Source organism: Mammaliicoccus sp. B-M6 (genome assembly GCF_022386965.1).
In the GTDB taxonomy this organism is placed as follows: Bacteria; Bacillota; Bacilli; order Staphylococcales; family Staphylococcaceae; genus Mammaliicoccus; species Mammaliicoccus sciuri_A.
Window position 1 is genome coordinate 1 of the sequence record NZ_JAJNHJ010000010.1, and the last position, 57671, is coordinate 57671.

Here is a 57671-nt window from a genome sequence, read left to right on the forward strand (position 1 = left end):
TCTATGGTTATGAACCAGCTTCTTTTACATGATCAAATTAAAGATAGAGTTATTAAGTATCTTGAATAACTTACACACTTAATTTGACAAAACCGTACGACGAGTATGGTTGCTATAAACCATTTATTTTGAGCGTCTTTCATATTACTAATGTTGGCGCTAATTTTTTGATCTACTAAATTGATAATATCTTCTTTTAATGATTCAGATTCTATCATTCTTTGATGACTTTCACTTTTAATATCATTCTTCAATTCGTTTTTTACTTCTCTTAAAGAGCTTTCTATTAAATCAAATCTTGTGTTCATATGTTTTTCTAGCATTTGAAATTCTGCTCTAGTTACGTAGTCATTATTCATATATCACACCTCACTTTATATAAATCTACTATGAATGGTTTTATCGTTTTCAGTTTAAATTACATTAAATATTTTTTCACTTCCATATTATACATATATATTATACTACAATTTTGTATTGTTCAAAAGTTATTTTGATAACAACATAAAAAACCCTAACCGCATTCGGTTAGGGTTTTTAAAATTTGAGAACTCTTCTACTTAGCGTATTCAGTAGCTCTCATTTCCCGGACAACTGTCACCTTAATATGCCCTGGATATTGTAATTCGCCTTCAATTTGATCTTTAATATCTCTAGCTATTCTATGTGCTTTCAAGTCGTCAATATCTTCAGGAGAAACGATTACTCTAATCTCTCTACCTGCTTGTATTGCGAATGCTTTTTCAACACCTTGATAACCTTCTGATATTTCTTCTAATCTTTCTAAACGTTTCACATAATTTTCTAAAGTTTCTCGTCTAGCTCCAGGTCTTGCAGCACTTAATGCATCTGCTGCTGCTACCAGTATAGAAATAACTGATGTTGGTTCTACATCCCCATGATGTGAGTGTATTGCATTTATGACTGTATCATGTTCATGATATTTCTTTGCAAGTTCTACCCCTATTTCAACATGGCTACCTTCAACTTCGTGATCAATAGCTTTACCAATATCATGTAATAAACCTGCACGTTTTGCTAAAGTAACATCTTCACCTAGTTCAGCTGCTAACATTCCTGAAAGTTGTGCAACTTCTACTGAGTGTTTCAGTACACTTTGGCCATAACTTGTACGATATTTCATACGTCCTAAAATTTTAACCAATTCTGGGTGTAAGTTATGAATACCTAATTCAAATGTCGCTTGTTCACCTGATTCTCTCATTAGGTCATCCACTTCTCTTCTCGCTTTTTCAACCATATCTTCAATTCTACCTGGATGGATACGTCCATCAGATACTAAATTAGTTAAGGCTGTCTTAGCGATTTCTCTTCGAATTGGATCAAATCCAGATAAAATAACCGCTTCTGGTGTATCGTCTATAATTAAATCTACACCTGTTAATGTTTCTAAAGTACGAATATTACGACCTTCACGACCGATAATACGTCCTTTCATCTCATCATTTGGTAAATTAACTACCGATACAGTCGATTCTGAAGTATGATCTGCTGCTAATCTTTGTACAGTAATAGACAACAGTTCTTTAGCTTTTTTATCGACATTTGCTTTTAGTTCTCTTTCTTTTTCTTTTACAAGTACAGCAATATCATGTGACAGTTCATCTTCTACTTGTGAGAATTGCTCTTTACGAGCTTCTTCACGTGTGAGTCCGGAGATGCGTTCTAGTTCTTGTTCATGTTTCATTATTATTTCTTGAACATTACTCTCTTTTGCATCTACCTGTTGTTGTCGCTCTTCAATTTTAGCTTCTTTGTTTTCTAGAATTTCATCTTTTTTGTCTAAAAGATCAGATTTGCGCTCTAAATTTTCTTCTTTTTGAAGTAATCTTGCTTCTTGCTTTTGTAGGTCACTTCTTCTCTCTCTAATTTCACTATCAAGATGATCTCTAATTTGTTGATTTTCTTCTTTTGCTTCAATCAACTTTTCTTTCTTAAGACTCTCAGCTTCTTTATTAGCTTCACTTATAATATAGTGAGCAGACTGACGAGCTTGATCTTGCTTTTTCGTTAAGCTATTATGTGCGAAAAAGTATCCTACAACAACACCTAGAATAACTCCTAGCAAAATGAGTAAGAGGGTTAATAAGTCCACATAAACACCTCCTTCTATCTAGGTTCTACGTCTTATATATACAAAAATATGATTAAATGAAACTATGGAATCATACAACTCAATTGTACGTTTAAATTTGTACAAGTGTCAAGGACATGGACTTTAATTTTTAATTCTATTTTTTATAAAAAAACATTCTATAGATTACACAATGAAACGTAATCTATAGAATGTTTAATTTAATGACAAAATACTATTTAGTCTAATAAAGTTTCTTGTTCAGGCTCATTAGGTTTTTCTTCTTTTTTAGCTTCTTCTTTCTTCTTACCGTTAAAGCCTAATTGATCTCTTAAGATTCCATCAATTTCTTCAATAATAGCTGGGTTTTCTTTTAAGTAAGTCTTAACGTTTTCTTTACCTTGACCCATACGTTCTCCGTTATATGAATACCAAGCACCTGATTTATCTACAATATCAAATTCAACTGCTAAGTCGATTAATTCACCTTCACGTGAAATACCTTCACCGTACATAATATCAACTTCTGCTACTCTAAATGGAGGCGCAACTTTGTTTTTAACAACTTTAATTTTAGTACGGTTACCCACTACTTCTTGACCTTGTTTCAATTGTTCAGCACGACGTACTTCTAAACGAACAGAACTATAGAATTTCAACGCACGTCCACCTGGTGTTACCTCAGGATTACCGAACATAACGCCAACTTTTTCACGAATTTGGTTGATAAAGATAGCTGTTGTATTTGATTTAGAAATAGCACCTGATAATTTACGTAAAGCTTGACTCATTAATCTTGCTTGTAAGCCAACGTGTGTATCTCCCATTTCACCTTCAATTTCAGCTTTAGGTGTTAATGCAGCTACTGAGTCGACAATAACAATATCAACTGCACCACTACGAACAAATGCTTCTGCAATCTCTAAACCTTGTTCACCGTGGTCAGGTTGTGATAAATATAGGTTATCAATATCTACGCCTAAGTTTTTAGCATAAACAGGATCTAGTGCGTGCTCAGCATCAATAAAAGCAGCTACGCCACCTTGTCTTTGTGCTTCAGCGATAGCGTGTAAAGCTACTGTTGTTTTACCAGAACTTTCTGGACCATATATTTCAATGATACGTCCTTTAGGGTAACCACCCACACCTAATGCTTTATCAAGTGTGATTGAGCCACTAGAAACTGCTGATACTTCTCTACTTGTATTATCCCCTAGCTTCATTACTGCCCCTTTACCAAAGGATTTTTCCATATTCTTAATTACTGTATCGAGTGCTTTTTGACGTTCGTTCACGCGATAACCTCCTATATATATAAAATGAATTTACTTGTTTAATTAGCTATTATTACTATAAATGCTTTTGTTCTAAATTGCAAGCATAAAGCGAATATTTGTTCGTGTTTTTGTACGCATTTTTTAAAATTAAGCGAACATAAGTACCGATTTTATGAATTATTGCAAGTTACCTTAATTGGTTCAAAAACTTTATAAGTGCTATATTGCTTATTCTATCACGTCTTCCAGCATATGATTGACTTAATGACGAAATAAATTTTTCCCTTTTTTGCATATGTGAAATATATACTGTTGATTCTTTATGATCTTGTTTTAAAACGATAACACTTTCTACATTAAATGTTGATTTTAACTTATTAGCAATTTGTTCAATTGAATCATCTTGCCTAATATTCAACATTTCATCAGTCCATGAATTTTGTAAGAGATATGATTTTAAATATTGTTTGCTGTCTTTAGAAAGCTTAAGTCGCGCATTTAATACGCCATCTGTAATGCCATCATAGATAACAAGTGGTTGGTCTAATTCATTAAATACAGCATCTTCAACTGTTAAATCATCACTACCGTAATAAAATTCGCCGATTCTATTTAATATTTCTGTTTTAACAGGCTGGATTAAATCTATCGCTTGTTGTTTAGTATTCGCGTTAGCTGTAATACGAAGTGATACTTCATGTTGACCAGCAAGTGGTGCAATTGTAGGATTGGATTGATTATCTATTAAGTCAATCAACTCTGTTTCCAAACTAGATTCACCAATACCCATAAATTTCAACGACTCTGAAAAGATGACACGTTCTTCATTTAAGAAGAAAGGTACAAGATATTGATTGACCATTGGTTGAAGTTCTTTCGGCGGACCAGGTAATAATACGACTTTTTTGTCATCCACTTCTAAATACATGCCTGGTGCCATACCAAAGTCATTTTTAAGTACTTCACTACCTTCAATAACAAGTGCTTGTTGTCTATTGTTAGGTGTCATCGTACGGTTTGCATTTTTAAAATATTGTTCAATCTGATCCATAGCTTGTTTATTTGTTTCTAGCGATTTACCTAATACTTTACCAACAGTTTGTTTTGTTAAATCATCTTTCGTTGGTCCTAAACCGCCTGTTAAAATCACAACGTCATGATGCGCTAATTCTTCTTTAAAAGTACGTTCTAATCTTCCAGGATTATCGCCTACAGCAACGTGTCTCATCACACTTGCACCGAGTTCATTAAGTACTTTTGATATAAACTGTGCATTTGTGTTAGCAATTTGTCCTAATAAAATTTCAGTACCTACGCTTAAAATACTAACTTTCATACTTTTGCCTCCTACAGAAAAACCTACAAACGAAATGTTGTAGGTTAAATGTTGTTATTATTTTGATCCTTTAAATACATCTCTACCATGATAAAAATACTCTATACCAGATAGAATTGTAAAGAAAGTAGCAATATACATGAGCCATTGCCCAAGATTAATTTGCCATAAAGTAGAGAATGGTTCTTGTAATAGGATAAATACGATTGCAACCATAGTGACAGCCGTTTTAATTTTACCTAATTGACCAGCTGCACTTACAAAGCCTTGTTCAATTTGAAGTAATCTTAGACCTGTTACAGCAAATTCTCTAGCAATGATGATAATAGCAATAACTGATGATACTTTATCAAGTTCTACTAATGCAATTAATGCACTCGCTACTAATAATTTATCAGCTAGAGGGTCTAAAAATTTCCCCATGTTTGTAACAAGTTCCCATTTTCTCGCTAAATAGCCATCAAACCAATCTGTAACAGAAGCTAAAATAAATATAATACCAGCTATAAATTGTTCTATTCTCATTTCTTGTCCAAATAAGAAATGCATGTCACCCATATTAAAATCTACAAGTAAAAATAAAACAAATACAGGTATTAAAATAACACGTAATACTGTTAATTGATTAGGAATATTCATATTCGTTCTCCTTCTTTTCTTACAACTGCATAATAATACTATTATAAATCAATACTATATATAATTAAATGATAATTATTAATAATATCCATCCAATTAAACATATACCAAAGAACGTAACCATTTGTGTTATGAGTTTAGCTACCATTTTATTCTCTGATATTTCAGTTTGGCTTCTTTTTTCTTGCGTAAGCTGTCTAAAAGCTTCTTTAGCAGAAGGTGCTGTTTTAGGCAACTCACTTTGATGTTTATCAATTAATTCTGGTGCACTCATATTGATTGCCGAAGCATATTTCGTTATAAAACCTCTTGTATAATCGGGATTTGGTAGATTTTCAAATTCATTCTTTTCAATCATCATTAAAAATGGTCGTTGTATCTTTGTTTTTTCTTCAAGTTCAACTAAAGTCATCCCTAATTGTTCTCTTTTACTTCTTAACGTTTCTCCAATATATTTCAAATATATTCACCTCAAACAATTTATTCAAAAAATCCAAATCCATCTCCAAATGCCATATTGTCATTTGTAAATAAATCATTTTTATTTAATTGCTCATATGTAATTTCTTGGTCTTCTGTTTCTCTTAGTTCAATAATATAATCAAAATCTTCAAGGCTATATTCAGAGCGCTGTACAAATAAATCAGGATGTTCTACTACTTTAATTGTTGGTAAACTCATAACTTCTCTAACGAGTTGTTTATGCTTTTCGTCGGTTTGTTTAGACGTTACAGCCCCATCAATAATATAAACATTTTCATCACTATATTCACCTTTTAATAAAGAGCTTCTTACAGTTTGCTTAATAAGTGTTGAACTAATAAACAACCATTTTTTATGGGCACACACACTTGCGGCAACAACCGATTCAGTTTTACCTACTCTTGGCATACCTCTCACACCAATCAGTTTATGACGGTTCTCTTTAAACAGTTCTGCCATAAAATCAACTAGCAAACCTAAATCTTTTCTTTCGAATCTAAAAGTCTTTTTGTCATCAACATCTCGTTTAATATATCTACCATGTCTTACCGCTAATCGATCTCTTAAGCCTGGTGTACGTAATTTTTTAATTGTGATATCATCAATTTCTTTAACAATATTTTCAAAACGTTTAACCTTATTCATATCATCTGTCTTAATGAGTAGCCCTCTTCGGCCTTGATCGACACCATTTATCGTTATGATATTAATACCTAATATACCAAGCAAACTAGAGATATCCCCTAATAAACCTGCTCTATTTACTTGTATATCGTATTCTAAGTACCATTCTTTTTTAATGACTTCTTCCATAATAACCACCCCAATATTAAATATACCATCCTCCGTTTACACGAAGTACTTGACCGGTCACACTTTGAGATAATGGATTTAATAAATATCCCACAGTTGCCGCAACTTCTTTAGTTTGAACAAACCGACCTTGTGGTATTTCATCTTTTAATTGTGTTTGTGTAATTTCATCAAGTTCATCTGTCATTTTACCATGAACGACACCTGGACATATAGCATTTACTGTAATAGATGTTAAAGCAAGTTCTTTTGCTAAAGATTTAACAAAACCAAGTTGAGCAGCTTTCATTGTTGAATAGATTGTTTCGTAACTTGCACCAGTCTCACCCCAAATAGATGATATAACGATTATTCTGCCATTTTCACTCTTTCTAATATCATCAACAAATAATTGAACAATTTTTATGAGCGCATATACATTCAAATTATATTGAACATCAATATTATCATCTGTAAAATCTTGAATCGCACCAAATGACGATTGCCCAGCTGCATATATTAATTGATCAATATGTCCGATTGATGTTAAGGATTGTAAATTATCTTTGTTTGTTAAATCGAATTGTAGAAAAGTAACAGGTTGTCCGGCATACCTTTGTTTGAGTTCATTAATATTAGATTGATTATAATGCAGTATCACTTCATGCCCTAGTGATAAACATTCATCAACAATCGATAAGCCAATGTCACCACTACCACCAACAATAAATGTTCTAGCCATTTTGTTTCACCAAACGACTTTCTACAACATGATCAAAGTCTATTAATGAAGCCAATGTTTCTTGTACACTTTCTACTGTTATAGATTCTAAAATGTTTACAAGTTCAAATAGTTCGACACCTTCGAAATAGAATTTAGTATATTGATTCGCAATATATTCTGGAGAATTTAAACTTGATACAATTTCCCCTAAAGTTTGTTTTCTCACTCTTTCTAACTCTTCTGGAACAAATCCATTTTCAATATATTTCTTAAGTTCAGCTTTAACCGCTTCTTTAAATTCATGATGGTAATCAGTTGTCACAGCTAGAATTAAATAACTATATGTCATTTCGTTAGCAAATTGATAACCAAACGTATCGTCAATTACTTCTTTTTCTAAATTTGATTGATAAAATTCAGTTTGTTCACCAAACATTAAATCTAAAGCAATCATCATTTCCATATCATTTTTGACGCGAACTTTATCAGAAATTGTATTAGGCTTGAATTTATATGCCAACATTGATTTCTCTTGCACAATATCCATTTTCGTTTCGACATATGGTGTATGGACAGATGTCGGTTCGTCTATGGTTTTTCTCGTAATAGGTGGCATTTCATTCATATTTCTTTTATCTTCATGTTCACGCACTAATTGTATAGTCTCATCAGGATCAACATCTCCAACAATGATTAACACCATATTTGCTGGATGGTAAAACGTTTCATATGATAAATATAAATCTTCAGCCGTAATATCATAAATACTTTCAACAGATCCAGCTATATCCACTTGTACAGGATGATTATGATAGAGTGCACCTAAAGTTTGGAACATTAATTTATAATTCGGCTGTTCTTGGTACATTTTAATTTCTTCAGCGATAATTCCTTTTTCTTTTTCTACTGTTTTCTCAGTAAAATATGGGCTTTCAATCATCTTTAATAAACGAATAATATTATCGTGTACATTTCCTGTCGCACTAAATAAATAGCTTGTTCTATCAAATGTCGTAAATGCATTAACTTGTGCATCATTTTCAGCGAAACTTGTAAAGACATCCCCGTCTTCTTTTTCGAACAATTTATGTTCTAAGAAGTGTGCAACCCCGTCCGGAACAGTTACAAAATCATCTTTGCCATGTGGCTTAAATGTGTGATCAAGTGAACCGAAATGTGTTGTATATGTCACAAAAGTCTTTGAAAAACCTGCTTTCGGAATAACTACTACTTTTAAACCATTCTCTAAAGTCTCTTCAAATACAGTTTCATCAATCTGCTTATAATATTGATTACGCATTGTTATCACCTTCAGTCAGTATATATATTGTATCTAATTGTCCAAGTTGTGCGATCTTTTCAATGTCTTCAATAGTGATAGATTCAATTTCTTTAATCCACTCATCATAGTTATAAACGGATTGATATCTGGCATGTGTATGCAATAAGTCAATCATTTGTCGTTGCTTATCAAACATTTCTCGTGCGTGTGAGATTAAGACTTTCTTCGCTAAAGTCAGTCGCTCTGTTTCAATTTCACCTTGTTGAATATCTTTAAATATATTTAAAATTGTTTCTTTAGCAACATGTACTTTATCTTTAGAAATGCCACCAACTATATATAAGAATCCATTTCTTGCATCAATTTGAGAATGTATTGAATATGCTAAACTTTGTTTTTCACGTACTTCACTAAATAAAATAGAAGAAGCATCTCCACCAAGTAACATATTTAATACTAAGAACGAATAATATTCTTTAGAATGGAATGTTATTGGGAACCTATATCCCATATTTAATTTTGCTTGATCAATCTTTGTATAATCTACTATTTCTTTTACTTCTCTAATATCTTTTAATAATGTCGTTTCGATCTCTAATTGACTATTATGATCGAAATTAAAATATTCATGACACAATGATTTAACTTCATCTAATTCAACATTTCCAATAATATATGTAGATATCGCATTCTCATGTAACAAATCATGATATGTATTCACTAAAGATTCAGACGTTACATTATCAATATCTTCTAGTCGACCTGAAGCTAAATATTTATATGGCTCATCTTCAAACATATGATTCATAAATTGAATAAATGCACGTTGTGATTTGTTGTCTTCAATTGCAGTTAATTTTTTATGTAATAAAGATTTTTCTTGCTTCGTATATTTTTCGTTAAATTTTCCATTTTCAATAAGTGGGTTGAAAATCACTTCATGCAATAATTTAACGGCTTGCTCAAACAGTGGAAGTTCACTATTTAAATACTTTTCATTTACGATTTCAATACCAATTGTCATGATATGATTATTAGCTTGTTTATTGACATAGCTAAATAAATGCGCACCATATAAGTCCGCAAGCAAATTATTCATTTCTTTATCAGTTTGGTATTGTTTTGTAACACGTGTAATTAATTTACTTAAAATTGACCTAGATGTAATCGTCTCACTGTTTAATGGTGCTACAAATTTAAAAACGATAGTCGTTGTTTTAAATTTTTCAGTTGGTATCACATAAACGTCATTTGAAGATAATTGTATATGTTCTGTTGTTATCATAATAGATACCTCTCTTATATGTATGTATATAGAGAAACAAAGCAACAATTGTTACTTTGTTTCTCTCAATATATTTATTATATCCTATTTCTTGTAATTCGAAACTTTACAAGACTGCTTTTAAAATAATTTAGTGAATAAAGAACAGGTGTACCATGTTCGTTATAATGAACTTGTGTTAATAACATCATTGCATCATCTGGTTCAGAATTCAGTATTTCACTAATATATGGTTCATAACTAATAGATTCTATAGATGTATTAGCATGTGTTATTTTAAATTCTACTTTACTTTCAATTGCGGATAGAATAGATGAGTTGGATCGGTAGTCACTGCATGCAAATAAATCAGTAGCAATTTTATCTAAACAATAAACGACTGGCTCGCCATTAGCTGTACGTACTCTTTCAATTACTGAAATATATGCATCTTTTTCTAAGTTTAATACTTCTATATCTTTTAAAGTTGCAACTTCTTCATCTAAACTAATAAATTCAGTTCCAGCAACTTCACCATTTTTTTCTATCATTTTTGTAATACTTACTAATTCGTCTAATGGATAATAATATGGTTGTGTAGGTTTCACCACTGTTACGTCGCCTGTTTTTTGAGATAAAATTTGTTCCGTGACAAGTTCATGTATGGCTTTTTCGATTTCATCATAATTTATATTTAACAACTTTTTAATTTCAAACTCATTCGGAATAGCATCTCCCGGTTTAAGTTCTGCTGTTTGAATTTTTTCTAATATCCAATTTTTAACGAAATTTGTACTTGCATTTGTAGACATAATATCCCCCTATTCGTCTTGATAAATATCAACCAATACTTGTCTAGGTTTACTACCTGATTGAGGACCAATAACACCATTACTTTCCAAATCATCCATTAACCTAGATGCCCTATTATACCCTATTCTAAATCTTCTTTGTAATAAACTCGCACTTGCTTTTTGTTCTTCTACAACAAATAAATATGCTTCTTTATATAAAGCATCTTCACTTTCCATTTCATTTGTTTCAGTTGGTTCGTCAGGTTCCATCTCTTTAACATAGTTCGCTGTTTGTTCTCCAACAACATGTTGGACAACTGATTCAACTTCACCATCAGAAAGAAATGCACCTTGTATTCTTGTTGGTTTTGAAGAATCTCTAGATAAGAATAGCATATCACCTCTACCTAGTAATTTTTCAGCACCACCACTATCTAAAATTGTTCTAGAATCTGTTGCAGAACTTACTGCAAATGCAATTCTAGAAGGTATATTAGCTTTAATACTACCTGTGATGACATCAACAGATGGTCTTTGAGTTGCAATAATTAAGTGAATACCTGCTGCACGAGCAAGTTGTGCGATTCTCATAATGGATGATTCAACATCTTTACCAGCAACCATCATTAAGTCAGCAAGTTCATCAACAATGACGACTATATAAGGTAATTGTGCTTGTTTTTCTTCCATTTCTTGATTCGTACGTTCAATGAATTGATTATATCCTTCAATATTTCTTGCACCAACGTGTTGGAACAAGTCGTATCTTTTTTCCATTTCGGATACAATTTTTTGTAATGCTTGATTTGCCTTTTGAGGATTTGTAACAACTGGTGTTAATAAATGTGGTATCCCGTTATACACATTTAATTCAACCATCTTCGGATCAATAAGCATTAATTTTACTTCATGTGGCTTAGCATTCATTAATATACTTGTGATAATACCGTTAATACAAACTGATTTACCACTTCCTGTAGCACCTGCTACGAGTAAGTGAGGTAATTTGTTTAATTCTGCAGTAATCGGTTCACCTGAAATATCTCTTCCTAAAGCAACTTCAAGTTTATTTGATGTTGGTTTTGCCTCATTCAGTACTTCTTTCAGCGTTACCATTGAAATATGTTCATTAGGTACTTCAATCCCAACTGCCGACTTACCTGGAATAGGTGCTTCAATTCTAATATCTTTTGCTGCTAAATTCAGTGCAATATCATTACTCAAATTAACAATTTTATTTACTTTCACACCTTGAGCTGGCTGTACTTCGTATTGCGTAACAGCAGGTCCAATCCTAATTTGAGTCACTTTCGCATCAACATTAAAGTTTCTTAATGTAGCTTCAAGTAGTTTCCCTTTTTCTTGAACAGTCTTTTTAGACACTGATTGTGATTTAGGTGGGTCGATTAAAATCGTAATCGGTGGTAATTTATAATTTAAATTCTCAGTTTCATCTATTGTTGACTCGTTCATTTCAGGTTCATGATTTTCATGCTCTTTTTGAACCGTTTGTTTAGGTTGTTGTGCTCTTTTAGCAGCTAACTTTTCTTGTGATTCAAAGATTGGAATTTCTTCATTAGTTTGTAGTTGGTCATTTTTAGAAATTTCTTGAACTGGTTCGACTTCTTCTAAATGTGAAACGTCTTTAGGCTGCTCTTTTTGACGCTTCTCTTTTTCTAGTTGTTTAGCTTTCGCCTTCTCTTCTCTTTTTTGTTCAAGATTTGTCATTTTTGATTTAGTTTTACTTTGTGCCATATCAAATGCTGATTTCGTAATATCACGATGTCTTTTCTTCATGATTAAAATAACACTAGATAGTAAAACGAGTATCGTTAATAAACTATATCCAAAGACAGAAATAAGCTTGCTTATGACATTAAACGCATAATAACCAATATAACCACCACCGTTAAAGTAAAATGCATTTCGTTCTAAACTTGAATATGTTTCACTCAAGGTTGTCTTAAACGTTTTAAACGATGGATCTTTGAAATATAATACTAACTGCATAATGAATAGCAATGCTACTTGAAAGACGAGCAATCCATTTACTCTTCTTGTGAATTTTAATTTACCATTCACTGTTATTAATAGTGAAATAATCGCTATCAGTATATAGGTGAAATATTTTGAGAATCCAAATAAGAAATGAAAGAAGCTATCAATCATTAAACCTATAAATCCTAATTGAAAAATACCTAACACGAGTAAAAACAACACAATCATCTGTATGACGTATTTTAATGTATTATCTTTTTGCTTTTTCTTGCCACGTGTTGTTTTTCTTTTACGTGTTGCTGGCTTCTTCTTTTGTACCATTTTTGAAATAGCCTCCTTATCTATAATGCAAAAAGAGGCTGGGACATAAATAGATGTCTCAGCCTCATATAGTATGTAGGCAGTTAATGAACAAATAGCGTGTAAGACACATTATTTGTTCATCTTTGCCGAGATGGAAAAACCCATTATATTGATATAGAATTTAGTCTCATCTCTTGACTGTTAAAAATCATCCATAAAACAATTCATTAGATTTCTGAAATAATTGGAATAATCATCGGGCGACGTTTCGTTTGTTCATATAGATACTTACCGAGTTTATCACGCATATTTTGTTTCATTTCAGACCATTCAATTTTCTTTTGAAGTAAACCTTCTTCAACAATTTCACGGACTTTTTCTGAAGCGTCATTTAATAATTCTTCACTTTCTCTAACATAAACGAATCCACGTGATTGAATTTCAGGTCCACCAACGATTTTTCTATTTTTAGGATCTAAAGTTACAACAGCAATAAATATACCATCTTCAGCTAATAAGTGTCTGTCTCTTAAAACAATATTACCTACATCTCCAACACCGATACCGTCAATTAATACGTTACCAGCTGTAACTTTTTCATTAGCAATCATTTTTTCGCCATCAAAGTTAACAACGTCACCTTTTTCTAGTAAGAAAATTTTCTCAGGGTCTACGCCTGTTTCAGCTGCTAATTTCGCATGTGCGATTTGCATTTTAAATTCACCTTGTACTGGAATGAAGTATTCAGGTTTCATTAAATTAAGCATCATTTTAAGTTCTTCCATACAACCATGACTAGATGCATGTGTTTTTTTGTTATTAGGCATAATGTGTGCGCCAGCTTTAACTAATTCATTTAAAGTTTGACCAATAATCACTTCCATATTAGCAGAAGCTGTTGTAGAAATATAAACATTATCGCCTTCTAAAATATTTAAAATAGGATGTCTTTGTTGAGCCATTTGACCTAATGCTTCAATTGGTTCACCTTGCATACCTGTAGCAATAATAATTAATTCATTTTTAGGATATTTACTAATGTCATGCACAGGTACTAAAAGATTTTCTGGAATATTAAAGTATCCTAATTTACGTGCAACATTGAAAGAACTTTCTAAAGAACGTCCTAAGAATGAAACTTTACGGTTTAATTTACTAGCCGCATTCAACACTTGTTGAATACGAATAAAGTTAGATGCATAACAAGACACGATAATGCGTCCGCTTGCTTTTGCAAATTCATCAACCATATGACTCTCGATTACATTTTCAGGAACGTTATAGCCAGGCTTTTCCGCTTCTGTTGAATCACTTATCAACGCAAATACGCCATTTTGACCAATTTCAGTCATCTTAGCGATATCTGGTGCATAGGCACCTTGTAAACTTTGGTCGAATTTAAATTCTCCAGTATAAACGATTGCACCATATGATGTATGGATACATACACCTAAACTATCTGGGATAGAATGTGTTGTATTAAAGAATGTCACGTTAACGTTTTTAAATCTCATGACAGAATCTTTATTTACTGTATAATAACGTACTTTTTTATTGATTTTTCTTGCTTTCATATGATCTTTAACTAATGCGATCGTCAATCTTGATCCGTATACTGGTGCATCAAGCTTTTCAAGTATATAACTTACAGCACCGATAGAATCTTCATGTCCGTGTGATAAAAAGATACCTTTAAGTTTATCTTTATTCTCAATAACATATTGTATGTCTGGTATAACAACGTCTACACCTAACATTTCATCTTCTGGAAACATTAAACCAGCGTCTAACATGAACATTTCTTCGTCCACTTCAACGATATACATGTTTTTTGCAATTTCTCCTACACCACCGAGTGGTATGATACGAATTTTATCATTTTTCTTTTTTATTAAACTCAAAATTGTTCCTCCTAAATGTAGTCCCGTCCATAATATATTTATTTAATCATACCATTTATATAATCGATTATACAAGCACATACAACAGTCTTATACATATTTTAAATTAAGGAAGACAATAATTTTTATATCAGGTCATAACTTTATGATTTCTCTGTCAAAATAAACTCAGAATAAGGTGCATCTAGTAATCTTTTCGTAGCTGATTTAATATCTGCTAACTGTATTTGATTAATCTCGTGCTCGAACTGCTCATTCGTAATTAATTCATTATGAAACATGATTGAACGTGCATTTCTCGTCATTTTATTTTGGTTAGATTCAGACGCCATTAAAAAGCTTGTGATAATATGGCTTTTAGCATCATCTAATTCATTCTGTGTAATACCATCACTTAATAATGACTCAAGCACTTCAGTAATAAGTTCACTAGATGCATCAACATTTTCTTTATCAGTTGCTACATAAATTGTCAGCAAGCCATCATTGTGAAAACTTTGGAAATCTGAGTAAACATTATAACATAATCCATGTTCTTCTCTTAGAACTTGGAACAATTTAGAGCTCATTGTTTCGCCTAAAATCGTGTTCAATATATTCGTTGCATAATAGTGTTCATCATTATAACTTGGTGCATCATAACTTCTCATAAAATGCGTTTGCTCTAGCTCATTTTTATAATAAGTTTCTTTCTTCTCAATAAAAGTCATGTCTTGTTCTTGTTGATCAAGCGGTATTTCAATGTCATCAGATAATTGCTTAAGCAATATTTCTTTCATAGATTCGCTATAAGCACCCGCAACTGAAACAATTAATCGATTACTTTGATAATATTTTTTATGGAAATCAACTAATGTATCTCTATTAATTTGATTGACACTATCAGGCGTACCAAGGATCATTCGTCCTAATGGTTGGTCTTTATAAATTTCATGTTCCAATTTATCCATTAACCATTCTTCTGGTGTATCTTCAATCATTTTAATTTCTTCTAAAATAACTTTTTTCTCACGAACAATTTCTTCTTCAAGAAATAACGGGTTTTTAACCATATCTATAAGTAAATCAATTGCTTTATGTTCAAATCTTTTTAATGTTTTACAGAAATAACACGTATACATTTTTGTCGTATATGCATTGTTATAGCCGCCAATTTTATCAAATTCGTTTGATAATTGCTGTCTTGTATAGTGTTCACTACCTTTAAACAACATGTGTTCCATAAAATGAGCAATACCTTCAGGATAATCACCTTCGTCACCCGTTCCAGTATTGACATAAACACCTACACTAATTGTTTCACTGTTTGGAACTTCTTCAAAAATCACAGTCGTTCCATTATTCAGTCGTTGTAAATCAGCCATATTTATTCACCTCAAAATAAATAGGGACACGTCAATGTCCCTTTATTAGTAGACATACATACTTTCATAACCTCTCTTGCCTAGGGTACAGTCTCAGCCTGTAGTCTTCGACTTGTACGATTCCCTCAGGCGTATCGGTTATAAAAGTATTTTATATGAAGCAATCATTAAATTAAAAGCTTTCTTATTATAAGTATTGAGAAGTATTATGTACATGTATGATCGCAGTATTTGCACTTTGTATCAAAACTGCTAATAACGGTATCAGTATTTGCACCTTTTGTCAGAACCGCTAATAACGACACCCTTATTTATACCACTACTAACATATGTCATGTAACTTCTTATTCTACTTACTCATAAAAAATGCCAACAAAATCTATGACTTTGTTGACACTTTAAATTTCAGATTTTAATGATTGTCAATGTCCCTATCTGAATCATTTCATTTATTATTTTTGTTCTTTTTCTTCGTTTAACAACACTTTACGTGATGCGTTTACGCGTCCTTGACGGTCAATTTCAGTTACTTTTACTAAGAATTGGTCGCCAATTTTAGCTACATCTTCAACTTTGTTAACTCTTTCGTTAGAGAATTGAGAAATATGAACAAGTGCATCTTTACCTGGGAAGATTTCAACAAATGCACCGAATTTTTCAATACGTTTAACTGTTGCCATATAAATTGCTCCGACTTCAGCTTCTCTTGTAATATCTTCAATAATTTGTCTAGCACGGTCAATCATTTCTTTATCTTTAGATCCGATAAATACTGTACCGTCTTGTTCGATATCTAATTTAACACCTGTTTCATCAATGATTTCATTGATTTTCTTACCACCAGGTCCAATAACATCTCTAATTTTATCTGGTTTAATATGCATAATTTCAATTTTAGGTGCATATTGGCTAAGTTCTTCTCTAGGTTCTCTCAATGTTTCAAGCATATGATTTAAGATATATAATCTACCAATTCTTGCTTGCTCAAGTGCTTCTTTTAAGATTTGTTCACTTAAACCATCTATTTTAATATCCATTTGAATAGCAGTGATACCTTTTTCTGTACCTGCAACTTTAAAGTCCATATCACCTAGTGCATCTTCCATACCTTGAATATCAGATAAAATTGTGTAGTTGTCATCTTTAGTAATCAAGCCCATTGCAATACCTGCAACAGGTGCTTTAATTGGCACACCTGCATCCATTAATGCTAAAGTTGAACCACAAATTGAAGCTTGTGATGATGAGCCATTTGATTCAAGTACTTCAGAAACAACTCTTATTGTATAAGGGAATTCTTTTTCATCTGGAATAACTTGTAATAATGCACGTTCACCTAATGCACCGTGACCAATTTCACGACGTCCTGGCGCTCTTACTGGTCCTGTTTCACCAACTGAGAAGTTAGGGAAATTATAGTGATGCATGTAACGTTTTTGTTCTTCTGTACCTAGACCATCAATGATTTGGTATTCACCTAATGCACCTAAAGTCGCAACTGAAAATGCTTGAGTTTGTCCACGTGTAAATAAACCTGAACCATGTGCTCTTGGTAATAATCCAACTTCAGAAGATAAAGGTCTGATTTCTTCAGGATTACGTCCATCTGGTCTTACTTTATCTTCAGTAATTAAACGACGCACTTCTTCTTTTACAAGTGCATCTAATACTTTACTTACATCTTTAAGAACTTCTTCGTTATCTGGATCTTCTTCATTAGTAAAGTCATTTAGAACTTCTTCTTTAACTGCAGAAATATTGATATCTCTTTGTTGTTTTTCTTCAGTTCTGATTGCTGAAATAATATCTAAAGCTTCTGCTTTAGCACGAACTGTTTCTTCAAATGAAGCTTCAATTTCAACTGGTATAAATTCAGCTTTTTCAGGTTGAATATCTTCAATAATAGCTTCTTGGAATTCAACTAATCTTTGAATTTCTTTATGACCAAATAAAATAGCATTTAACATTGTTTCTTCAGTTACTTCTTTAGCACCCGCTTCAACCATGTTAATCGCATCTTTATGACCCGCTACTTGTAAATCCAATAAAGAAACTTCTCTTTGTTCAACATCTGGATTGATAACAAATTCGCCGTCTACTAATCCTACGTTTACACCTGCAATTGGTCTTTCAAATGGAATATCTGATACAGATAATGCCATTGAAGAACCGATCATAGCTGCCATTTCTGGTGAACAGTTTGGATCAACACTCATTACGATAGAAATAACTTGAACATCATGTCTGTATCCTTTAGGGAATAATGGACGAATTGGTCTATCAATTAATCTACTTGTTAAAGTAGCATCTTCACCAGGTCTACCTTCACGTTTATTAAAGCCACCAGGAATTTTTCCTGCAGCATACATTTTTTCTTCATAGTTAACCATTAATGGGAAAAAGTCTACATTTCTAGGTTCTTTTGATGCAGTTGCTGTTGATAATACAACTGTATCCCCATATCTTACTAATACTGCACCATTAGCTTGTTTTGCTAATTGGCCTGTTTCAATTATTAATGGACTTCCTGCCCATTCTGTCTTAAAGACTTTCTTCTCTTGAGACATTTATGAATCTCCTCTCATACACTTAATCTCTTATATCATACCATTATACACATATTTTTTATATTTATTTATAAAAAAATCGAAAGAAATCTGATTGATTTCCTTCGATTGAAATTACGATTAGCGACGTAATCCTAATGATTTAATTAAATCACGGTAACGTTGAACATCATTTTCACGTAAATATGTTAATAAATGTTTACGACGACCAACCATTTTTAATAATCCACGACGTGAATGATGGTCTTTCTTGTGAGTACGTAAATGTTCGTTTAAAGCAGTGATTTCTGCTGTTAAAACTGCGATTTGTACTTCTGGAGAACCAGTATCAGTTTCATGTACGCGGTATTGTTCGATTAGTTCGTTTTTTCTTTCTTGTGAAATTGCCATTGTCAATTTCCCTCCTATAATTGTATTCACCGTAAACCTGAGCTGATCGTCGGAGTGTCGATAAGCCAAGGATTAGGCACTCAAATCATTATACATAACTCTTTATGTTCTTTCAAGTGATAATAACGCTTTTGCTTCTTCTTTATCTTGCTTAATTTGATTAACAAGTGCATCTATGCCATCAAATTTTTGTTCTGGTCTAATAAAATGGTGCCAATATACTTCTACACGCTCACCATATATACTTTCTTCAAAATCAAAGATATTAACTTCAATACTTATTTGAGAAACAGATGGATCATGGAATGTTGGTTTCACACCAACGTTACACACACCTTTATATGACTTATCTCTTGATTTAATTAATAATGTTACAGCGTAAACACCTTTTCTAGGTAATACATAGTCATCGCTTGGTTCAACATTAGCTGTAGGAAAACCAATCGTACGCCCTCTTTTTTCGCCTTGAACAACCATACCTTTAATAACATATGGGCGTCCTAAAGCTAAATTACAAGCTTCTATTTCTCCTAATTCAAGTGATGTTCTAATATTCGTAGTTGAGATTTTTTCATCCTCATGTAATGTTTGCTTAGATACGACAAATACATCAAATGGATAATCATTCTCTTGTAATGATGCCATATTTCCTTTTCCATATTTACCAAAACTGAAATCATAACCAGCAATAACAGCTTTCACATGATTTTGAATAAAATATTGGTCAATAAAATCATCCGCAGACACATCTGCAAATGTAGAAGAAAAGTTAACGACGAAACAGTAATCTACGCCTAACTTTTCAATTGCTTCAATTTTATCTGCAATAGGTGTTAAATACGTTGTTCTTTTCTTTTCAGGATTTAAGACAACTGAGGGGTGTGGATCAAATGTCATAACAGCTTTTTTTAAATGTTTATCTTTAGCTACTTTAATCATTTTTTTAAGAACTTGTTGATGACCTAAATGTATACCATCAAAAAAACCGATAGCTAAAGCAATATTTTCATTTACAAATTGTTTAGATTTAATTGGGTGTGTAATTTCTATAACTTCCATCTATATACTCCTTTAAAGAAAAACTTTTTTCGGTTTATAAAGTGTTTCATTTTTATCATAAGTATCCATAATAGCAATCGCTTTGTCTTCATACCAAACAACAAATTCGCCATCATGTTTACTTTCATCTATTAAAGATTTTTCTATTTTTTGTCCGTTCTGAATACGCGTTACGATATTTTTATCATGTACGGTAATTTTCGTTAAACCATTCAATCCATATTCTAATGGAAGAATCACATCTTGTAACTTATCTTGCTCAACAATTTCTCTTAAGTCATCTAATTTAATAGCCTGATTTAAAGTAAAACCGCCACTTTTCAATCTAATTAAATGAGACATATGTGCAGGATAATTTAGTAACGCACCAATTTGAGTTGCTAACGTTCTAATATATGTCCCTTTGCCACATTCAACTTCAATTTCAAATTTACAAATATCATTCTCATAAATAATATCAGAAATTAAATTAATACTGTTAATATGTACCCTTCTTACAGGACGTTCAATTTCAATATTTTGTCTAGCATATTCATATAATTTCTTACCATTAACTTTAACAGCAGAATACATAGGTGGAATTTGTTCTATGTCACCTTCTAATTGTTTTAAAGTCGCAATAATTTCATCTTTGTCCCATAAATTTTGATCAACACGCTTCTGATCTACAATCTCACCAGTTTGGTCTTCAGTCGTTGTACTAACACCAATCGTTACTTCAGCTCTGTATGATTTGCCACTTTCCATCACATAATCACTCACACGCGTCGCTTTCCCAACACAAATCGGTAGTACACCACATACCTCAGGATCCAAAGTTCCAGTATGGCCAACTTTTTTTGTTTTTAAAATTTTACGAAGTTTAAATACGACGTCATGACTTGTCATACCAACTTCCTTATGAATTGCTAGAATGCCATCCAAATTTACGACCTCCATAATGTTTCTATTCTTTTTAATTTTACATGAAAATATTCATAAAAAGAAGAAATAACTCAATTTCATAAAAAATGCGCGAGTGCTTGGGGACAGAATTCCGAGTAATGTCCCTAACGAAGGGGTCACTCTAATTACCAGAATTCGGAATAATGGTAGTTAGCGCGTTCTTATTTCCACAATTCAGAATAATGGTAGTTACAGCCCCTCTAATCAAAAAAAGACCAAGACATTTTATTGTGTCTTAGCCTAAATTTGGATTAATCATTACGATTTAAATCTTGAATCATGCGTTCAATTTTATTACCGTAATCGATTGATTCATCATATTCAAAATGCAATTCTGGTAAAATACGCAATTTCATACGATTACCTAATTCTGATTTAATAAAGCCTTTTGCTTTTTCTAAACCTTTAAATGTATCTTCTTTTTCTTTATCAGAACCTAATACAGTTAAATAAACTGTAGCGTGTGATAAGTCTCCTGGAAGTTCTACATCTGTAATTGTTAAAAATCCAACTCTTGGATCTTTAAGTTTATTGTTGATGATATCCATTAATTCTTTTTTCATTTGTTCGCCTACTCGTTCAGAACGAATACTCATATCTTTCACCTCTTAACATTCTCATCTCTCTATATACATTAGTACATTATAGCACATGCTTGAATGCTTAAAAAGATAATCACTCGATATAAATATATTATGTTTCAATACTTAACTTTAGTCGCTCTAATCCTTCTAATACTTTAGACTTTGGGCATCCAACATTGTACCTTAAAAAGTGCTGACCGTTACCGCCATATGTTTGTCCATCCATTATCGCAACTTTGCCTATGTTAATAAGTCGGTATTGCAATTCATCCATCGTCATATTTAAATCTGAAACATCTAACCATATAAGATATGTTGATTCTGGATAGACAACTTTTATTTCTGGTATGTGCTCTTTTAAGAATGATTGAACTGCATGTATATTGTCATCTAAATATTCGTTTAAAGCATCTACCCAATCACTCGCTTTTTCATATGCTGCTATCGTAGCTTCCATCCCCATAATGCTTGGTGATGATAAACCATCTTGCTTTTTCAAATGATTTAAAAATGCATCCCCATCTTCTTTATTAGGAATTAAAGTATACGCAAAAAGTAGACCTGGAAAATTAAAAGTCTTACTACCACTTGTCACAATTGCTATATCATTTGTACTTTTATCCAGTATTGGAATGTGGTTGTTACCCTTTCGAACGATATCCATATGAATTTCATCAGAAATGATATAAACATGATGTTCCTGACATAGTTTAATGATTGTAGTCAGTTCATCTTCAATCCATACTCTACCTGTTGGGTTATGAGGAGAACATAATAACAAAATTTTATTTTCAGGTTTCGCTAATTGCATCTCTAATTGTTTAAAGTCAATTGTATAATAACCATCTTCGTAGAAAAGTTGGTTCTCCACAACTGTACGATGATTCTCTTTAATCACATTATAAAATGCGTCATATGCTGGTGTTTGAATGATCACACCATCGTTCAAATTAGATTTCATATGAATTAGCTGTGAAACTGCATATATCACAGTTGGTGTATAATAAATCCAATCTTCATCAATTTCCGTATTAAAACGGCTTTTATACCAATTCATAACGGTTGATTTAAAGTCTGTATGATTCCATCTCGTATAACCGAATATTGGATGCTTCATACGTCTATTTAAATGTTCCATAATTGTATGTGGTAGCGCGAAGTCTGTGTCTGAAATTGTGAATGGCAACAAGTCACTTTGCCCAAAACGGTCTTGAACATAATCCCACTGAGTACAATTTGTCCCTGTTCTATCAATCACCTTATCAAAATTATACATTACAAAAATCCCTTCTTAACTTAAATAATGGCATCTAATTGTTTTCGGACAGTTGTTACTCTCGTTCCGATGATAATCTGTACATTTTGTTTATCTAAATGTACGACACCTAATGCACCAAGTTCTTTTAGCTTTTCATCATCAACAATTTCTGCATCTTCCAGCACTAATCTTAAACGTGTAATACAGTTATCGATGCTTATAATATTACTAGAACCGCCAATCGCTTGAAGCATATCAGAAGCCATTTCGTCTGTTTGATTTGTACGATTTTGTGTCGAATTACTTTCATTTTTATCGTTCTTTTCAACAGTTCTACCTGGTGTTTTTAAGTCGAATTTCAAAATAACTGTCTTGAACACTAAATAATAGATAACAAACCATATTAATCCAACAATTATGACAAGCCACCATTTCGTATAACTACCTTGCATGACGCCAAATATTAGAAAGTCTAGTACGCCGCCATCTGTATTACCAATTGTCACACCTAGAATATTCATAACCATAAATCCTAAACCTGTCATGATGACATGGAAGATCCAAAGCAATGGACTAATGAATAAAAATAAAAATTCAATTGGTTCCGTGATACCTGTAACAAATGTCGCTACAAATCCTGAAATTAAGAGACCTTTAATTTTATGTCTATTCTTTTTAGGCGCTGCGTGATAAATTGCTAAAGCTGCAGCAGGTAAACCAAACATAAATGTAGGCATCTTACCTTGTGATAAGAATGCTGTTACATTTGGAGATATTGGTAAATTATTTTGTAATTGCGCATAAAAAATATTTAATGCGCCAAATACATCCTTACCTTCAATAATAGAATGACCACCAACTTCAGTAAATCTAACCATAGATACTAAAATATGATGTAAACCGAATGGTAATAATAACCTTTCACCAGCACCGAATAAAAATGGTCCAAAGACACCAGAATGTTGAATTAGTGCACCAACACTTCCAATGATCATGCCGAAGAATGGCCAAACAATCGGTATAATTAACCCAACTACTGCCAATACGAGAGATGTTACAATTGGCACAAACCTTGAACCTGAGAAGAACGCAAAGCTGTCAGGTAACTGTGTATAACTAAATTTATTATGTAATTTATAAACGATAAGACCAGAAATAATACCACCAAGCACACCCATTTCGAGTGTTTGAATACCTAATACCATACTTTGTCCAGCTTGTTGTAATTTATCTGTATCGGCTAATTGATGCGTCTCAGTTAAATAGAAATTAATCGTTAAATTCATAACTGTATAACCTACAAACCCTGAGAATGCAGCTACACCTTTTTCATGTTTAACAAGTCCGATTGGTATAGCGATCGCAAATAGTACAGGTAAATATGTAAAAGCAAATCCCCCAACTGTTGCTAGAAACTTCAATACTAGCTGTATCATGTTATTCTCTAAAAATGGAAAGACATCAATCATTGACTCACTTGTAAATGAACTCCCTATTCCTAAAATCAATCCCATAAAAGCTAATAAAGCTACAGGAAGCATAAATGTCTTCCCCATATTTTGAAGAAAATCCCACACATTACTTTGCTTCTTCTTTTTACTCATATTTAATAACACCCCTTTAATACATTAATGTAATTTAAATATACAAATGTATTAAAGGGGCATCAATAGTATATAATCATTTTGGACGCGCTTACATCTTATGAATGTCGTTACATTATAATTGTTTACCATACATCATTAATAGAAAATCTATCATAAACATAGCAGCGTGCCTTGAACTTAAATCTACATTTCCAATATAGATACTATTCGTTTTAGCAATTAAAGTTATGGTCGATAGCTGCGCCAATTTGGAATGCCTATTACTAACAATAGAAATAATTGGTACTTTGTTGTCTCTTAACTGACCAGCATATCGGACAATATGTGAGGTTTCGCCACTAGAACTAATACAAATTGCTAAACTATCTTGATCTAAATTATGCGTTACCGCTTCTAATTCATCCCAATCCGTTCGCGCATGTGCTACTTTACCTAGAAACGTTAATTTTCTACTTAAATCAATCCCGTTTACTAAACTCGCTCCCACACTAATACCTTCTATTACACGTGCATCTCGTATATAAGCTACTGCTTTTTCTATATCTTGGATATTGATCTCATTCATTGTATTCTGGAGGTTCGCCAAATTTTCATTCATAAAATCATTCATTTCAACATCAAAACTTTGCACATTGTTTACTTTATTTAAATCAGGTTGATTTTGTAATAATGCATATTTCAGTTCTCTATAGCCTTGATAACCTAATTTTTGAGAACATCTACTTACAGTTGCAGTTGACACAAACAACTTTTCAGCAATATCATCGATATTCATATTAGCTATCGACGTATAATCATTCAAAATAAAATCCAGTACCCTCTTCTCTAATTCACTTAAATCATTTCTTCTTTTTTGTAATTTTCCTACAAGTGCATTTTGTTCCATTTTAACCCCTCTTAATATTTTCACTTTTATACCATAACTTATCCATCAATACTTCACTATATCCCATCTTAGGCATGCTTAAAGATGATAATAAATGAAACAATAAATAATATTTGCAACAGTGCTCTTAAATATATATTCATCGGTACTTTTCCACCTATAGTAATATTTTTAGCATGTGCTTTCATATAACCAGGGAACAAAACAAAGCATAAAATAATACCAATCACACTGAATACAAAATTAACTTTAGGAATAAACACACTTATCGCAATGACAAATTCTAACCACCCTGTTACATACACAATCATTTTTGGATTTGGAATACTACTCGGAACCATTTTAATAAGTGAATTTCGAATAGAAGGCATAAATCTACCAATAAATGTATACATAAATGCGAAAAATATTGAAAATTGAGCGACATTCATCCACATACTTTCAGTTTGAAATATACGATGTACAATAAATCCGATAAAGCAGCCGACAAAATAAACAATCATTGTTTGCATAAGAACCACTCCAATACGTCATATTTGTAGTTCATGATTAACTTTACTGTATCCAATCTATTTACTTACCTATTCCCTTATTACAGTGTAAATATACATCAAAAAATAATGATTCGTACTTTAATGAATGTCATCAACTGTCACACAACAAGTCATCATCCATAACACAAATTTCACTTTTCTAAATAAACCGTTATGCTATATATATCAAGTATATTTATATACTTGAAGAGAATCCGTATTCTCGACTCAACAATAAAAGTGCTTATCTTCCAAAAATGGGAAGTATATCTCCAGCTAAGGTATACTTCCCATTTACATGTCTACTACTACTCATTATGATAAATTAATTGTATAACACCTGATTTAAATTTTCTTGAATGTACTAGTTTAAGTTGTTGTCTATCTTCTATATCTATAAATAGTGGTTTTCCTTTTCCTAAAACTATAGGATGTATGGATAGTCTATATTCATCTACTAATCCATAATTTACAAATGTCGTAATTAAGCTAGATCCACCATATAACCATATATCTTTACCTGGCTTGCTTTTTATTTCATGTACATGTTCTACGATATTATCTTTAATAACATTGACATGTTTATCTTCAAACTTAAATTTCTTTGAAAAGACATACTTTTCTTTGGCATGTATGTTTTTCCACATTAATTTGTCTTCTTCTGAATCTTCTAAACTCGGTTGAAAATCTCCCCATGCTTCGTAACTTTTTCTTCCATAAAAGATTGTATCGACTTGATTTAAAAAATCATCAAAATTCATTTCAGGATCCATAATACACCAGTCAATCTCGCCATTTTCGCCTTCTATAAGCCCATCTAATGTAACAGCTAAATCTAAAATGACTTTCCTACTATTATCATCACTACTCATATATTGAACCCCCAATCATCTCTTACTATTATCATACACGAAATGATAATAGAAAACACACCACATTATTTATGATAAATGGGTGTGTCTTGACTCTAATTCTGATAATGATTGCTTCATTTCAAGTCCGCCTCTATAGCCTCTTAGTTGTCCGTCTTTGCCTATAACACGATGGCAAGGTATCACAATGTTTAATGGATTTTTACCGACTGCTGATGCAACAGCTCTAACTGCGTTTGGTTTATCAATTTTATTGGTTAAATCTGAATAAGTTATTGTTTCTCCATATGGTATTGTGGTCAACGCTTGCCACACGGTTTCGTTAAACGGTGTGGATTGTATATCTATTTTTAAGTCAAAAGTTTTTCTTGTGCCATTAAAATATTCATTCAATTGGTCGATATATGGTTTTACTTTGTCTTGATTTTCTTTAATATCTATATTTGAAATAAACTGATGTATTTCATTTTCTTTATCAAAAGAACCTACAAATATGAGACCCTCATCACTTGCATAAATATCGAGTTGTTTATTAAGATGCTTAAGAATACCATGATAAATTATTTTCATCGTCTACCTCCTTTGGTGAAAGTTTAAATGAATTTATTTGTAAACTCAATATAAATAGTCGTTTTCATAATTAGATAGCAATATAAGGATATTTTTATATGTTATGATATTTTTGAGGTGATAAATTTGGCAATGTATTTAACTGAGAAAAGATGGCAAGACATTAAAACAAACAATAAATTAGCGAATGATGATTTTGTATATGCAGTTAAGACGACAATGATATTCTGTAAACCTTCATGCAATGCTAAATTACCTAATAAAGAAAATGTTTCAATATATCGAGACTATCACGAAGCTATAGAAAATGGTTATCGTCCTTGTAAAAAGTGTAATCCAACAGGTCAATTATTAGAAGATGAAGAATGGGTATTACAAATAAAAAATTTCATTCATCGAAATTATCATTTAAATCTTACATTAGATGAAATTTGTAACCAATGTCACGGTTCAAAATTTCATTTATCAATACTATTCAAACAAGTTACACATCAAACAATTATGCAATATTTACATGAAATAAGAATTGAAAAAAGTAGCGAATTGCTTCTTGATAACACAATGACAATTGAAGACATTAGTAGACGAGTTGGTTATAAAACAACATCACATTTTATCAAAGTATTTAAGCAATTCTATTTTATGACACCTTTACAATATCGTAAACGGAAAAACAGTTAAGATAGCTTCCTATCTTAACTGTTTTTTAAAAGATTAACAATGTTACATACAAACCTACTAATGTAATAAATAATACGGGTATCGTTATGATGATACCTGTTTTAAAGTATGTGCCCCAAGGTATTTTAACACCTTTTTGTGACAATACATGTAGCCACAATAATGTTGCTAATGAACCGATAGGTGTAATTTTCGGACCGAGATCTGAACCGATAACATTTGCATAAATCATGCCTTCTTTAAGCGGAGCAATAACATCTGATTGATGGATAGCGAGTGCATCTATGAGAACGGTTGGTAAGTTATTCATAATCGATGACAAAAATGCTGCTATAAATCCCATCCCCATAATACTTGCAAATAATCCATGTTGAGAAATGTCTGTTAGTATATGACTTAAAATTGCAAGGATACCTACATTTTTAAGTCCAAAGACAACTAAATACATACTAATTGAGAATACGACTATATTCCATGGTGCACCTTTGAGCACTTTTTTAGTATGAACTGCAAGAGATTTTCTAGCAAACCATACAAATATAATGGCTACTATACCTGCAATAATTGATACGGGTATGTGTACAAACTCACTGATAAAATATCCGATGAGTAATATGGATAGTATAACCCATGACATATGAAACAGTTTCAAATCTTTAATTGCTTCTTTTGGTTGTTTTAAATGATGATCATCAAAAGTGCGTGGTATTGACGATTTAAAGAATAACCACAATACAGCAATACTGGCCAATAACGAGAATATGTTCGGTATGAACATATGTAAGAAATATTCAACAAAGCCAATATTAAAATAGTCTGCAGAAACAATATTAACTAAATTACTCACTGTGAATGGTAACGAAGTAGTATCTGCTATAAATCCACTTGCTATCACAAAAGGAAAAATAATTTTCTTATTAAATCCTAGATGACGTACCATTGCCAATACAATAGGCGTAAGTATCAAAGCTGCGCCATCATTCGCAAAAAATGCCGCAACAATTGCACCTAATATCATGATATAAATGAACATCTTTACACCATTTCCACGAGAGGCTTTAACCATATGAATCGCAGACCATTCAAAGAAACCAATTTCATCAAGAATAAGCGAAATGATAATTATCGCTATGAATGTCAATGTTGCATTCCAAACAATGCTAGTCACTTCAAATATATCTTCTATTTGTACAACACCAGTTATAATGGCAATTAATGCACCAATAAAAGCTGTTACACCGATATCTAGTCCTTTCGGTTGCCAAATAACGAAAGTCAGTGTTAATACAAAAATAATGATTGCTAAAGTGGTTATCGTCAATTCCTTCTATCAAATATACCAAGATTATATTTAACAAATGTTTTTATGATAGAAATTTAATCATCATCTTCATCATCATCGTCAAAGTCATCATCTTGTTCATAATAATATCCATTATTTGTTTGTGCTTCTTGCCTTTCATCTGTCTTTGGAGCATTATATTCTAATTGTGGTTGTTCAATATTAAACCATGAGACAGAATTTATTTTACCACTTACTGCATTAACAGTTACAACCGCACCTTCATCATCATCTACATATTGAGTTATTGTATACGTATTAGGCGATGTATTTGTATTTTTCTTTATATCTATAAATTTTCCGCCAACTTTTTGATGTGAGATTTGTTTTGCTTCTTTTTCACTGATTAATGATTTCTTTTCTTTTTTTCTAGGATTTTCTTTTTGCTTTTTTTCTTTATTATTAGACTGCTCTTTATTTTTAATCGTTTTTGATTTTACGTTTTTAATAACCTCTTTCTTACGATCAATATCTAAAGAATACACTTTATTACTATCTTTAATATTAACATGGAATGATGATTCATCATCAGAAAGCGAAATATCTTCAATATTCCCTTTATATCGATCAGTAACAAACTTTTCTACTTCTTCTTTCTTCATTAATTTTTCATTTGCTTTCATATAAATAATGACGCTTAATACTATAAATAGTGTAGATGCTAACAAAACAAGGATGTGTTTTGTTGCTATTTTCAAATTATTTCACCCTCTCTAAAATAAGTGTAAATTGAGTACCTTTGTTCATTTCACTATCAACTTTAATATCAATATGATTTTTCAATGCTAATTCTTTCGCAATATAAAGACCTAATCCAGATCCACCAGATTCTCTTGATCTTGCTTTATCAACTCTATAAAAGCGCGTAAAAATTTTCTCTAAATCTTGTTCTGGAATACCTGATCCATAGTCTTTAATTTGTATTTGAACATGATCTTCAATTGTTAAAATATTAATATCAATATGACTCTGACTATATTTGTATGCATTATCTAAAAATATAGTCATAATTTGTGTGAAACTTTCTTTATTCACAAGTCCTTCTATATGTTGATTTTCAGCAGATAAATTAATTTTTCGTTTATATACTGCCATTAGGCGTTTAACTAAAATATAGATTTCTTTATATAAATTAATTTTCTCTAGTGGTAAATCATGATACGTTCTCTCTATCTTAGCTAAATCCAACATTTGCTCAGTTAAATATTTTAAACGTTTTGCTTCATCATTAATCGTATCTATACCCTCTTCTAAAATATCTTCACGAGTTTTCCCAAATCGTTTTAACATTTCACTATATGAACTAATAACCGTGATTGGGGTTTTTAATTCATGAGAAGCATTTAGAATAAAAGCTTGTTGCTTTTCATCATGATCTTTTAAATAAAGCATCATATCGTTAAATGTTTGTGATAATTCTTTTAATTCTTTCGTATCATCTTTATTAATACCAATAGTCGTGTAATGTTTTGTTTCTTTTGTCTTATTCATCTTTATTATAAGTTCATTAATCGGCTTCAATATAATCTGAGTAATAATTCGATTTAATAAAAATATAACAATTAGTATAATAAAAGTAGATACAATTAATATGCCTTTTAATATATCAAAGGTTTCATATTTGAAATTAATATTTTCGTAAATTTGTAAATTACTGACTTCACCGTTTTTCCAAATAATCGGTAGTGATACCATTGCAAAGTGATTACCTTTCTTATTAACCACTTTCTTATACTGTTCATTTTTAAATGGTTCGCCAATATTTTTGTAGTTTACATCTGTCGAAATTTGAATTACTTTTTTGTCATTTTTGTTTACTAAAGTAATATATCCGTCAGAGAGTAAATAAGATTGTAATACCGCTTCAGTATTTACATTTTCTCTAGTTGTATTTTGTAATTCTTTCATTATATTTATTCCGCGACTTTCTAATTGAGTCACTTCTGAATCTAATGAAATTTTTTGATACACAAAATATACTACTAAGTTGATTAATATCACTACTATAACAATCATTACTGTTGTGTATAATTGGATCTTGGTTCCTAATTTCATAATATCAATCCTTTAATATATATCCTATTCCTCTAACGCTAGTTATAATAGACTCTGTATCTATATCAAGTTTTTTTCTTAAATATCGGACATAAACATCGATAACATTTGTATCGCCATAATAGTCATAACCCCATACTGCTTCTATAATTTGCTCTCTCGTTAACACTTGATTTTTATTTTCTAGAAAGTAAATTAATAAGTCATATTCTTTTTGTGTTAAATTAATTGATTCCTTATCAATATAGACTTCACGTCTTGATTTATAAATTGATAAATATCTATAAGTGGATGCATTGTCGTCTTCATTTTGTACTTTTAAAGTACTTTTTTCTTTCAAATGAACACGAATACGAGCGAGTAATTCTTCAATTTCAAATGGCTTTGTCATATAATCATTAGCACCAGAATCTAAGCCACTAACTTTGTCCATAACTGCATCACGTGCTGTCAGCATTATAATTTTAACGTCTTCATTTTGTTCTCTTACGCGTCTTAATACTTCTAATCCATTTAGTTCTGGAATCATAACATCTAATAAAATAAGGTCGAAATTTTCAGTTTCTAAACGTTCTAATGCTGATTTACCTGTGTGTGCAATATCAATTTTATAATTTGCATATTCTAGTTCTAATTGTATAACACGTGCAATTTTTTCATCATCTTCGACAACTAATATTTTCTCCATTATTTTGTCTCCTATCTAAGTGAAAGTCCTGTAAATTGCCACCATATATAATAACTAAATATCATCAATAATATATAAGTTGGCATTAATATAACACTTATTTTCATTAAATCTCGATTTTTAAATGGTTTTTCATCTTGTTCATAAAATAATAGCAATGCTTTTGAGCAAACTGGAAATGTTACACAATAATTCGTTCCAATTAAAGTAATAAACACTACTGCGACTGGATTTAAATTAAACATTTCACTAAATAATAAAAATACTGGTACAAAAACAATTGCCCGTGTCGTATGACTTGTAATATACAAATGTGAAGTAACAGTGATAATCACTATTATACTAAGTATAGCGAATTCATTTAAAGTTTGAAATTGAGATAAATAATTTAACAAATGATCTTGTATATAATCCACTACTTTATAAGTGACCAACAAATTCCCTAAAGTCGTAGCACCTGCTACAAAGAATATTAAACTCCATGAAATATTTTGAACACCTTGTTTCCAAGTTATCACACCTATTCTAGGTAGCATCATACAAATACCCATCAACATAGTAATAAAAGCAATTTCAAACCCATGAATATTTTCAGTCATCCATATAGTTATTGTGATGACGATATATACAATTGCTCTTTTCTCAATTTGAGTAAAAGGCTTTCGTTCTTCATGCGATTTTTCTTGATGGTAGAGTACGTCTTCACTTATATTCATATACATTATTTTAGTCACTATAAAAGTAACTAAACCAATTACTAAACCAAAGGGCAATCCCCATAATAAAAATTCACTATAAGAAATAGATTTATTAGCTTTTCCTTCTAATAATCCTATACCAACCAGATGACTACCGGCACCAATTAAAGTTAAATTTGCACCCATTAATATTAAAATTGGAATTAACAATGCAAAATACTTCATATTTGTCGGGAATCGTGTTTCAAATGCTTTATAAACTGGTAACATAGCTGCTGCTCTACCTGAAGTTGATGGTACGATAACAGAAATCACCTGTATGATAAGAAATAAAAGTATATTCACACTTCTACTCGTTTTACATCTCACATTTATAAAATTAATCATTCTGTTTAACAAACCACTTATTTCAATTGCCGCACTAATAATAAAAGCGCCTATCATCAACCAAACTACGTGCGAATTCATTGAATGAAACATTACATCTTCTGGTAATCCAAGTAGAATACCTATCATAATCGCGATAAACGAAGATAAACCAGCTGGCATATTTGATAATAAATAAAGACCTAATGACAATACGAATACAATTAAACTTAATTTAGCTAAATAACTCATATCTGTATATAAGAAAATACAGATTGAAAAGATGAAATATACAGATAAGTAAATGATTTGCTTATTAGTCATTTAGATCACATCTCTTTAGCAACCATTTGGTTACCTAGGTTAATGCCTATCATAATATGTCTAAATGCATTTTCAGAACAATTTTCTAACCAATCTTTTGCATCAGATATTGAATTTTCTAAAGTTGTTGGTTCTGGGATTATACTCGTAAATGCATCAATTCCACTTTGATAATTAATTTTTGCATTTAAACCAATTGTTCCTGCGAAAGCGATAACTGGTTTATTGTGCGATTTCGCAATTCTTGCAACTTCTGATGGAATTTTACCGTTTGGTGTTTGGTAATCTATACACCCCTCAGCAGTAATCACTAAATCTGCATTAATAATTGCATCAGAAATTTTAATATACTTCATTATAATTTCAAAGCGCGGATGTAACTTTGCATTTAAAAATCCATGTAAACCTGCTCCTAATCCACCTGATGCTCCACCACCATTAATAAGAGATAAGTCATCACCTTTAAATGATTTAATTAGTCTCGCAAGATGTTCTAAGTTGGAAGATAATTGTTCTACATCTTCAATTGATGCCCCCTTTTGTGGTCCAAATACTCTTGCAACTCCATTACTACCACACAATATATTCATCCAATTTACCGCTACATCAATATCAACAAGATGTACCCTTGGATCCATATATCTCATATCAACACCATGAATACGGTTAATTTCTCCACCTCCATTAATAAATATAGGTTCTCCTTCTTTATTTAAAAATTTAACACCTACTGCTTGAGCCATTCCTACTCCGCCATCTGATGTACCTGAATCTCCACAACCAATTAGGATTCTTTCAACACCATAATCTAATGCTTTAATAATTGTTTCTCCTACACCAAATGTAGTTGTATTAAGTGGATTTCTCATATTTCTAGGTACATGTCTTAAACCAGCAATCGCTGCCATTTCTATTACGGCTGTTTTAACACCACTTGCTTTAAATACACCAAAGTATGAAGGAATCGGCTTACCGATTGGTCCCATTACTTGCGTTGCAATTTTTTTACCTTCTTTAAGTTTTATAATAGTATCTACAAAACCTTCGCCACCATCAACCATTGGAATAGTTGTGACTTCATGTTTGCCCTCTACTTTATTAACACCATTCGCAATTGCTTTTCCGACCTCTTCTGCGCTTAAACTTTCTTTAAATCCTGATGGAATAATCACTACTTTCATGTTCATTTCCTCCTCATATCGTATTTCTTGCTTAACCATAATTTATCTTTACAAGATTTACATACAATTAGAGAAAAATTAAAATTTGATTAAAAACGAACATTTTAACAGTTTTATGTAATTTGGAGGAATTGATAAAAAAAATCTCATTATTTAGCCTATGCTAAATAATGAGATTTGAGTTCATTGAATTTTTATAGTATGAGTAATCGTCATACATACTTCAAACTATGCTTAATTATTTTCTTTCAATTTCAACCATTTTGAAAGCTTCGAAGATGTCGCCTTCTTTAATGTCGTTGAATTTTTCGATTGTGATACCACATTCATATCCAGCTGCTACTTCTTTAGCATCATCTTTGAAACGTTTAAGTGTATCTAATTCACCTTCAAAGATAACAATGCCGTCACGAATAATACGTACACTTGCATCTCTTGTAATCTTACCGTCTGTTACGTAACTACCAGCGATTGTACCTACTTTAGATACTTTAAATGTTTGACGTACTTCAGCTTGACCAATAACTTGTTCTTCATATTCAGGGTCTAATAGACCTTTCATAGCTGATTCGATTTCTTCGATTACTTTATAAATAATACGATGTAATCTCATATCAACATTTTCTTCTTCTGCAGCACGTTTAGCACCTGCATCTGGTCTTACGTTAAATCCGATAATAATACCGTTTGATGCTGCTGCTAATGTAACGTCTGATGCATTAATCGCACCAACTGCTGTATGAATAATACGTACATTAACACCTTCAACATCTATTTTCATTAATGATGCTGCTAAAGCTTCTACAGAACCTTGAACATCACCTTTAATGATGATATTTAAATCTTTCATTTCACCTTGTTTCATTTGTTCAAACAAGTTATCTAATGAAACGCTCTTACTATCTTGACGTTGTTTTAAGATATTTTCTTGTTGACGTTTTTCACCGATTTGACGCGCTTGTTTTTCATTTTTGAAGACAACAAATCGATCTCCAGCTTGTGGTACATCATGTAAACCAGTAATTTCAACAGGTGTTGATGGTCCAGCTGTTTTGATTCGTTTACCTAAGTCGTTAACCATCGCACGTACTCTACCGTATGTGTTACCCACTACTAATGAGTCACCAACTTCTAAAGTACCGTTTTGTACTAATAGAGAAGCTGCAGGTCCACGTGATTTATCAAGTTCTGCTTCGATTACAGTACCTACTGCAGCACGGTTAGGGTTAGCTTTTAATTCTTCAACTTCAGAAACTAAACCAATCATTTCTAATAAATCATCGATTCCGTCTCCTTGGATTGCTGAAAGTTGAACGAAGATTGTATCTCCACCCCAGTCTTCAGGATAAAGACCATATTCACCTAATTCTTGCATAACACGATCAGGATTTGCTGTTGGTTTATCAACTTTGTTTACCGCAACAATAATTGGTACTTCAGCTGCTTTAGCATGGTTAATTGCTTCAATTGTTTGAGGCATTACACCATCATCAGCTGCAACAACTAAAATTGTGATATCTGTTACTTGAGCACCACGCGCTCTCATTGTTGTGAAAGCAGCATGTCCTGGTGTATCAAGGAAAGTAATTTTCTTGTTATTGTTAACAATTTGGTATGCACCAATATGTTGTGTAATACCGCCCGCTTCACCAGCTGTAACACGTGTATTACGGATTGAATCTAGAAGTGTTGTTTTACCATGGTCAACGTGTCCCATGATTGTAACAACTGCAGGTCTTTCAATTAAGTCTGCATCATTTTCATCAACTTCAAAGTAATTTTCTAAGTCAGTAGCATCTACATGTACTTCTAACTCAGCTTCAATATCATAATCTGCACAAATTAATTCAACAGTTTCAGTATCTAATGCTTGGTTAATATTAGCTACGACACCAAGTAAGAATAACTTCTTGATAATTTCAGAAGCATCTTTGTTGATTTTATCAGCTAATTCACCAACTGTAATACCTTCTTCATACGTAATTAAAGATGGTGTTTCTTTAACTTCAGGTTTAGGTTGTTGCTGTTGTTGATTATGTTGTTTTTTGTTATTTTGCTTTTTATTCTTTTGATTCTTTTGTTGATGATTAGGTTTATTGTTTTGTTTGTTATTCTGTTTGTTGTTATTTGATTTATTTGTATTTGCGTGAGTAGTTGATTGGTCTTTTTTAGCAGAATCCTGCTTTTTAAATGCTTTATCTAAAATTTTAATGTCATTCTCCTCTAATGCTTGCATGTGATTTGATACTTCTATGTTATTCTTTTTTAATTCATCTATGATTGCTTTACTCTTTACATCGATTTCTTTTGCATACTCATATATTCTCTTTTTACTCATATACTCACTCCTCATGAAAATCATGAATCATCGTTTTTAGCTTTTTGCTAAATCCAATGTCAGTTATGCCCAACACCACTCTGCTTTCTTTTCCAATTGCGTAGCCTAATTCATAGCGTGTAGCAAAAGTTAAAAGTGTTACATGATAAGTTGCACATTTATTTTTTATTGTTTTTGTAACATTTGCTGCAGCATCTTCTGAAAGTATGACAAGTTTAACATTGCCTTTTCTTAACTCACTTATGACAATTTCTTCGCCAGTCTTAATCTTTCTAGCTCTTGTTGCCAGACCAAGAAGATTTAAAATTTGATCTTTCTTTTCTATACTCATTTAGGTATACGCTCACGGTAAATTAAACGAATGATTTCTTTATAGACAGGTTCAAGTGTTTCTTTATTACTGTCAAAATAACGTTCTAACTTTCCTTGTTTCTGTGCATTTTCGATAACTTCTAGATCTTTAGAAACATATGCACCGCGACCTGGTGCTTTACCTGTCGCATCTGCTGTTATTTCGCCTTCTTTATTTTTAACGACACGAATCATATCATTTTTAGGTTTCATTTCATTTGAAAGTATACATTTACGCATTGGTATCTTTTTCTTTTTCATGATAAAAGCACCTCACTTTATGATTCTTCAGTTGAAATAATGCCTGCTTCTCTTGCATCAGTTTCTGATTTAATATCAATCTTCCAACCTGTTAATTTTGCAGCAAGTCGTGCATTTTGTCCACGTTTACCGATTGCTAATGATAATTGGTAATCTGGTACGACAACTGTAGTCGATTGATTTTCTTCGTCTACGATAACTTCTACAACTTGTGAAGGACTTAAAGCATTTCTTACGAATACTTTTGGATCTTCGTCCCACTCAACGATGTCGATTTTTTCGCCACCTAATTCATTAACGACTGCTTCAACACGAACACCTTTAGCACCAACACATGCACCTACAGCATCGATATCGCCATTTTCTGAAGTGACACTAATTTTAGAACGGTCTCCAGCTTCACGTGCTACAGATTTAACAATAACAGTACCGTCATAAATTTCAGGAACTTCTTGCTCGAATAAACGCTTTAATAAACCAGGATGTGTACGTGATACAAAGATTTGAGGACCTTTAGTCGTTTGTTCAACTTTATTCACATATACTTTAATACGTTCATTTGGTAAATATTGTTCATTTGGACTTCTCTCAGCTTCAGAAAGTACAGCTTCAGTACGGCCTAAATTAACATATACATAACGGTGATCGACTCTGTCAATAACACCTGTTACAATGTCATCTTCTTTATCAATAAACTCATCATAAAGAATGCCTCTTTCAGCATCTCTTAAACGTTGCATAACTGCTTGTTTAGCTGCTTGAGCACCAACACGACCGAAGTCTTTAGGTGTAACGTCTTCTTCAAAGACATCTCCAATTTCGTATGCTGGGTTTGTAACTAACGCTGTATCTAATGCTACTTGATCTCTATAATCTTCAACATCTTCTACAACGTCTTTTCTTGAAATAACTCTATAAGTACCTTCATCAAGATTCAATTCGATTCTAACATTTTTGGCACTGTCATAGTTCTTTTTGTAAGCTGTGATTAAAGCCGCTTCTATTGCATCAATAAGTACCTCACGAGGTATTCTTTTTTCCTTTTCAAGGTATTCAATTGCAAGTAATAATTCATTACCTTTCACAATGTATCCTCCTTTATATTATAACATTACTGATCGACGTGCTTTAGCGATTTTCTTGCGTGGCAACGTGACATTCTTAGTTCTTGTTTTAATTTTCACTTCTAGCGTTATAGATGTTTCAGTAACTTCTTTTAAAACGCCTAACCATTCTTTATCTCCTTCAACAGGTTCGTATAACGAGATAAATACAGGTTGTTCAATTGCATTTTGATAGTCTTTTTCTTTTTTCAATGGGCGTTCTGCACCAGGTGAAGATACATCCATGAAATAAGGTTCTTTAATAGGATCTTCTTTGTCCATAACTTCACTAATCTTTTCAGAGGCAATTGTGCAGTCGTTCAAATCAACGCCACCGTCTTTATCAATTGCAATACGTAGATAATAGTCTGATCCCTCTTTGACATATTCGACATCTACAAGTTCATAATTTAAATCTTCAAGTATTGGTTGAATAATTTCCTCAACGTGTGCTGCAACTTTACTCATAATGACCTCCCTCTTAATACAAACAGAAAAGAGCGGGAAATGTCCCACTCTTTAAACGTCAGAGTATTATTTTAAGCAATAACAGTATATCACATAATGGCGCTATGCTCAAGAACATGCATTATAAATCAAATATTGAAAGCTGAGCTTTATCAGGCATATTTGGTAATGATCCAAGTTCATCGAGATATTCGATAATTTTTTGAGATACACCTGCTTTTTTATTAAGGTCTTCTTTAGCTAAGAATGGACCTTCTTCTCTTGCTTCGACGATACGTTTCGCAACGTTTTCACCTAGTCCAGGAACTGCGATAAATGGTGGAATAAGTGAATCACCTTCAATTTTGAATTCAAATGAATCACTTTTCTCTAGGCTTACTGGCTGGATTTTGTAACCTCTATGTGCCATTTCATTTGTTATTTCTAAAACTGTTAATACATCTTTTTCTTTTTTAGCTAATTCATGGAATCGGCTATAATATTCTTTCACCGTTGCTTTAATAGACTCTTTATCTTTTGTCATTGTTTTTAAATCAAAGTCTGTCGCACGTACTGTAAAGTAACTTGCATAATAGAACAACGGATGATGAACTTTGAAGTATGCAATTCTTAATGCCATTAGAACGTATGCAGCAGCATGGGCTTTAGGAAACATGTATTTAATTTTTTTACATGAATCTAAATACCAATCTGGTACATTATTTTCTTTCATAGCTTCTTCGAATTCATCTGTTAAACCTTTACCTTTACGAACTGCTTCCATAATTTTAAAGGCAAGCGATGGTTCTAAGCCGTTATACATTAAGTAAACCATAATATCATCACGACAACCGATAACACTTGATAAATCACATGTACCTGATTTGATTAACTCTTGTGCGTTTCCTAACCAAACGTCTGTACCGTGTGATAACCCAGAAATTTGAACGAGTTCAGAAAAAGTAGTTGGTTTCGTATCCTCAAGCATTTGTCTAACGAAACCTGTTCCAAATTCAGGTACGCCGAATGTTCCAGTCTTACAAAGAATATCTTCTTCTGTAACACCTAATGATTCAGGTGTACTAAAGATTTTCATTGTTTCTTTATCATCTACTGGAATTGTCTTAGGATCAATGCCTGATAAATCTTGTAACATTCTAATCATTGTTGGATCATCGTGTCCTAATATATCCAGTTTCAAAATATTATCATGGATAGAATGGAAGTCGAAATGCGTTGTTTTCCATGGTGATTTTTGATCATCGGCAGGGTATTGGATTGGTGTGAAATCATAAATATCCATATAATCTGGAACAACAATAATACCCCCTGGATGTTGCCCGGTTGTTCTTTTAACCCCAGTACAACCTTTAACAAGTCTATCAACTTCAGCTGCTCTTTTATGAATGCCTTGATCATTTAAATATCCTTTAACATAACCGAAAGCTGTTTTTTCAGCTACAGTACCGATTGTACCTGCTCTGAATACTTTGTCTTCACCGAACAGTACTTTCGTATAATTATGGGCTACTGGTTGATATTCACCACTAAAATTCAAGTCAATATCCGGTACTTTATCTCCTTTGAAACCTAAGAATGTTTCAAACGGTATATCTTGTCCTTCTTTAATCATATCAACATGACATTTTTCACATTGTTTATCTGGTAAGTCGAATCCTGATCCGACTGAACCATCATCAAAGAAATGACTTTCTTTACAAGATGGACAAATATAATGTGGTGGCAATGGATTCACTTCAGTTATTTCAGTCATTGTCGCAACAAAACTAGATCCGACAGAACCACGCGAACCAACTAAATAACCATCATTCAAGGATTTCTTAACTAACCTTTGCGAGATTAAATAAATAACCGCAAAACCATTTCCGATAATACTTTCTAATTCTTTTTCAAGTCTATCAATAACAATTTGTGGTAAGTCTTCACCATATAATTTTCTAGCATTCTCATAACTCATTTCACGAATTTCTTCATTCGCACCTTCCATATTAGGTGTATATAATTCATCCCTAATAGGTATTACTGTTTCGAGTCTATCTGCTAAGTCGTTCGTATTTTTAACAACAATTTCATATGCTTTTTCTTCACCTAAGAAGTGGAATTCGTCTAACATTTCATCTGTAGTTCTAAAGTGTGCTTCAGGTAATGTTTGTCTATTCAATGGATTACCTGGTTGAGAAGCGATTAATATTTTTCGTGCAACAGCATCATGTTCGTATAAATAATGAGCATTTCCTGTTGCAATAACTGGAATATCAAGTTTCTCACCAACGCTTAATATACGACTATATATTTCTTCCATCGTTTCATTATCTTTAATCAATTCTCTATCAATTAAATCTTGATATAATCCTTTTGGTTGAACTTCTATATAGTCATAATATTTCGCAACTTTCTCAACTTCATCTTGGTCTTTTTGCATAACCGTTGTAAATACTTCACCTTCATCACATGCACTACCTACTAGAATACCTTCTCTATATTTGTTTAATAACGAGCGTGGTATACGTGGTGTACGATAAAAGTAATCAACTAATGAGGCACTGACAATTTTGAATAAATTTTTAAGTCCCACTTGGTTTTGTACGATTAGCGTTACATGAGATGGTCTTGCACGTTTATATGCTTCATCATTTGATAGCTTCTCGTTTATTTGATTATGGTTATGAACATTGAGTTCTTCTAACTGTTTTAACATCTTAATAAAGATATGAGCTGTTGTTTCCGCATCATAAATCGCTCTATGGTGTTGTGTAAGTTCTACACCATATTTTTTAGCTAAGAAATTCAAACCATGTTTACCATATTCAGTATTCACTGTACGTGATAATTCAAGCGTATCGATAACACCATTTGTCGTAGCACCAAGTCCGATACGTTCAAATCCTGTATCTATAAAGCCCATATCAAATGATGCGTTATGCGCAATATAAATTGCGTCTCCAACCCATTCATGGAAATCTTTTAGTACTGTTTCGATATCAGGTTGTCCACGTAACATTTCATCTGTAATACCGGTTAAATTTTTAATTGTTTCTGATAAACGTTCTCCTGGGTCAGAAAAACGTTCAAATGTGTCAATTACTTCGCCATCTTTAACCTTAACGGCCGCTAATTCTATAATTTGATCATATTGACTTGAAAGTCCTGTTGTTTCGACGTCAAATACAATATACGTTGCTGTCTTAAGCGGAATATCTTGTGACTTGTACGCAATCGGCACACCATCATCTACAAGCATACCTTCCATACCATAAATCATTTTAATACCATTTTTCATTGCTGCTGCATGCGCATCTGGATATCCTTGAACACCATTATGGTCTGTTATCGCAATTGCTTTATGTCCCCATTTAGCAGCCTGTTCAACATACTTACCAATATGTGTAATGCCATCCATTTGACTCATAGATGTATGTAAGTGAAATTCAACTCTTTTTTCATCTGCTTTATCAAGTTTAGGAGACTTCTTAATTTCATGGATATCAGTCATCATCATCACTAAATCACGTATAAATTGGTCTTGTTCAATTCTACCTTGTGCTCTAACCCAAGTACCTACTTTTAAAGCTTTAAAATGTTCAAGGTCATCTTTACCTTTTCTCGTAAACATCTTAAGTATAAGTGAATCGGTATAGTCCGTAATTTTTAATGTGACAATATGTCTACCACTTTTAAGTTCTTTCATTTCAATATCAAAAATAACACCTTCAAGTGCTACTTTGAACTCTTCTTCAATGATATCTTCTATTTTGCGAATAGAATCTACTGGAATGTCTTTACCTATTTGACATCGCGATACAGCATTTTCATTATCACTAGATTCTGCTTTTTCTTTCTTTATACGTTCCATTTTTTCTGATGCAATACGTGCAGCTTCTTCATCTTCTTGTTGGATGTGCGCTTCAAATGATTCAAGTTCTCTTCTCATTTGTTCTTCATTATCCATCGTTTCGAATATCACACGACTTATTTGAAAGCCACATTTTTGGAGCGCTTTTACTAATGAACCATTAACACGCTTATCAAAATAATCGCGTTCAATATCATTGTTCACTTGAACTTTCACGATATCATCAGCAAATATAATAGGCTTTTGTTTAAGTTGATGTTTCACTTTATCACTTAATTCAGTACCATCAATACAATGTGGAATATATTTCAATATATGTTCATCTATTTGTTCTTTAGTTGTCACTTCAATTGTCCAATCAACTTGCGCAATACTACTAAAAGCACTTTTCAGTTGATTTGTAAAAACAAGATACATTTCACTTGATAAATAATATGGCAACTTAATGTAGAAATGCCACAATCTTTTTGATTGGGACACATCAATTCTTGTAAGTTCACCTTGTTCTACGACATCTTTATCAAGTTCATCTGTAATGTTCATTTGCGTGAGAAGCGTTTGGAATTTCTCTTGCCCTGTCATTGACACTTATACGACCACCTTCATCAAAATGAAAAAGAGGCTAATCATTATATAGCCTCTTTAAATATCTTATATTATATCAGATTTAGTTGTTTTTATCAGTCTATTTTACTGCATCATAGAAAGTAGCAAGTACTTCATCTAATTCATCAATATGGACTTCTTTACTTTCTGAATTATCACGACGTTTTACTTCTACGATACCTTCTGAAGCTTTCTTACCAACCATAACACGTACTGGTAAACCTATTAAATCTGCATCATTAAATTTCACACCAGCACTTTCTTTACGATCATCATATAAGACATCATATTTATTTTGTAATTGTCCATAAAGTTGATCTGCTAATGCTTGTTGCTCTTCTTTTTTAGGATTAATCGCAATTAAATGTACTTCATAAGGTGCGATGGCTTTTGGCCAAATAATCCCTTTATCATCATGATGTTGTTCGATTGCTGCTGATAATGTTCTAGAGATACCAATACCATAACAACCCATAATAAGTGGTTGTGCTTTACCTTGTTCATCTAAGAATGTCGCATTCATACTTTCAGAGTACTTCGTTCCAAGTTTGAAGACTTGACCAACTTCAATACCTTCAGCGAATTTCGCAACTCCTAAATCACCCGGTAATGCTTCTCCTTCAAGAATAAATCTAAAGTCTCCATATGCTTCAATCTTAAAGTCTCTGTCTACGTTCGCATTAATAAAATGATAACCTGTTTCATTTGCACCAACAGCTAAATTATTAATATCTTGAACGAAATTGTCTGCATAAATTTTGATTTGGTCTACATTAACTGGTCCTAGACTACCTGGCTTAGCACCTAAAATATTCACAATTTCAGACTCAGTTGCCATTTCGATATTATCTGTTTTGAAATATGATTTTAACTTAACATCATTTACTTCATGATGACCTCTAATTAATATCATGACATACTCATCATCAACTTTAAGAATCATTGATTTAATAATTTTATCTAAAGTCACATTTAAAAAGTCTGCTAATGCTTGTGCTGTCGTAACGTTTGGTGTTTCAACTTTTTCTAAATCTTTTAATGGTGTATGTTCATGATTAGGTGTATAAGCTACTTCAGCTTTTTCAATATTTGCAGCATAGTCATTTGTTTCACTATAAACAATTGTATCTTCACCAATATCAGCTAAAGCCATAAACTCATGCGTATGATCTCCACCGATAGCACCAGAGTCAGCAAGTACTGGTCTAAAGTTTAAACCTACTCTTGTAAAGATATTATGATAAGCATGATACATATCTTGGTAAGTTTCATCTAATGAATCTTCATTAGCATGGAAAGAATAAGCATCTTTCATAATAAATTCACGGCCACGTAGTAATCCAAATCTTGGACGTTGTTCGTCTCTAAATTTAGTTTGAATTTGGAATAAAGTGATTGGTAATCGTTTATAAGATTTCAATTCATCTCTTACAAGAGAAGTCACAACTTCTTCATGTGTAGGTCCTAAACTAAATTCACGTTTATTACGATCGTGTAATCTCATTAACTCAGGACCGTATGCATCCCATCTACCTGATTCTTTCCAAAGTTCAGCTTGTTGTAACACAGGCATAAGTACTTCTACGCCATCAATTTTTTCCATTTCTTCACGTACAATTTGCTCAATTTTGTTGAGTACACGTTTTGCAGTTGGTAAATAACTATATATACCTCTTGCATTTTGTTTAATCATACCTGACTTTAATAAAAGTTTATGACTAATTGCTTCCGCTTCTGCAGGAACTTCTCTTAATGTTGGTATAAATATTTTCGACTGTTTCATAAGTTTCCTCCTATAAGCTACATGAAGTACCTTTGAATATCATTCCATGTAACCATAATCATTACAAATATTAAAAATACAGCACCAATTGAAAGCATAACCATTTCTGCTTTTTTATTAATCGGTCTTCTGAAAATCATTTCATAAATAACAAATAATAATCTTCCGCCATCTAAAGCTGGAATAGGTAATAAATTCATAATACCTAAGTTAACACTTAATAACGCTGTGTAACCCATTAATGTAATAAATCCTTGCTTCACAATAGAATCTACATTGCTATATATACCAACGGGTCCATTTAACATATCAAACGAGAATCCACCCGTGAATATGCTCGTAATCAAGCCAAGAACTGCTTGGAATATTAATTGACCTGCCACTATTGTTTTTTCAATACCTGCAATTAATGGACCAAACACTGTGTGTTCTGTCGGTTGTGCAACACCGATAATGTATCGTGTTTCATATTTACCTTTACTAACCTCTAGTTTGTCTTTTTTAGCTGCTACTTTGAAAGTCTTTTCTTGACCATCACGATCAACTTTGATTTCTACAGGCTCAGTTTTCTTCTCTTTAAAAATAGGTTGTAAATCTGTGAACTTCTGAATCTTTTGTCCATCTACTGATAAAATTTCGTCACCTTTTTTAATACCTGCAGTTTGTGCAGGAGCACCGTCTTCTAAATCTCCAAATACTGGTTCATTCGTTGGCACACCATTCCAATAAGCAAGCCCAATAAAAATAACAAAAGCAAGAATAAAATTAAATAACGGACCTGCAAATAAAGTTAGGAATCTTTGATAAGGCTTTTTAGACATTAATTGTCTATCTTTAGGTGCAATTTGTATTAAATCTCCACCTTGAACAAAGTAAGCTTCTCTCGCTATTTTAAAATGATGTCTTTCTTCATCGCTTGCTGTAATACCTTCAATGAAAATATCATTTTCAAAATCACTATCTTTAATTTCGATATGTTCAATTTGTTGGAATTTATGTTGATCATCCATAATAACATGTGTTATTTCATTTTGATCGTTTAATTTAATTGCGATATGCATACCTGGTGTTAATGGATTTTGTTCTAATCCATCTCCAGCCATTCTGACATAACCACCTACTGGAAGTAGTCTAATTGTATAAAGTGTTTCATTTTTCTTATATGAATAAATTTTAGGTCCCATACCTATGGCAAACTCTGGGCACATGATACCTGCACGTTTCGCAAAGAACATATGTCCATATTCATGTACTGTCACTAATAGTCCAAATACAAAAATAAATGCTAATATTGTATAAATCACGCCTACACCCCGTAATCCTTAGATTTATATGTAGCATCAATTTTTAGAATCGTTTCTAAATCTGGATGCTCAATAACTTCATGGTTTTTCATTGCTTCCCCAATCATGTCTTCAATTTCCAAAAATGTTATTTCATTGTTCAAGAACTTATTTACAGCTACTTCATTTACAGCATTTAAAACAGCAGGCATTGTACCACCTATTTTAATGGCTTCATAAGCATACTGTATACATTTAAAGCGATCGAAATCCATTTCTTTAAAATTTAACTGACCAATTTGAGCTAAATTTAATTTTTCTGCATCTCTTGTATATCTTTCTGGATATGTAAATGCATATTGAATGGGTGTTCTCATATCTGGTGTACCCAATTGTGCAATCACACTCGTATCCTTAAATTCAACCATAGAATGAATAATACTCTCTTTATGCAAGACAGTTTCAATTTGGTCAATATCTAAATCAAATAACCATTTTGCTTCAATGACTTCTAAACCTTTATTCATCATTGTCGCAGAATCTATCGTAATCTTTTGCCCCATAGACCAGTTAGGATGATTGAGCGCTTCATCACGTGTTACAGATTTGAGTTCTGCACGTGTTAAATCACGAAATGATCCACCACTCGCAGTTATGATTAATTTATTAACCTGCTCTTTATTCTCACCATTTAAACATTGAAATATTGCTGAGTGTTCTGAATCGACAGGTAGAATGTTAACATTATGTTCTCTAGCTTTTGACATCACAAGTTCACCAGCTGCAACTAAAGTTTCTTTATTCGCTAGTCCTATATCTATACCAGCTTCTATAGCTGCGATAGTAGGTCTTAAGCCTATACTACCGACAATTGAATTTAATAAAATATCGGTATTATGGTATGTTGCAACTGCTAATAAACCTGCGTCCCCATGTACAATTTCAATATTTAAATGTTTAAGTTTATCTATATCTTCTTCATTTTGAACAGATATGAGTTCTGGATGAAATTCTTCAATTATATTCTGTGCATAAGCAATGTTTTTACCGACTGAAAATGCAACTAAATTAAATTGTGATGCATGTTCTCTTATAACATCTAATGCTTGCTGTCCAACAGAACCACTAGCTCCTAAAATAGCTATATTTTTCAAAGACTTCACCCCAATTTACAATTGAAATAGGAATAGATTTAACAGTGGTAATACAAAGATAAAGCTATCAAATCTATCTAATATACCACCATGTCCTGGCATAATATTCCCTGAATCTTTCACACCGAAATGTCTTTTAAGCCCTGATTCTACTAAGTCACCTAATTGTCCAAACATACTTAATAACATCGTTAATGGAATTAATAACCATAATGATACATCCATATCAAAATATTGTCCAAAAATAACTGCAACGATTAAACTTGAGAAAATACCTCCAATAAATCCTTCAATCGTTTTGTTCGGACTAATTAATGGCCAAAGTTTATGTTTACCAAATAATCTACCAAATATATATGCACCTGTATCAGTTAACCACACTAATAATAATGCGAATAAGATAAATTGTAAGCCATGTTCTCTTGTCTCATAGAAATACATAAAGCCTATTCCGATATATGTAACGGACATGACACAGAAAGAGGCGTCCATAAAATTAAATCTATTTTTAGACATCACTGTATAACTCAACATTAAGAAACTCATTACGATTAGAAGTTTAAGTTGAACACTAATATCGTTATTAATGAGTTCTTGTGGCAATAATATTATACATAGCGAAACAGTGGACAAAAAACCTGGTATAGAAATAATTGATAAATTATTCATATTTAAAATTTCTTTTAAAGCAATAATCGCTAATAAATACGCTAACGCTATTACGGGTAATCCACCATATATTACGACTGGAAGAAATACAGCCATAGCAACAATTGCCGATATTGTTCTTGTCTTCATTTTTATCTCCTTTACAGCCCACCAAATCTTCGTTGTCTCGACTGATAAATTTTCAAACAGTCTATAAGTGATTGTTCATCAAAATCTGGCCAAAGTGTCTTAGTAAATATAAATTCACTATAAGATGATTGCCATATTAAAAAATTACTTAATCTTTCTTCACCTGATGTACGAATGAGCAACTCTGGATCTGGAATATCTGAAGTGAATAAATATTTCTTAATATTATCTTCACATAGATCATCAATTGTTAAATTGCCTTCTTCAACTTCATGGTAAAGTTCTTTAACAGCATTAAGAATTTCTGCTCTACCACCATAGTTCAACGCAAATACTAGATTTAGCCCTGTATTATGTTTCGTTTTTTCGATAGCTTCTTCAATTGCATTTTTAGTATGCTTAGGCAAAGCTTCGGTAAAACCAATTGTTGTGACTTTAACATTTTTTTCGATCAATTCAGGTAGAAAAGTCTTTAAAAAATCAACCGGTAATTTCATTAAATATTTCACTTCATCTTCTGGTCTCGACCAATTTTCCGTAGAAAAAGCATATAAAGTCAAATATTTCACACCTAAATCACTTGCTTTACGTGTTATTTTCTTAACCGTTTGCATACCTTCATAATGTCCTTTTATGCGAGGCATTTTTCTATTTTTAGCCCATCTACCATTTCCGTCCATAATAATTGCTATATGTTCAGGTATCGATAATTCATTGTCTTGATTATTTATTTGTTGTTTTTGCTTTATAAACTTTTTTATCATAGCGTCCTCCATCAAACAAACGCGAATTTATATGTAAAATTAATTAAACATATCGTAATACATTTTATCACAAAAAGAGTGATTCTGTTATATATAAAGAAAAAACCGTACCAAAGTCTGATTTGGTACAGCTCTTATCTTTAAACTTCCAAAATGTCATTTTCTTTTTGAGTCGTTAAATCATCTATTTGTTTGATGAAATCATTTGTAATGTTTTGAACTTCTTCAGTTTGATTTCTTAAATCATCTTCTGTAATTTCGCCATTTTTCTCTTGTTTCTTCAAATCTTCATTTGAATCACGACGAACATTACGAATTGCAACTTTAGCATTTTCAGCTTCTTTTTTAGCTTCTTTTACTAATTCTTTTCTGCGTTCTTCAGTTAATGCTGGTACTGAAATTCTAATAACTGTACCATCACTTGTTGGATTAACACCTAAGTTAGCTGCATTAATTGCTTTAAGTACATCTTCAACTGATGATTTGTCATATGGTTGAACAACTAACAAACGCGCTTCAGGTACTGAAATACCTGCTAATTGTTGAATAGGTGTTGGAACACCGTAGTATTCAACATTTACTCTTTCTAAAAGATTCGCATTTGCATGTCCAGTTCTAATACCAGCTAAATCTCTATTGAAACTTTCAATAGTTTTGTTCATTTTTGACTTCGTTTCTTGAATAACATCTGCCATGGAATTACACCTCAAGTTTATTTTGTAATAATCGTACCGATTTCTTCACCTTGAACAGCACGTTTAATATTTCCTTCTTCCATAATTGAGAATACAACAAGTGGGATATCATTGTCCATACAGAATGATGAAGCAGTTGAATCCATAACTTGTAATCCTTCTTGTAACATTTGAATATATGTTAATCTTTCGTATTTTTCTGCTTTAGGATCTACTTTAGGGTCAGCAGAATAAACACCATCAACATTGTTTTTACCCATTAAGATAACGTCAGCCTCAACTTCGGCTGCTCTTAAAGCTGCAGTCGTATCAGTAGAGAAGTAAGGATTCCCTATTCCCGCTGCAAATATAACGACTCTCTTTTTCTCTAAGTGACGAATCGCACGTCTTCTAATATATGGTTCAGCAACTTGTTTCATTTCGATTGAAGTTAATACACGAGTATCACAATCTAATTGTTCTAAACTATCTTGTAATGCTAAAGCATTCATAACAGTGGCTAACATGCCCATATAATCAGCTGTTCCACGATCCATACCTAAATCGCTACCAGTTTTACCTCTCCAAATGTTTCCGCCACCAACGATTACAGCAACTTCGCAATCCATTTGAGCAACTTCTGACACTTGTTGAGCGATACTTTTAATTACGACTGGGTTAATGCCAAAGCCTGAATCTCCTGCTAAAGCTTCACCACTTAGTTTTAATACGACGCGTTTATATTTAGAATTCTTAGTCATCTTGATCCCTCTCTATGCTTATAATTAGGTCTTTATATATAACGAAAGAAGACACAAAGCGTGTCTTCTTCCTAAAAAGCAATCTTAGTTGCCTTTCATTTGTCCTTTTACTTCATCAGCAAAGTTATCAGAACGTTTCTCGATACCTTCCCCAACTTCGTAACGAACGAAATCTACAAGCACGCCACCGTCTGTTTTTAAGAATTCAGCAACAGTTTGGTCTGGATTTTTAACGAATGCTTGGTCAACAGCACAGATTTCTTCTAAATATTTACGCATTCTACCTTCAACCATTTTTTCAACGATATTTTCAGGTTTACCTTCATTTAAAGCTTGTTGTTTTAAAATTTCTTTTTCGTGAGCTAATTCTTCATCAGATACTTGGTCACGAGAAACAAATTTAGGGTTTAATGCAGCGATGTGCATAGCAACGTCTTTAGCTGCTTCTTCATTAGTTGAACCTTCAACAACAGTTAATACACCAATACGTCCACCCATGTGTAAGTACTCACCGAATGAATCGTTATCAGTTTTTGTTTTTAATGTAAATCTACGTAAAGTTAATTTTTCACCAATAGTAGAGATTGCTTCGTTCATTTTTTCTTCAACAGTTTGACCACTAGCTAATTTTGAAGCGTTTAATGCATCAACGTCAGCTGGTTTAACATCAAGAATATGATCAGCCATTTCTTTAACTAAGTTTTGGAAACCTTCGTTACGAGCAACGAAGTCAGTTTCTGAGTTTAATTCAAGAATTACTGCATCGTTACCTTTAGATGCAACAAAAGTAGTACCTTCTGCAGCAATACGGTCTGCTTTCTTAGCAGCTTTAGCGATACCTTTTTCACGTAAGTAATCTACCGCTTTATCGATGTCACCATCAGTTTCTGTTAAAGCTTTTTTACAGTCCATCATACCTGCGCCAGTTTTTTCACGTAGTTCTTTAACAAGTTTAGCTGAAATAGCCATAATCTAATTCCTCCATTTATTTAAATAATATATTGTTTATCTTAAATCTTTCTAAAAAAAGGTGATAAGTTATAGAACCTTATCACCTTTTTGAAATTATGCTTCAGTAGTTTCAGTTGATTCTTCTTCAGGTGCTTGTTCTGTTTCGTTTAAGTCGATGTTTTGCTCTTCAGCAACATCTTCATTTGAAACGCCTTGTTGACCTTCTAAAATAGCATCAGCCATTTTACCAGTTAACAATTTAACAGCACGAATAGCATCATCGTTCGCAGGGATAACATAGTCGATTTCATCTGGGTCACAGTTTGTATCAACAATACCAACGATTGGAATGTTTAATTTACGTGCTTCAGCAATCGCATTACGCTCTTTACGAGGGTCTACTACGAATAATGCTTGAGGCATTGATTTCATATCACGAATACCGCCTAAGAATTTGATTAAACGGTTATATTCTTTTTTAAGTTCTACAACTTCTTTTTTAGGTAATACATCAAACGTACCGTCTTCTTCCATTTTTTCAATTTCAGAAATACGTTTTACACGTTTAGAGATTGTTTTATAGTTAGTTAAGATACCACCTAACCATCTTTGGTTAATGTAGTAGTGTCCAGCACGTTCAGCTTCTTCTTTAACTGACTCTTGTGCTTGTTTTTTAGTACCTACGAATAATACTTTACCGCCTTCTTCAGAAACAGATTTAATAAAGTTGTATGCTTCGTCAACTTTTTTAACTGTTTTTTGTAAATCGATAATGTAGATACCGTTTCTTTCTGTGAAAATGTATTTTTTCATTTTTGGGTTCCAACGGCGTGTTTGGTGACCGAAGTGAACACCTGCTTCAAGCAATTGTTTCATTGAGATAACTGCCATGATAATTCCTCCTAATTGGTTTTATTCCGCCATAAACACTTATTATAGAAACAACTTATCTAAGTTGCACCAATCCATAATTTTCGTGATTATGTGTGAATTTGGCTTTTATAGCCGTTTTCAAATATATCATATCTTATACTGTTCATCAAGTATTTTATTTAGATAATCCTAACTCATCTAAGAATTTTTCTTTTTTAATTCTAATAAATGTACCTTTCATACCTAAAGAACGAGATTCAATTACGCCAGCACTTTCTAATTTTCTTAATGCATTGACGATAACTGATCTTGTAATGCCTACTCTGTCAGCAACTTTAGAAGCAACTAATAAACCTTCAGGTGCACCAAGTTCTTCAAAGATATGTTCAATCGCTTCTCTTTCTGAATATGAAAGTGAGTTAATTGCCATATTGATTGCTGCTTTGTCTCTTGCTTCTTGTTCAATTTCATTATGTTTTTCTCTTAATATTTCCATACCAATAACAGTAGCTGCATATTCACCAAGTACTAAGTCATTGTCATTGAAATCTTGAGATACACGTCCAACTACTAATGTACCTAAACGTTCACCACCACCAAGGATTGGGAAAATAGTTGTTTGACTATCAACGAATAATTCTTTGTTTTCTGGTGGGAATACAGTTAATACTTCTTCAATACCGATATTTGATTTCGTTTGTTCTACGTGCATTAATTGATCAGTATATTCTTTAGGAATATGTCTGTCTTCTAACATTTTGATAATACGTTCATTGCTTAATAATTCATTTAAGCTTGAACCTAAAATTTTACCTCTTCTTGATACGATGAATACGTTTGTCACCGTTACATCACTGATAGTTTTAGCCATATCTTTAAAGTCTACAGCAATACCTTTATGCTTTTGTAATAACGTATTTAATTCTCTTGTCTTTGATAATAAACTCATTTAATTTTTTCTCCTTTTTTATAGAATAAACGCGCTTAAATCTTTATTTGTCGCAATAGATTCTAATTTTTGATTAACATATTCAGGTGTTATATCTACAACTGCATTTGGCATATTCGAAGCTTCGAAAGAAAGATCTTCTAGCATTTTTTCAAGTATAGTATGCAGTCTTCTTGCACCGATATTATCTGTCTCTTGGTTAACTTGAAAAGCAATTTCAGCTAAACGATTAATGGCTTCATCAGTAAAGTTGATTGTCACCATTTCAGTTTCCAACAATGCTTTGTATTGATCAAGAAGCGATTGTTTCGGTTCTTTTAATATTTTAACGAAATCTTCAGTTGTTAAACTATCTAATTCAACACGAATTGGAAATCTACCTTGTAACTCAGGTATTAAATCACTTGGTTTAGACATATGGAACGCACCTGCACCAATAAATAATATGTGCTCAGTATTAATTGAACCATATTTCGTTTGAACGACACTACCTTCAACAATTGGTAAGATATCTCTTTGTACACCTTGTCGAGATACATCTTGTCCGCCGTTACTGTTGCTCACAGCAATTTTATCGATTTCATCGATGAATACCATACCCATTTGTTCAGTTAATTGAATTGCTTCTTCATTAACCGACTCTTGGTCAATCAATTCATTCGCAATCTCATCTGTTAGAATTTTTCGTGCTGATTTAACTGGCAAGTTTCTTTCAACTTTTTTCTTAGGCATCATTTGGCTAAGCATATCTTGCATTTGAGGGTTATTTTCCATACCCATCATGCCTATCGTTTGTAGTTCTTGTTCTACTTTTATTTTAACGATTTCTTCTTCAAGTTCGCCGTTTAATAATTGTTTTTTAATATCTTCACGTTTTGTTTTTATTTCTTCAGTTGGTGTTTCTTCGACTTCTTCTTGTTGATTGAAGTTCGGGAATTGTCCACCAAACAATGACTCTAACGGATTATTACTATTACTTTGTGCTTTTTTCTTCATACTTGGCACAAGCAATTTCACTAATTTTTCATTAGCTTTTTGAGTCGCCTCATCGAGTACGCCTTTTTTCTTTTCTTCTTTAACAAGTCGACGCCCTACTTCAACAAGGTCACGTATCATACTTTCAACATCTCTACCTACATAACCTACTTCAGTAAATTTAGTAGCTTCTACTTTTACAAAAGGTGCACCAACTAATCTAGCCATTCTTCTAGCTATTTCAGTCTTACCTACACCTGTAGGACCTATCATAAGAATATTTTTAGGTATGATTTCGTTTCTAAGTTGTTCATCTAATAAACTTCGTCTATAGCGATTTCTTAAAGCAATTGCTACTTTACGCTTAGCATCTTGTTGACCAATGATATGATCATTTAATCGATCAACGATATCATGCGGTGTCATTTTTAATTGATTTTGTGACAACCTTAAACCCCTCCAATTATATTTCTTCAACTTTTATTTCATGGTTTGTAAACACACAAATATCTGCAGCCGTATTAAGTGAAGCTTCTGCAATTTCTTTAGCCGATAAATGAGGTGCATATGATTTAAGCGCTCTACCAGCACTTAAAGCGTAATTACCACCAGAACCAATAGCAATGATACCATCATCTGGCTCAATCACTTCTCCAGTACCACTTACGACTAATAAATCAGTTTCATTCATGACAATGAGCATCGCTTCAAGTTGGCGTAACATTTTATCTCCACGCCATTCTTGAGCAAGCTCAACTGCAGCTCTCGTTAAATTACCGCTATATTCTTGTAATTTAACTTCAAATTTTTCGAATAAAGTAAATGCGTCTGCAACGCTGCCAGCGAAACCAGCAACAACTTTATCATGATATAATCTTCTAACTTTTCTTGCTGTTTGTTTCATAATGACTTGCTCACCTAATGTAACTTGACCGTCACCTGCCATTGCAGAATGACCATTATGTCTTATTGCAAATATAGTTGTAGCATGTAATGAAGAACTCATTATCAAATCTCCTTTACGCACGTGGATGTGCTGATAAGTATACTTTTCTTAATTGATCTTTTGTAACATGTGTATATTGACTTGTCGTTGATAAACTTTCATGTCCAAGTAAACTTTGAACACTTCTCATATCGGCTCCTTGATTTAGCAAATGTGTTGCAAAAGTATGCCTTAATTTATGAGGATGAATGTGATACACACCTTGCGTTCTCTTAACGATTTCGTTGAGCGCATATCTTACACCACGTTCAGTGATAGGTTTACCTCTCATGTTTACTATCAAGAAATCATGATCTAAATGCATCTGACTTCTAAACTGTTCAATATAGTCAACGATTGCACTTTGACAATACTCTCCAAAAGGAACGATACGTTCTTTATTCCCTTTGCCTAGCACTTTGACAAATGCATAATTCAAATCAATATCACTCATTTGAATATGAACTAATTCTGACACTCGAATACCTGTCGCATAAAGCAACTCAAGAATGACGCGATCCCTTATATTCGTTTTTTTACCATCATCAAGTGTTTTAAATAGCTTTTCCATTTCTTCTTCATAGAAAAAGCTTGGTAAATGATGTTCTTTTTTTGGATGTACAAGTTGAATAAATGGATTCTGTATATCGCTATCAACACTCATCCAATATTGATATAAAGATCTTAATGTAGAAATTTTACGCGAAACACTCGTCCTTTTATGTCCTTTATCATACAAAAACGCAAGGTATCTCCTTGCATCTTTATATTCAAATGATTCTAAGGATAAATGTTCTGACTGTAAAAAATCATTAAATTCATTCAAATCAAGTTGATATGCATTTAAAGTATGGGTGGAAAAATGTTTTTCATAAGTTAACATATCAACAAACTGTTGTTCAATTGTATGTACCATAACTCATTCCTCCCATTTTATCTGAATTGTATCACAATTCTAAAAAATCTTAAAATAATTTACTAAAGCATTACTTTAAATGAATCTAAATGTTTTAATGCTCGATTTGCAAGTGTTTCATATCGTTCTTTCTTATCTTTAATACGTTTTTCTAATGTAGGTAACAAACCAAAGTTCGCATTCATAGGTTGGAAGTTCTTATTATTATTTGCATGTGTAATGTAATAAGCCATACTTCCGATTACTGTTTCTCGAGGGAAAACGATTGGATCAAGACCTGAAACGAGTTTACTTGCATTAATTCCTGCAATCAGTCCACTCGCTGCACTTTCAACATATCCTTCTACACCTGTCATTTGACCAGCAAAGAATAAATCTTCTCTTGATTTTAATTGATAAGTTTCTTTAAGCGCGTTTGGTGAATTAATAAATGTATTTCGATGCATCACACCGTAACGTACGATATCAACATTTTCTAATCCAGGTATAAGAGAAATAACTTCTTTTTGCGCGCCCCATTTTAGATGTGTTTGGAATCCTACAATATTATATAACGTTCCAGCTGCGTCATCTTGTCGTAATTGAACAACTGCATATGGTCTTTTACCAGTTTTAGGATCTTCTAAACCTACAGGCTTCATAGGACCAAATAATAAAGTTTTCTTACCACGTTCTGCCATTACTTCAAATGGCATACAACCTTCAAAATAAATTTCTTTTTCGAATTCTTTCAAAGGTACAACTTCAGCATTTATAAGTGCATCATAAAAAGTATTGAATTCTTCTTCAGTCATTGGACAATTCAAGTATGCTGCATCGCCTTTGTCATAGCGTGATTTCAAATATACTTTATCCATGTTAATTGATTCTTTTTCAATAATTGGTGCAGCTGCATCATAGAAGTACAGTTGTTCTTCACCCGTAATATTCATGATTTGTTTCGTTAAACTTTCTGTCGTTAAAGGAC

At 32.4% G+C, this 57671-nt stretch carries 52 protein-coding genes (1 of these 52 running past the window's edge); 1 reads left to right on the top strand and 51 read right to left on the bottom strand.

Annotated elements, in window-relative coordinates; translation table 11 throughout:
- Window positions 1-32: 32 nt before the first annotated feature.
- From LQ693_RS05350 to LQ693_RS05470, 25 genes are all read right to left on the bottom strand, one after another.
- Window positions 33-359 carry a hypothetical protein gene (locus tag LQ693_RS05350; protein ID WP_239702975.1) on the bottom strand — a complete coding sequence of 109 codons (327 nt, stop codon included), beginning with the start codon at window positions 357-359 and terminating at the stop codon, window positions 33-35.
- 197 nt (window positions 360-556) lie between these two features.
- The gene (gene rny / locus LQ693_RS05355) at window positions 557-2116 is read right to left on the bottom strand and encodes a ribonuclease Y (RefSeq protein WP_025905368.1); all 1560 of its coding nucleotides are present in this window, start codon (window positions 2114-2116) and stop codon (window positions 557-559) included.
- Window positions 2117-2334: 218 nt separating this feature from the next.
- Entirely contained in the window at window positions 2335-3348 is a 1014-nt protein-coding gene (gene recA, locus LQ693_RS05360) for a recombinase RecA (RefSeq protein ID WP_049319417.1), read from the bottom strand.
- Window positions 3349-3559: 211 nt separating this feature from the next.
- Window positions 3560-4708: a CinA family nicotinamide mononucleotide deamidase-related protein gene (locus tag LQ693_RS05365; RefSeq protein WP_025905366.1), complete on the bottom strand. Its 1149-nt coding sequence runs from the start codon at window positions 4706-4708 to the stop codon at window positions 3560-3562.
- Between the two features lie 57 nt (window positions 4709-4765).
- A complete protein-coding gene (pgsA, locus tag LQ693_RS05370; RefSeq protein ID WP_037587820.1) occupies window positions 4766-5347 on the bottom strand; it encodes a CDP-diacylglycerol--glycerol-3-phosphate 3-phosphatidyltransferase in 582 nt (193 codons plus the stop codon).
- A gap of 64 nt (window positions 5348-5411) precedes the next feature.
- Window positions 5412-5807 carry a helix-turn-helix domain-containing protein gene (locus LQ693_RS05375; RefSeq protein WP_037587819.1) on the bottom strand — a complete coding sequence of 132 codons (396 nt, stop codon included), beginning with the start codon at window positions 5805-5807 and terminating at the stop codon, window positions 5412-5414.
- Between the two features lie 20 nt (window positions 5808-5827).
- Window positions 5828-6643: a YmfK family protein gene (locus LQ693_RS05380; protein ID WP_025905363.1), complete on the bottom strand. Its 816-nt coding sequence runs from the start codon at window positions 6641-6643 to the stop codon at window positions 5828-5830.
- Window positions 6644-6659: 16 nt separating this feature from the next.
- Window positions 6660-7364 carry an elongation factor P 5-aminopentanone reductase gene (gene ymfI, locus LQ693_RS05385; protein WP_025905362.1) on the bottom strand — a complete coding sequence of 235 codons (705 nt, stop codon included), beginning with the start codon at window positions 7362-7364 and terminating at the stop codon, window positions 6660-6662.
- A complete protein-coding gene (gene yfmH / locus LQ693_RS05390; protein ID WP_239702976.1) occupies window positions 7357-8646 on the bottom strand; it encodes an EF-P 5-aminopentanol modification-associated protein YfmH in 1290 nt (429 codons plus the stop codon). The genes ymfI and yfmH overlap by 8 nt, the downstream gene beginning before the upstream one ends.
- Window positions 8639-9913 (bottom strand): EF-P 5-aminopentanol modification-associated protein YfmF, encoded by a 1275-nt coding sequence (gene yfmF, locus LQ693_RS05395; RefSeq protein ID WP_107573156.1) that lies wholly within the window; start codon window positions 9911-9913, stop codon window positions 8639-8641. Before yfmF ends, yfmH begins: the two co-directional genes overlap by 8 nt.
- Before the next feature lie 77 nt (window positions 9914-9990).
- Window positions 9991-10704: a GntR family transcriptional regulator gene (locus LQ693_RS05400; RefSeq protein WP_025905359.1), complete on the bottom strand. Its 714-nt coding sequence runs from the start codon at window positions 10702-10704 to the stop codon at window positions 9991-9993.
- 9 nt (window positions 10705-10713) lie between these two features.
- A complete protein-coding gene (locus LQ693_RS05405) occupies window positions 10714-13005 on the bottom strand; it encodes a DNA translocase FtsK (protein ID WP_239743632.1) in 2292 nt (763 codons plus the stop codon).
- 209 nt (window positions 13006-13214) lie between these two features.
- Window positions 13215-14888 carry a ribonuclease J2 gene (gene rnjB, locus LQ693_RS05410; protein ID WP_025905357.1) on the bottom strand — a complete coding sequence of 558 codons (1674 nt, stop codon included), beginning with the start codon at window positions 14886-14888 and terminating at the stop codon, window positions 13215-13217.
- Between the two features lie 143 nt (window positions 14889-15031).
- Window positions 15032-16252: a M16 family metallopeptidase gene (locus LQ693_RS05415; protein ID WP_025905356.1), complete on the bottom strand. Its 1221-nt coding sequence runs from the start codon at window positions 16250-16252 to the stop codon at window positions 15032-15034.
- A gap of 452 nt (window positions 16253-16704) precedes the next feature.
- Window positions 16705-18819 (bottom strand): polyribonucleotide nucleotidyltransferase, encoded by a 2115-nt coding sequence (pnp, locus tag LQ693_RS05420; protein WP_107618048.1) that lies wholly within the window; start codon window positions 18817-18819, stop codon window positions 16705-16707.
- Between the two features lie 120 nt (window positions 18820-18939).
- Window positions 18940-19209 carry a 30S ribosomal protein S15 gene (gene rpsO, locus LQ693_RS05425; protein ID WP_025905354.1) on the bottom strand — a complete coding sequence of 90 codons (270 nt, stop codon included), beginning with the start codon at window positions 19207-19209 and terminating at the stop codon, window positions 18940-18942.
- 102 nt (window positions 19210-19311) lie between these two features.
- Window positions 19312-20268, bottom strand: coding sequence for a riboflavin biosynthesis protein RibF (gene ribF, locus LQ693_RS05430; RefSeq protein ID WP_025905353.1), 957 nt, complete (start codon window positions 20266-20268; stop codon window positions 19312-19314).
- 12 nt (window positions 20269-20280) lie between these two features.
- On the bottom strand, window positions 20281-21192 hold the full coding sequence (truB, locus tag LQ693_RS05435; RefSeq protein ID WP_275584174.1) for a tRNA pseudouridine(55) synthase TruB: 912 nt from the start codon (window positions 21190-21192) through the stop codon (window positions 20281-20283).
- Between the two features lie 272 nt (window positions 21193-21464).
- Entirely contained in the window at window positions 21465-21809 is a 345-nt protein-coding gene (gene rbfA / locus LQ693_RS05440) for a 30S ribosome-binding factor RbfA (protein ID WP_048542606.1), read from the bottom strand.
- Between the two features lie 97 nt (window positions 21810-21906).
- The gene (locus LQ693_RS05445) at window positions 21907-23073 is read right to left on the bottom strand and encodes a MalY/PatB family protein (protein ID WP_107618050.1); all 1167 of its coding nucleotides are present in this window, start codon (window positions 23071-23073) and stop codon (window positions 21907-21909) included.
- Window positions 23074-23093: 20 nt separating this feature from the next.
- Window positions 23094-24659, bottom strand: coding sequence for a maltose/glucose-specific PTS transporter subunit IIBC (gene malX, locus LQ693_RS05450; protein ID WP_107565685.1), 1566 nt, complete (start codon window positions 24657-24659; stop codon window positions 23094-23096).
- 115 nt (window positions 24660-24774) lie between these two features.
- On the bottom strand, window positions 24775-25548 hold the full coding sequence (locus LQ693_RS05455; protein WP_239743635.1) for a MurR/RpiR family transcriptional regulator: 774 nt from the start codon (window positions 25546-25548) through the stop codon (window positions 24775-24777).
- Window positions 25549-25616: 68 nt separating this feature from the next.
- A complete protein-coding gene (locus tag LQ693_RS05460) occupies window positions 25617-26060 on the bottom strand; it encodes a hypothetical protein (protein ID WP_025905347.1) in 444 nt (147 codons plus the stop codon).
- Window positions 26061-26389: 329 nt separating this feature from the next.
- Window positions 26390-26953, bottom strand: a complete 564-nt coding sequence (locus LQ693_RS05465) for a dihydrofolate reductase family protein (protein ID WP_025905346.1) — start codon at window positions 26951-26953, stop codon at window positions 26390-26392.
- Between the two features lie 69 nt (window positions 26954-27022).
- Window positions 27023-27523 (bottom strand): methylated-DNA--[protein]-cysteine S-methyltransferase, encoded by a 501-nt coding sequence (locus LQ693_RS05470; RefSeq protein WP_107573197.1) that lies wholly within the window; start codon window positions 27521-27523, stop codon window positions 27023-27025.
- Window positions 27524-27655: 132 nt separating this feature from the next.
- Here LQ693_RS05470 and LQ693_RS05475 point away from each other — a divergent pair, with 132 nt between their 5' ends.
- A complete protein-coding gene (locus LQ693_RS05475) occupies window positions 27656-28204 on the top strand; it encodes an Ada metal-binding domain-containing protein (RefSeq protein WP_119593868.1) in 549 nt (182 codons plus the stop codon).
- A 25-nt stretch (window positions 28205-28229) separates the two neighbouring features.
- On the opposite strand, the gene arsB is transcribed toward LQ693_RS05475, so the two are convergent.
- From arsB to trmFO, 26 genes are all read right to left on the bottom strand, one after another.
- Window positions 28230-29519: an arsenite efflux transporter membrane subunit ArsB gene (arsB, locus tag LQ693_RS05480; RefSeq protein WP_107618359.1), complete on the bottom strand. Its 1290-nt coding sequence runs from the start codon at window positions 29517-29519 to the stop codon at window positions 28230-28232.
- 62 nt (window positions 29520-29581) lie between these two features.
- Window positions 29582-30244 (bottom strand): PepSY domain-containing protein, encoded by a 663-nt coding sequence (locus LQ693_RS05485; protein WP_025905342.1) that lies wholly within the window; start codon window positions 30242-30244, stop codon window positions 29582-29584.
- Window position 30245: 1 nt separating this feature from the next.
- A complete protein-coding gene (locus LQ693_RS05490) occupies window positions 30246-31601 on the bottom strand; it encodes a sensor histidine kinase (protein ID WP_107572771.1) in 1356 nt (451 codons plus the stop codon).
- Window positions 31602-31605: 4 nt separating this feature from the next.
- The gene (locus LQ693_RS05495) at window positions 31606-32289 is read right to left on the bottom strand and encodes a response regulator transcription factor (protein WP_025905340.1); all 684 of its coding nucleotides are present in this window, start codon (window positions 32287-32289) and stop codon (window positions 31606-31608) included.
- Between the two features lie 11 nt (window positions 32290-32300).
- The gene (locus LQ693_RS05500; RefSeq protein WP_025905339.1) at window positions 32301-33677 is read right to left on the bottom strand and encodes an SLC13 family permease; all 1377 of its coding nucleotides are present in this window, start codon (window positions 33675-33677) and stop codon (window positions 32301-32303) included.
- A gap of 5 nt (window positions 33678-33682) precedes the next feature.
- On the bottom strand, window positions 33683-34858 hold the full coding sequence (locus LQ693_RS05505; RefSeq protein ID WP_239702977.1) for a glycerate kinase family protein: 1176 nt from the start codon (window positions 34856-34858) through the stop codon (window positions 33683-33685).
- A gap of 238 nt (window positions 34859-35096) precedes the next feature.
- Window positions 35097-37196, bottom strand: coding sequence for a translation initiation factor IF-2 (infB, locus tag LQ693_RS05510; RefSeq protein ID WP_025905337.1), 2100 nt, complete (start codon window positions 37194-37196; stop codon window positions 35097-35099).
- 4 nt (window positions 37197-37200) lie between these two features.
- Entirely contained in the window at window positions 37201-37527 is a 327-nt protein-coding gene (locus LQ693_RS05515; protein WP_025905336.1) for a ribosomal L7Ae/L30e/S12e/Gadd45 family protein, read from the bottom strand.
- Window positions 37524-37808: an RNase P modulator RnpM gene (gene rnpM / locus LQ693_RS05520; protein WP_025905335.1), complete on the bottom strand. Its 285-nt coding sequence runs from the start codon at window positions 37806-37808 to the stop codon at window positions 37524-37526. The genes LQ693_RS05515 and rnpM overlap by 4 nt, the downstream gene beginning before the upstream one ends.
- Before the next feature lie 17 nt (window positions 37809-37825).
- A complete protein-coding gene (gene nusA / locus LQ693_RS05525) occupies window positions 37826-38893 on the bottom strand; it encodes a transcription termination factor NusA (protein WP_037587793.1) in 1068 nt (355 codons plus the stop codon).
- An 18-nt stretch (window positions 38894-38911) separates the two neighbouring features.
- Window positions 38912-39379 (bottom strand): ribosome maturation factor RimP, encoded by a 468-nt coding sequence (gene rimP / locus LQ693_RS05530; protein ID WP_037587791.1) that lies wholly within the window; start codon window positions 39377-39379, stop codon window positions 38912-38914.
- Window positions 39380-39500: 121 nt separating this feature from the next.
- The gene (locus tag LQ693_RS05535) at window positions 39501-43820 is read right to left on the bottom strand and encodes a PolC-type DNA polymerase III (RefSeq protein WP_376750369.1); all 4320 of its coding nucleotides are present in this window, start codon (window positions 43818-43820) and stop codon (window positions 39501-39503) included.
- Between the two features lie 97 nt (window positions 43821-43917).
- Window positions 43918-45621 (bottom strand): proline--tRNA ligase, encoded by a 1704-nt coding sequence (locus tag LQ693_RS05540; RefSeq protein ID WP_103361321.1) that lies wholly within the window; start codon window positions 45619-45621, stop codon window positions 43918-43920.
- Window positions 45622-45638: 17 nt separating this feature from the next.
- The gene (gene rseP / locus LQ693_RS05545) at window positions 45639-46925 is read right to left on the bottom strand and encodes an RIP metalloprotease RseP (RefSeq protein WP_058611079.1); all 1287 of its coding nucleotides are present in this window, start codon (window positions 46923-46925) and stop codon (window positions 45639-45641) included.
- Window positions 46926-46927: 2 nt separating this feature from the next.
- Window positions 46928-48058, bottom strand: a complete 1131-nt coding sequence (locus tag LQ693_RS05550; RefSeq protein ID WP_119495212.1) for a 1-deoxy-D-xylulose-5-phosphate reductoisomerase — start codon at window positions 48056-48058, stop codon at window positions 46928-46930.
- Between the two features lie 15 nt (window positions 48059-48073).
- The gene (locus tag LQ693_RS05555) at window positions 48074-48856 is read right to left on the bottom strand and encodes a phosphatidate cytidylyltransferase (RefSeq protein ID WP_103361323.1); all 783 of its coding nucleotides are present in this window, start codon (window positions 48854-48856) and stop codon (window positions 48074-48076) included.
- A gap of 11 nt (window positions 48857-48867) precedes the next feature.
- Entirely contained in the window at window positions 48868-49620 is a 753-nt protein-coding gene (locus LQ693_RS05560; RefSeq protein WP_025905327.1) for an isoprenyl transferase, read from the bottom strand.
- Window positions 49621-49760: 140 nt separating this feature from the next.
- On the bottom strand, window positions 49761-50315 hold the full coding sequence (gene frr / locus LQ693_RS05565) for a ribosome recycling factor (protein WP_025905326.1): 555 nt from the start codon (window positions 50313-50315) through the stop codon (window positions 49761-49763).
- A 17-nt stretch (window positions 50316-50332) separates the two neighbouring features.
- Window positions 50333-51055 (bottom strand): UMP kinase, encoded by a 723-nt coding sequence (gene pyrH, locus LQ693_RS05570; protein ID WP_025905325.1) that lies wholly within the window; start codon window positions 51053-51055, stop codon window positions 50333-50335.
- An 84-nt stretch (window positions 51056-51139) separates the two neighbouring features.
- The gene (gene tsf, locus LQ693_RS05575) at window positions 51140-52027 is read right to left on the bottom strand and encodes a translation elongation factor Ts (protein WP_025905324.1); all 888 of its coding nucleotides are present in this window, start codon (window positions 52025-52027) and stop codon (window positions 51140-51142) included.
- 93 nt (window positions 52028-52120) lie between these two features.
- On the bottom strand, window positions 52121-52897 hold the full coding sequence (rpsB, locus tag LQ693_RS05580; protein WP_025905323.1) for a 30S ribosomal protein S2: 777 nt from the start codon (window positions 52895-52897) through the stop codon (window positions 52121-52123).
- Between the two features lie 157 nt (window positions 52898-53054).
- Complete coding sequence (gene codY / locus LQ693_RS05585; protein WP_025905322.1) at window positions 53055-53828, bottom strand: GTP-sensing pleiotropic transcriptional regulator CodY; 774 nt, start codon at window positions 53826-53828, stop codon at window positions 53055-53057.
- An 18-nt stretch (window positions 53829-53846) separates the two neighbouring features.
- Window positions 53847-55229: an ATP-dependent protease ATPase subunit HslU gene (gene hslU / locus LQ693_RS05590; protein ID WP_204181273.1), complete on the bottom strand. Its 1383-nt coding sequence runs from the start codon at window positions 55227-55229 to the stop codon at window positions 53847-53849.
- Window positions 55230-55266: 37 nt separating this feature from the next.
- The gene (hslV, locus tag LQ693_RS05595) at window positions 55267-55809 is read right to left on the bottom strand and encodes an ATP-dependent protease subunit HslV (protein WP_037560086.1); all 543 of its coding nucleotides are present in this window, start codon (window positions 55807-55809) and stop codon (window positions 55267-55269) included.
- Between the two features lie 13 nt (window positions 55810-55822).
- Window positions 55823-56704 (bottom strand): tyrosine recombinase XerC, encoded by an 882-nt coding sequence (xerC, locus tag LQ693_RS05600; protein ID WP_103361325.1) that lies wholly within the window; start codon window positions 56702-56704, stop codon window positions 55823-55825.
- 62 nt (window positions 56705-56766) lie between these two features.
- Window positions 56767-57671 carry the 3' portion of an FADH(2)-oxidizing methylenetetrahydrofolate--tRNA-(uracil(54)-C(5))-methyltransferase TrmFO gene (gene trmFO / locus LQ693_RS05605; RefSeq protein WP_025905318.1) on the bottom strand. The gene runs 400 nt beyond the window's last position, so only the last 905 of its 1305 coding nucleotides appear in the window; its start codon lies beyond the right edge, outside the window; the stop codon is at window positions 56767-56769.

Coding starts and splice junctions, on each gene's coding strand:
- LQ693_RS05350 (WP_239702975.1), bottom strand. CDS start 359: ATGAATAATGACTACGTAACTAGAGCAGAATTTCAAATGCTAGAAAAA.
- recA (WP_049319417.1), bottom strand. CDS start 3,348: ATGGAAAAATCCTTTGGTAAAGGGGCAGTAATGAAGCTAGGGGATAAT.
- LQ693_RS05365 (WP_025905366.1), bottom strand. CDS start 4,708: ATGAAAGTTAGTATTTTAAGCGTAGGTACTGAAATTTTATTAGGACAA.
- pgsA (WP_037587820.1), bottom strand. CDS start 5,347: ATGAATATTCCTAATCAATTAACAGTATTACGTGTTATTTTAATACCT.
- LQ693_RS05380 (WP_025905363.1), bottom strand. CDS start 6,643: ATGGAAGAAGTCATTAAAAAAGAATGGTACTTAGAATACGATATACAA.
- ymfI (WP_025905362.1), bottom strand. CDS start 7,364: ATGGCTAGAACATTTATTGTTGGTGGTAGTGGTGACATTGGCTTATCG.
- yfmH (WP_239702976.1), bottom strand. CDS start 8,646: ATGCGTAATCAATATTATAAGCAGATTGATGAAACTGTATTTGAAGAG.
- yfmF (WP_107573156.1), bottom strand. CDS start 9,913: ATGATAACAACAGAACATATACAATTATCTTCAAATGACGTTTATGTG.
- LQ693_RS05400 (WP_025905359.1), bottom strand. CDS start 10,704: ATGTCTACAAATGCAAGTACAAATTTCGTTAAAAATTGGATATTAGAA.
- LQ693_RS05405 (WP_239743632.1), bottom strand. CDS start 13,005: ATGGTACAAAAGAAGAAGCCAGCAACACGTAAAAGAAAAACAACACGT.
- LQ693_RS05415 (WP_025905356.1), bottom strand. CDS start 16,252: ATGGCTGATTTACAACGACTGAATAATGGAACGACTGTGATTTTTGAA.
- pnp (WP_107618048.1), bottom strand. CDS start 18,819: ATGTCTCAAGAGAAGAAAGTCTTTAAGACAGAATGGGCAGGAAGTCCA.
- rpsO (WP_025905354.1), bottom strand. CDS start 19,209: ATGGCAATTTCACAAGAAAGAAAAAACGAACTAATCGAACAATACCGC.
- ribF (WP_025905353.1), bottom strand. CDS start 20,268: ATGGAAGTTATAGAAATTACACACCCAATTAAATCTAAACAATTTGTA.
- rbfA (WP_048542606.1), bottom strand. CDS start 21,809: ATGAGTATTCGTTCTGAACGAGTAGGCGAACAAATGAAAAAAGAATTA.
- LQ693_RS05445 (WP_107618050.1), bottom strand. CDS start 23,073: ATGTATAATTTTGATAAGGTGATTGATAGAACAGGGACAAATTGTACT.
- malX (WP_107565685.1), bottom strand. CDS start 24,659: ATGAGTAAAAAGAAGAAGCAAAGTAATGTGTGGGATTTTCTTCAAAAT.
- LQ693_RS05455 (WP_239743635.1), bottom strand. CDS start 25,548: ATGGAACAAAATGCACTTGTAGGAAAATTACAAAAAAGAAGAAATGAT.
- LQ693_RS05460 (WP_025905347.1), bottom strand. CDS start 26,060: ATGCAAACAATGATTGTTTATTTTGTCGGCTGCTTTATCGGATTTATT.
- LQ693_RS05465 (WP_025905346.1), bottom strand. CDS start 26,953: ATGAGTAGTGATGATAATAGTAGGAAAGTCATTTTAGATTTAGCTGTT.
- LQ693_RS05470 (WP_107573197.1), bottom strand. CDS start 27,523: ATGAAAATAATTTATCATGGTATTCTTAAGCATCTTAATAAACAACTC.
- LQ693_RS05475 (WP_119593868.1), top strand. CDS start 27,656: ATGTATTTAACTGAGAAAAGATGGCAAGACATTAAAACAAACAATAAA.
- LQ693_RS05490 (WP_107572771.1), bottom strand. CDS start 31,601: ATGAAATTAGGAACCAAGATCCAATTATACACAACAGTAATGATTGTT.
- LQ693_RS05495 (WP_025905340.1), bottom strand. CDS start 32,289: ATGGAGAAAATATTAGTTGTCGAAGATGATGAAAAAATTGCACGTGTT.
- LQ693_RS05500 (WP_025905339.1), bottom strand. CDS start 33,677: ATGACTAATAAGCAAATCATTTACTTATCTGTATATTTCATCTTTTCA.
- LQ693_RS05505 (WP_239702977.1), bottom strand. CDS start 34,858: ATGAAAGTAGTGATTATTCCATCAGGATTTAAAGAAAGTTTAAGCGCA.
- infB (WP_025905337.1), bottom strand. CDS start 37,196: ATGAGTAAAAAGAGAATATATGAGTATGCAAAAGAAATCGATGTAAAG.
- LQ693_RS05515 (WP_025905336.1), bottom strand. CDS start 37,527: ATGAGTATAGAAAAGAAAGATCAAATTTTAAATCTTCTTGGTCTGGCA.
- rnpM (WP_025905335.1), bottom strand. CDS start 37,808: ATGAAAAAGAAAAAGATACCAATGCGTAAATGTATACTTTCAAATGAA.
- rimP (WP_037587791.1), bottom strand. CDS start 39,379: ATGAGTAAAGTTGCAGCACACGTTGAGGAAATTATTCAACCAATACTT.
- LQ693_RS05540 (WP_103361321.1), bottom strand. CDS start 45,621: ATGAAACAGTCGAAAATATTTATACCAACATTAAGAGAAGTTCCTGCA.
- LQ693_RS05555 (WP_103361323.1), bottom strand. CDS start 48,856: ATGAAGACAAGAACAATATCGGCAATTGTTGCTATGGCTGTATTTCTT.
- LQ693_RS05560 (WP_025905327.1), bottom strand. CDS start 49,620: ATGATAAAAAAGTTTATAAAGCAAAAACAACAAATAAATAATCAAGAC.
- frr (WP_025905326.1), bottom strand. CDS start 50,315: ATGGCAGATGTTATTCAAGAAACGAAGTCAAAAATGAACAAAACTATT.
- pyrH (WP_025905325.1), bottom strand. CDS start 51,055: ATGACTAAGAATTCTAAATATAAACGCGTCGTATTAAAACTAAGTGGT.
- rpsB (WP_025905323.1), bottom strand. CDS start 52,897: ATGGCAGTTATCTCAATGAAACAATTGCTTGAAGCAGGTGTTCACTTC.
- codY (WP_025905322.1), bottom strand. CDS start 53,828: ATGAGTTTATTATCAAAGACAAGAGAATTAAATACGTTATTACAAAAG.
- hslU (WP_204181273.1), bottom strand. CDS start 55,229: ATGACACCGCATGATATCGTTGATCGATTAAATGATCATATCATTGGT.
- hslV (WP_037560086.1), bottom strand. CDS start 55,809: ATGAGTTCTTCATTACATGCTACAACTATATTTGCAATAAGACATAAT.
- xerC (WP_103361325.1), bottom strand. CDS start 56,704: ATGGTACATACAATTGAACAACAGTTTGTTGATATGTTAACTTATGAA.